The following is a 56,797-nucleotide window of genomic DNA, read 5'->3' on the forward strand; positions in this document are numbered from 1 at the left end:
GGTTGTGGACGCGAAGACCGGCTGGCTCGTCACCAACCCCTCGCAGTCCCCCGAGGTCACCCACCACCAGGACGAGGGCGAGAGCGTCAGTATCTGCGCCGGTCCCACCATGGACATGCAACTCCTGCGGGACCTGTTCGACGCCTACCGGCAGGCCGCGAAGGTACTGGACCGGGATGCCGGACTTGTCGAACGGGTCACCGAGATCCGCGAACGCCTTGCGCCCACGCAGATCGGATACCTCGGCCAGATCCAGGAGTGGCTGGAGGACTGGAAGGAGGCCGCTCTGGTACACAGCCGTCACGTCTCCCACCTGTACGGCGTCTTCCCGAGCGCGCAGATCAACCCCCGCACGACTCCGGAACTCGCCGCGGCCGCGGCGAAGAGCCTGGAACTGCGCGGAACGGCAGGTCAGGGCTGGTCCCTCGCCTGGAAGATCAACCTGTGGGCCAGGCTCCTGGAACCGGCGCGCGCCTACAAGCACCTGTCGGACCTGCTCACCCCCGCCCGCACCGCCCCCAACCTCTTCGACCTGCACCCGCCGTTCCAGATCGACGGCAACTTCGGAGGAATCTCCGGCATCACCGAGATGCTGCTGCAGAGCCACGCCGACGAGATCGACCTGTTGCCTGCGCTTCCCGAAGCATGGCCCGCCGGTTCTTTCCGCGGGCTGCTGGCCCGCGGCGGATTCGAGGTCGACCTTGCGTGGACGGTGGACGGGATCACCCACGCGGAGGTGCGCTCCCTGCTCGGCAACCCGGTGCGCATCCGGACCCCACACCCGATGGACGTCGTCGGTGCCGGTGCCGACCGCCCCGAGGAGTGCGTGGTGTCTTTCGATACTCGCCGAGGCGCCCGGTACCGTTTGACCGCGCGCACTGGTCGCTGACCCGGGAAGCGGCACACCAGCTTTGAAACGGCCCGCCGAAGAAACCGACGGGCCGCCTTCACGTACTTTCACGATTCATTACGCATCGGAGGCACGGCGCATCCACGTGGCGATTCCGTGGCCGATGAGCAAATAAATGACTGCGGGAAGGCCATAATTGAGAAGGACGCGCAAACTCTCGACGTCCATTGTGAAGATGTCCTGTGCCCACCAGCCCAGCCAGTCGGCCACGCCCTGTACGAATCCGACAAAGGGATTCGACCGGTTTGCGTCGAGCAGGTAGAGCAGAATCCACAGGCCCAGAAAAACGGCGGCGACGTCCCCGAGGGTCTGTATGAACAACGCCGTGCGACGCGTGCCTGAGCCGTCCCGGCGCCGGTCCCGGCGAGGCGCGGGCGCTGGACCGCTCGGCGGGTAGTCATAGTCGCGTATGGGGGCGGGGCGCGGCATACCGCCGCTCGGGGGATAGCCGCCGTACGGCTGGTTCATGGGCGGCGGCACGCGCTCGGGGTCGTTCACGGTGGGGGTCCAATCTGGCGCGCCTGTCACGCCTCGGCTAGGAGATAACGGAGCGCCATCGGCAGACGCCCGTGTTCCGGTCTGCGTCGGAAAGGGCGTTCCGCGTTACACATGCGGTTCCGTTCGCCCAAGAATGGGCGCCGGTGCGAATTACGCGCAGGCCGGTTTCTGGCCACGGATAGCAATTGATCAACGTCGCCAGTGTGTGAGAGTGCGGCGGGTGTTCGGATTCCGGAGTTCGCGGCGCACTGCACATCGCCGTGGTGGAAGCGCCGGTTGAGGAAGACCGGCACCGCGGTCAGCGCGATACCTTCCTGGCGCGCCATCAGGTACGAGACCGGCGCGAGTTCGCACACGTCGAACTCCAGGTCCCGGATCTTCCGGCGGTAGGCCCCGATGACCGGCTTGACCTCCACCGGCTCGACCAGGTACCCGCCGATCTCGGTGTCGCCGTCCAGCAGCGGCTGCGCGTGCGGATAGTCCCCGAGGACCACCGTGAGCTTGTCCATATCCTGTCTCTCCCTATGTCTGTATTCGGTCCGGCTGTCCGTGCCGCGGCTTCAGCCGCCGAGGCGGGCCGGCGGTACGCCGAGCGCCGCGCAGGACTGCTCGACAAGCTCGTCGTAGTCCACGGCACGCGGAATCACGTCCTGCTCCAGTGCGTAGGCGGCCGCCTTGGTGCACGCGCCGCGCAGCGCCTCGAAGCCCACCGGGTGCTGGGGCACCGCCCCGGCCTCCTCCTTGGCGGTAAGCACCGACTTCATCGCGTCGTACGCGGCGAGGACAGCGGCCGAGTGCTCCGCGGCGGCGGCCTCGGACACGCCAGATCGACGCCGTACTGCTCGGTGAGGAACCCGCGCACCCACACGCCGGTGGTCTGGCTCCAGGCGCGCACTCCGACGCTGTGCCCCGCCACGTCGGCGACCGACAGCTTGCCGAGGGTCACCAGAGTCTGGTGCTGATGGCGTCCGAGCGTGGTGACCGGCAGCAGCAGCCCCCCGCAACGCCACGCTGCGGACACCCGGCACCGTGGGCTGCGCCCGGCGGTGCCAGGGCCTGTCACCCGTTCGTCGGCACCGATGAACCGGGCCGCCCGGACTTGTCGTGCACGACGAAGTGCGGGCCCCACCCCTGTCCTACCTTGCGGAGGTCACCGGTTCGAAGCCTCGGAGGTGGGGATCCGCATGTCCGCATGGGATGAGCTCAACCGTCCGCCTGTAACGCCCGCAGGGACGCAGTTCCCCACCATGAACGGGCGGGAGTCGATATGAGAGGCGCCACGGCACACGCCGGACGTGCCCTGCCTCTGGTGGCGGCCACTGCACTGCTGGCCGGCGGCTGCGGAGGATCCGGCTCGAGCGTCGCAGGGGACGGCAAGTTGGCGGACGGCAAGACGTTCACCACGGCCTACGCCTCCGACCCGGGCCCCCTCGACCCGGCGAAGACGGTGATGTCGATCGCCGTCGGCATCAACCTCTACCTGTACGACCCGCTGATCCACCTCAGCGACAAGGGAGAGCCCGAGGCCGGGCTGGCACAGAAATGGCAGGCGACGCTCAAGACGGCGACCTTCACGCTGCGGCCCGGCCTCACCTGTTCCGACGGCTCGCCGCTGACCGCGAGCGATGTGGCCGCGAACATCGACTACATCGGTGACCCGAAGAGCAAGTCACCCCTGGCCGGTGTGCTGATCCAGCCGGGCACCACAGCCGAAGCCGACAACGGGCAGCGCACCGTCACGCTCACCAGCGGTGCCCCCGACGCGTTCCTGCTGCGCAACGTCGGTTCCGTGCCGATCGCCTGCGGCGACGGCCTCAAGGACCGCACGGTGCTGGCCAAGGGCGGCAAGGGGAGCGGCACCGGCATGTTCACCATGACCGAGGCCGTGGCCAACGACCACTACACGCTCACCCGGCGCAAGGACTACAGCTGGGGCCCCTCCGGGCGAGGGGCCCAGGGGCTGCCGGACAAGGTGACGATCCGGGTGATCCCCAACGAGACGACGGCCGCGAACCTGCTGATGTCCGGCGAGCTGAACGCCGCCGCGGTCTCCGGCCCCGAGCAGAAGCGGCTGGCCGCGCAAAAGCTGTTCCACGCCGACGTGCAGGCACCGCTGGGTGAGCTGTACTTCAACCAGAGCGGGGCCCGCCCCGGAGCGGACGAGAAGGTGCGCCGGGCGCTGGTCCAGGCACTGTACCTGTCCGATGTGGGCAAGGTGGTCACCAACGGCACCGGAAAACCCTCCCAGGGCCTGGTCACCGGAGAGCCACGAGCCTGCACCGGAGACTCGGTCACCGGCAACCTCCCCCCGTACGACCTCACGGCGGCCAAGTCCGCCCTGGACGCCGCCGGCTGGGCGCCGGGCCCCGGTGGCATCCGGACCAAGAATGGCAAGAAGCTCACGCTGAGCCTGATGTACGGCACCCAGAACGGGCCCAGCATGGCCGCGGGCGCCGAACTGATCCAGAAGGAGTGGAAGAGCCTGGGGGCCGAGGTCACACTGAAGCCGGCGGACAGCCCCGCACTGAACAGCACGCTCTTCGGCTCGGGCAACTGGGACATCTCGATGGGCCCGATCGCGCTCACCGCGCCCAACCAGCTCGTCCCGTCAGCCCCTCGGCTCCACCGGTGGCCTCTCCGGTGGATCCGACTGTCACCTGGAGCGACGGCAGGCGTCCGGAGGCAGCGGTGGCGAGACCGGAGAACAGCCTGTCGAAATCCCCATCGTGGAACAGCTCAGCCAGCAGTTGAACGACCTTGCCCGAGGGAATCGGGCAGCCGAGCAGAACGCCGTCGCCGTGCCACGCGCGCTCGTGGTCGAGGCCGAGTTCGTACGAGCGCGTCCGCGGGGCGAACGTGCCGGTGGCGACCATGAGGTACTCGGATGTACCGATGGAGTCGAATACCTCCGCGCCGCTCATGGAGTGCACCTGACGGGCGGCGACGACCTGGTCGTGGCCACCGATGACGACCCGCGCGCCGGGGGCGAGGGCCACTCCCGGCAGAGCCGTGGGCAACATTTCTCCCGCATCCGCACCGGTGGGCAGCGCGGGCGCGAAATGCCAGGGCGTGAGCCCGAGCCGCTCCATCACAGGCGCATGCGGAGCCAGCGTGGTCAGCTCGAAGCACTGGCTGTGAGTGATCTGGCTGGTCGCAGAGACCCATTCGCCCGTCATCCGATGGGTGACGAACGTGCAGAAGTCCACCCAGCGGGCCGTCGACCGCCACAGCTGCGGCTCCCGGACCCGCAGATGCGCCGTGCGCTCAGGAGTCTGGTCGAGCCGGTGACGCAGCCCGGAGACCTGGTACTGCTCGAAGGAGTCGAGCCAGCGGGCCGTTTCCGCCTCGATGGCACGCACCGGGCGCCGCTCCCACCAGGCCAGCGACGGGTAGAGCATCCGGCCGGCGTTGTCCACGGCGACGGACTCCTCCTGCCCGAAGGACGCCACGGCGGCTCCGCCGAGCGCGCCGTGCGGCGCGGCCGTCGTCCTCGCATACTCGGCGATCAGCTCCGCAGTGGCGCGCCAGATCGCCTCGGCGTCGTGGAACGCGAGCTCGTCGACATCGAGCGTCGGCGTGCGGATGCGGCCCGCAGGAAGCGGCGTGCCGTCCTCGTCGACGCCCGCCACCTTGATATGGGTGGTGCCGATGTCGATGCCGAGAAACCACATGGGTCGGGTGCCTTTCCTCGGAGCGGGGTGGAATCAGAGGCCGAGCTTGCCGGGATTGAGCACGCCATTCGGATCGAGGGCGTTTTTCAAGCGGCGCAGCAGGAGGTGCGAAGAGCCGAGGGAACGCCTGGTGTACGGCGACCTGGCCAGGCCGCCGCCGTGGTGATGGGACAGCTCGGCGCCGTGTGCAAGGGCCACTCGCATCGCGGTCGACCACACTTGCTCCAGTCGGCGTACGGCTTCCTCGTCGTTCTCGGCTTTCCCGCGCAGGATCAGATAGAGGGAGGTGCCTTGGGTGTAGACGTGTGAGAAGTGAGCGAGGACCTCGTCGGCCAACGGCGCGAGCGCCTCGGTGAGAGCGTGGTACAGAGGCAGGATGCCGGTCCAGGTGTGAGCCACCTCCACTGTTTCCGCGTATCCGCCGTCCTCGGCGAGCAGATTTTCCACCCCCGAAAAGTCGAACCGCCTGGCCATCCACTTCTCCGTGCCACCGGGCCCGGTGGCGGCGCCGCCGTGTTCGCTGACGATCGAGCTCAGGGCGTCGAGCTCCGCTCGGGCAACAGCTTCGAGCCCCTGGGTGCCCGCGAACATGACGGGGAAGTCGACCGTGTCGTCCTGGAGCGCGTGCCGGGCCTCGGCTGTGTCGTACAGCCGCAGGACGAAAGGCCGCAGCCCTGCCGCGGCCTGGGCCCGCATCACTGCTACGCCTGCTTCTACTGACGGCAGTCGATAGGTCTCCAGCAGACGGACGGGCGGCACCGGGAAGATCTTCAACGTGACGGACGTGATGACGCCGAGCGTGCCTTCGGAGCCGAGGAAGAGCTGGCGCAGGTCCGGCCCCATCGCGGCGCGGGGCGCTGCAGACAGTTTCAGCGTCTCGCCGGTCGCGAGGATCACGGTGTAGCCGACGACGAGATCCTCGATGCCTCCGTAGTACGAGGAGAACTGGCCGGTGGCGAGAGTGGCGAGCCAGCCGCCGACACTGGAACGGTGCAGCGACTGCGGTGAGTGGCCGAGCGTCCAGCCCCGCTTCTGAAGTTCGACCTCCAGCTGCCCGCCGTTGTAGCCGGCGGATGCCTCGACGGTGAGGTCCTCGGTGTTCACGGTGTACGTGGTCGGCAGGGCGGAGACGTCCAGCACGATGCCGCCGCGCACCGGAAGCGGCTGGCCGGTCACGGAGGAAGCGAGCGCACGGACGGTGACGGGGACATCGTGGTCCGCTGCCACGGCGAGCACCACGCGTATGTCGGCCTCCGAGTCGACCGAAACGACGGCGTCGGCGCGGTGGGTGTGCCGGCCGATCTTGTCGAGCTTGGCGGAGAGCGGCCAGGAGTCGTGGCTGGAGGCGGTGAGGGTCGCCTCGTCGGTACGAACCGCATCCGGCCCGAGATCGTGCGACAGGGCGGAAAGCGCGGCGGAGAGGTCTGTCATTGGTGCTCCAGATCTTGCTGGTTCCGGGGAGGCGGGACGTGCGCCGGGTGGGCGCGGCCGAAGGCGGTGCGCCGGAGCGGCTCGATTGACAGCCGCTGTGGTGAGATTCTAAGGTCACAATGCAATTCTCTGCAAGCTGCATATTGGAGCTTTTTCATGGACGCACGAACCGGTAAGAAGATCCGCCTCGGGCGGCTGGTCAGGCCTGCCAGCGGGCGGGCGGTCGTGGTCGCCGCCTCCCACGCGGTGACGAGCGGGCCGCCCGCCGGGCTGCGCAGCACGGCGGAGATCCGGTCTGTTTTCAGCAAGCTGACTACCGCCGACGGCATCATGGTGACGCCCGGGATGGTCCCTCTCCTGGAAGACACGTTCACCGGGCGCGACAAGCCGGGGCTGATCCTCCATCTGGACTGGAAGAACCACGCCCGGGGCACCTACACCCCCGGCACCGACGGCCGTGGGGAGGGTGTGCTCGCCCAGCTCGCGGACCTGGAGGCGGTCGCCGCCGCCGGTGTCGACGCCGTCATGACGTACCTCTACCTGGGGCAGCGCGACACGCGGCTCGAGCGTGCCGAGGTGGAGCGCAATGCCCGTATCGCCCGTGACTGCGAGCGCCTCGGTCTCGGCCTGATCATCGAGCCGCGCTCCGCGCTCGAGGGTGACGACCCGGACGCCCTCAGTGCCAAGGTCATGAGCATGTACTGCCGGATCTCCGCTGACATCGGCGCCGACCTGGTGAAGGCGCTGTGGCCCGGCTCGCCGGAAGCGTTCGCCGAGGTGACCGAGAGCTGCTACGCGCCAATCCTGCTGGCCGGCGGGAAGGGCGGCGACGACCCTCTTGACACGCTCGCCCTGGCACACGACGCCGTCGCCGCAGGCGGGGGCGGAGTGATGTTCGGTCGGCGGATCTTCCGGGCGGAGCAGCCCGAGCGCGTGTTGTCGGCCCTGCACGCGGTCGTCCATGATGGTGATCCGGTCGACCGTGCCAGGGCACTTCTGGCCTGAACGCGCGTCAGCCCGCCGGGCCGTTCAGCTGCAACCCAGCATGTCCGCACTTCCGCCCCACAGTCCGAAAGCACCGCGTGACCATGGCAACCTTGAGTTCCACCACCCGACTCGGCCCTGCCCCAAGGGAGATCATCGCCCGGGATGTACTCCGAGCGGGGGTCGGGGGGCGCCTGCCGACGACCGTCCACTACCAGGAGGCGCTGAGGGTCGGCTCCGGTACGGTCCAGAAGGCGCTGAAGGACCTGCGGAATGAGGGGGCGATGTCTCTGGTCGCTCGCGGACACCAGGGCACCTACATCACCGAACTCGATGCGGCCCTGCTGTGGTCGGCGGCGCGGCTCAGCCCAGTACACCTGCTGCTTCCGCCAAACGCCCCGCCGGAGTCGATGCGCGTCGCCACGGCGGTGGCGGAGCGCTTCGCCCCGGTGGGCGCGTACACGACGGCCGGTCACCTGCGCGGTGCGGAGCCCCGATTGCGGGCGATCGAGGCTCACCGGGCGGATATCGCCCTCATGTCCGCCGGAGCCGCCAGAGACTTGCTCGCCGCAGGAGCCGGTCACCGCACGCTCACCTTGGGGAGCGGCACTTACTACGCGCCGGGAAGCCTCGTCGTCGTAACCCGTACCCCCGGACCGGGGCGTGCCCCGGAGGGGACGGAACTCCGCATCGGTATCGACCTGGATTCCGACGACCACCAACGGCTCACCCATGCCGAGTTCCCCCAAGGCACAGGCCGCCATGTGCCGACCGACTTCACGTCCGTGCCGCGGGCGGTTCTCCTCGGCGAGATCGACGCGGGCATCTGGCATACCGTCGACTCGCTGATCCCCCTCGAGGCGGCCGGCTTGACCGTCACCCCCCTCACCCGCCCTGACGCGGTGGAACTCGCCCGGGCCATCTCCGCCGCCGTCCTGGTGGCAACCCAGGACAACATCCCGGGCGTCCTGCTCTCCCGCACCACGGACGAGGGCCGCGGCCTCTTCGCCGCGCCGCAGACCCCACCCCAGGCGGTCTTTCCCGGCGACGCCCCCCTGCGGCTGCGGGTGTGAGCTGGCGCAGGGCGCGACACGGCGAACAAGGCCGGCGTGTGATGTCAACGAGCTTGTGAGTACGGTCTTTTCGAGGCGGTTGCCGCTGGTCATGGAGGGCGTGGCGAATGACCCGCTGTCGGGCGGCGCGTGGTTGTCGTCGTGCGGGTCCGGCCTCTGGTCCTACCCGCGGCTGCCGCCGGACTTGAGTCCCGACAGAGTCGTTGCACCAGCCGCGCCGGACCGGGCGGTCGCTCGCCCAGCACCGGGCGATCCTGGAAGCGGTCGAGGGCGGCACACCGGGTAGTGCGCTGCGACTGTGATGCGCAGGCACATCCGCTCGGTGGCCACGGTGCGGCTCCTGGAGTGGGAACCGGATCCGTCACCCGGCGCGTGAGCTCGCGGCCCTGGCGGTGGGTGCCTGCTCCCGTCTAGGCTCGTCGTGTTCGTACTGCGTGGCCAGAGAAGGAGACGTAGACGCGGACGAGCGTCGTAGACCATCGGAAACACTCGCCCGGTGACGGAGCCGGCGTGGGACGCGCGTCCCCGCCCCACGCCAGCACTGGACGGCTTCAGGCGCAGCCACGGGTCGGCACATCCGGACGCCGACGACCCGGTGCGGCGCGTCCCGCCGGGCGGCGAAAGGGACGTGCCGTGCCCTCGGCCAACTACCGCACCCTGCTGCGGACTTCCGGAGCTTTTTCCTTCTTCCTCGCCGCCGTCATCGGACGCGTCGGGCTTGCCATGACAGCCCTCGGCATCGTGTGGCTGGTGCACGCGCGCACCGGGTCGTACGGTGCTGCGGGCCTGGTCACCGGTGGGTTCGCCGTCGCGGACGCGATCTCGGGGCCGCAACTCGGGCGGCTCATCGACCGGTTCGGGCAGACCCGCACCCTGCCCTGGATCCTTCTCGCGCATGCCGCGGCGGTGGCGCTGCTGCTGACGGGCGCGGCGCCGGACCTGGTGTCCGGCTTCCTCGTCGGCGCCACACTGCCCCAGCTCAGTGCCCTGGCCGCCGCCCGCTGGTCCGCCCTCCTGTCTGGCGAGCGGGCCGCCGCCCTGCCGAGGGCGTTCGCCCTGGAGGCCCTCGCCAACGGGCTGTCCTACCTGGCGGGGCCCGCCCTGGTGAGCGTGCTCGGAGCCGCGGGGAGGCCGGGCCTCGGCGTCCTCCTCGCCGCCGCCCTCGTGGTCGGCGGCGGCCTGGCCCTCGCCGCCCAGCGCCGCACCGCGCCCCCCGTCGCCAGCCACGCCGAACGCCGCGGCGCGGGACGGGCCCTGCGCCGCGCCGCCTTCGCCCGGCTCGTCGGTATCGGCCTCGCCCTGGGCGTATTCTTCGGCGCGATGCAGGTGTCCGTGACCGCCTACGCCGTCGGCCGTGGCACCCCGGACGCCGCACCGCTGCTGTACGCGGTGTCCAACTGCACGAATCTGGTCGGGGGTTGGGCCTACGGTGCGCGCCGGTGGCCGGGTTCGCCGATGCGGCAGCGCGCCGTCGCCGCCGTCTGTCTCGTTGTCGCCTGTCTCCCGCTGACCTTCCTGGACGCCCCGGTGCCGCTCGCAGCCGCCCTTGCCGTGACCGGCCTCGCGGTGCCGGTGCTGCTGATCCTGGCCGCCGTGCTGACACAGGCGACTGTTCCCGACGCCGTCCTCACCCAGGCCTTCACGTGGCTCAACTCGGCGACTGCCGCCGGTGCCGCCGCGGCATCCGCGCTCGCCGGGCGGGCGGTGGACACGGCGGGAGCCCATGCCGGGTTCGCGGTCGCCGCGGCGGCCACAGCCGGCATGGCACTGCTCTCCGCACCCGGCGCGCGGCGAGAAGCCGGAGCGCATGCGGATCGGGCGGGCCAGGAGGTGGCGGGCGGGCGGCCTTAAGGCGTGCTCTGATGCAGGGCCTCATCGACCATGGCCTGTCTCAGGCCGACATCGCACGAGAGCTTGGAGTGACACCTCAGGCCATCCAGAAGATGCTGGGCTGCTAAAGCATTGCGCAGTGGGTCATGTCCGGGGCCAGAGTCGGATCGAGGCGGCCGTGACGGTGCCGTGGAAGACGTAGGTGCGTTTGTCGAATCTCGTGGCCACGGCCCTGAAGTTCTTGAGGGCGTTGATCGTCCGCGCGACTTCGTTCCTGCGTTTGTAGATTGTCGTCGAAGCCGACGGGACGGCCGCCCTTGTTGCCGCGGCGTCAGCGGTTGGCCCGCTGGTACTTCGGTTCGGGGGTGGTGTGTTTGATCTGGCGTCGGCGCAGATAGCGGCGATTGCGGCGGGAGGAGTATGCCTTGTCGCCGCCGAGGTGGTCCGGGCGGGTGCGCGGATGTCCGCTGCCGATGCGGGCGACGCGGGCGCGTTTCATGACAGGGATGAGCTGCGGGGCACCGCCCACTGGCCCGGTGCGATCAGAAATACGAGCGGGCGGCGCCCGCCTTCCCGGGCGAGGTGGATCTTGCAGGTCAGGCCGCCCCGGGAGCCTCCGAGCCCCTCGTCGGACCGGTGCTGCCGGGGACTTGATCCTTTTTCGGGAGGCGTGGTGCTTTCTTCCGGGCCCGGCGGCGTGCTGGTGAGCCCGACAGAAAGTGGAATCCCCGCTCACCATGGACCAGTCGATACGGCCCTCCGCGTCGGCGTCCGGCCAGGACGGAGGATTCCGTTGATGACCCTGCGGAGGCTCGCCCAACGCCGGCCCTGTTGACCGGACTTCGGCAGATGCATCTCCAGCCGGACCCATAATCCTGACCGACGGCCGACGCCTTTGCTTCGCCGACTACGGCCTCGCCCTCTCCTCCCGATTCGATCTGTCACCGTCCGAGACCACCGCGTAGACGACGCGGCCGAGTCCGGATCGGGTGATGCCGCCTGCGCACATGCCGCAGGGCTGGCAGCTGGTGTACATGGCCTCACGGGCCTTCGCGGTTGCTCAGGCGAAAATCAGTTGGCGGGCTTGCCGAACCAGCGGGAGAGGTGGTCGTCCAGGTCCTGCTGATCGTCGCCGATCCAGGCGACGTGGCCGTCGGGGCGTAGCAGGACGCACGGAGCATCCAGTACCGCAGCGGGATCCGCGAGGTAATCGACCCGGTCCGACCAGCCGCGGACGGTCAGGCGTTCGGTACGGTCCAGCAGCAGACCGCGGCCGCGATGCAGCAGATCGTAGAGGTGGCCGTGTTTCACACCGAAGTCGGGCAGGCGGCGGCCGAGCAGGTCGGGGCCTTCGCCGAAGTCGTAGCGGATGCCGATCGCGGTGATCTTCTCGATGAGACAGCGGTTCACCTCGTCGAAGTCCATCAGTTCGGTGAGCAGCCTGCGCACGGCCTGCGGGCCCGGTTCGGTGGAGTGCAGTTCCATCTGGGCGCGGGTGTTGTCCAGCACGTCCTCGGCGACCGGATGACGTTCGGCGTGGTAGGTGTCCAGCAGCTTTTTCGGCGCCCAGCCGCGGATCTGGGCAGCCAGTTTCCATCCGAGGTTGAATGCGTCCTGAACGCCCAGGTTGAGGCCCTGTCCGCCGGTGGGCGGATGGATGTGTGCCGCATCACCGGCCAGCAGCACCCGCCCGACCCGATAGCGTTCGGCCAGCCGGGTGGCATCCCCGAAGCGGGACAACCAGCGCGGGGAATGCACGCCGAAATCGGTTCCGGCGATGATGCGCAGCTGCTGTTTGAAATCCTCGAGGGTGGGCGGTTCCGTGCGATCGCTGACTCCCGCGGCGGGGACTACGACGCTATAGGCCCCTGCGCCGAAGGGCCTGAGCCAGAATCGCTTATTTGTCTCGCCGATTTCGGTCACCTTTGCGGCGATCTCCTCCTGCGGCACACCCACCTCCATCTCGCCCATCAGCGTCTCGGTCCGCGAGGGCTCACCGGGGAAGCCGACGCCGAGCAGTTTGCGCACCGTGCTGCGCCCACCGTCACAACCGACGAGATAACGCGAACGCAGCTGTTCTCCGTCGGCCAACTCAACGGTCACACCCTCGTCGTCCTGCTCGAAATCGGCCACCGCACAACCGCGCCGGACCTGCGCACCCAATTCGATCGCATGCTCCTCGAGCAGGCGAACGATGACCGGCTGCTGGAGGCCCAGCAGATAGGCGTGCGCGGAATCCAGGCCCTGGGGCGCGGGTTTGTTGATACCGGCGAAGAAGCCGCCGGCCGGACGCTGTCTTCCGTGTTCGCGCATGCGAGCCAGCAGCCCGCGCATTGCCATCAGCTCAAGGCTGCGAATATGGAGACCCACGATGCGGACGAACGACACGGGCTCGGTTTCCTGCTCCAGAACGAGTACCCGCACATCGTGCAGCCGCAGTTCGGCGGCAAGCATCGCACCAGCCGGCCCGCACCCGGCAATGATCACGTCGAACATGGGCGCGCGATCGGCGCCGGAGGCCGGCGACCGGAGTCCGGGGACGTCGCCCCGGGTGAAGTCGCGCTCGACCGTATCGTTCGACGACGGCTCGGCGGAGAACTGCGAAGAGTCCATAGGTGTTGCCTTTCAGGAGTGCCTTGTTAGTCGAGGCGCTCCCGGCGACACCTACGTCAATCGCCGGCCGTGACGGGAAGGGGGAGCACCCACATCGATGCAGCGTTCATGGGTCTCACCTCCTGGGGCGGTGTCACGGTCCACTGCAAGCTACAAGTCCGAGCAACGCCCCGTCCAATCCTTTTCCCAGCCGGGTGATCACGTCTCCGAACGGGCCGTGCGGGGCGAATCCGGCGTGGCGGCGCGGCCGGCCGCGGTCGCGGTCGGCGATCCGGGGGGAGCCCCGGTAGCCGCCGTGCGTGCGTCATGGCAAGTCGTGCGGTGGTGCGGCGTTGACTGGGCTGCTGATGGCGTGACCAAGACCAGGCTGAAGTCGTTTGGTGTGAGTGGCGCCACATCCGGTGCCCACACGAACGAACGGAGCAACCTTGATGCGTGGGACAAGACTGGGAGCGGCCGCGTTGCTGGCCGGGGCCGCAATCCTCTGCGGTGCCACGACAGCCACAGCAGACCCAGGGCCGATCGACGTCGCCCAGGACAGCCCCCTGACCGAGATCGTGGGCACCACCGCGGGCACTCTGGCCGACGACTCCGCGCCCTGCGCTGCACCGTGGGCCGATCAAGGCTTCGACGGTGATGTCAGCTACGCATGCCAAAGGGTGCAGATCAATCAGGACAACTGACCACACGCTTCGCAGGCGTAGTGCAGAGTCTTCGCCCAGAACTCTGGGCGAAGACTCTGCACCGGGCTCACCGGTGAAAGCTGCGACCGGTGCTGAGTGCCGCCAACGATCATTGTTCCGCGCCCACCGCCGGGCGCCCGCCTCCGGCAAGCGTTCCCCAGCCCAGGCCGACATCGGCCCCTCCACTGGCCGCGCCTGCCGGGCAGATCCAGACAGTCTGCCGCCGTGTCTGTCGTCGAGTCGGGCACGGGCGGGCGCACCACAACGTCTATCACCTTACGTGGCCGCCGCCGAGGAGGAACTGTGAGCAACTCCGTGCTGTACATGTCAATGTCGGTCGACGGATTCATCGCCGGGCCCAATGACGGGCCGGGCAACGGGATCGGTGATGGCGGGGACCGCCTGCACGAGTGGTTCGGGATGGACGCCGAGGGCAGTCATCTCGACGCCGCCGCCCACCTGTCGGGCGTGAACCGCGACGTCATGGACGAAGCGTTGGCCACCGGGGCGGTGGTCACCGGCCGGCGGACGTTCGCAAACGCGGGCGGCTGGGGAGGTGACCACCACGACGGCGTACCGATCTTCGTCCTGACCCGCCGCCAGCCCGATGCCACGCTGCAATGGCCCGCGGTGACCTGCGTCAGCGACGTGAAGGACGCGGTGCGCATGGCGAAGGAAGCTGCGGGCGACAGGGACGTGCTGGTCCACGGCGCGGTCACCGCGCAGCTGGCGCTGACCGCGGGGGTGCTGGACGAGCTGCATATCCATCTGGTCCCGGTGTTGCTCGGGCAGGGCCGCCGGCTGTTCGAGGACATGCCGCCCGGGCACATCGAGCTGGAACCCACCCGTGCCTTCAGCGGACCAGGCGTGCAGCACCTGCGCTACCGGGTGCGGCAGGCGGGATGAGTCGGATGGCGCTCTAACGCGTGTGGAGCGCGGCGGCGCGTCCCATCCGGACGATCGCCTCGGTGAGGATGGACTGGGAGGTGGCGAAGTTCAGGCGGACGTGTCCGGCTCCGCCCGTTCCGAAAATGTGGCCCGAGGACAGGGCCACCCTGGCGTGCTCAAGGAACAGTTGGGCGGGGCCGGCCAGGTCGGTGACGACTGCCAGGTCCCTGGTGCCTTCCGGGTCGAGACCGAGGGACCGGCAGTCGAGCCAGGCCAGGTACGTTCCCTCGGGCCTGGTGTAGCCGATTCCCGGCAGGTGTTCGGCGATGAGCCGGCCGAGCAGGGCTCGGTTCGCGTCGAGCCCCGCCAGCAACGCATCGAGCCACCTGTCCCCGTGGCGGAAGGCCGCCGTATGAGCGATGACGCCCAGGTAGCTCGCGCCGTGGTTGACTTCCTCGGGCATCCGGCGCAGATCATCGGCCGCCGCAGACCCTGCGATGACGAGCGCCGCCTTGATCCCGGCGAGGTTCCAGCCCTTGGTCGCTGACATGAGCGAGAAGGCGTTCTCGGCCCCGGGCACACTCAGGTAGGGCGTGAACTGTGCGCCCGGCAGTACGAGCGGGGCGTGGATCTCGTCGGCCACGACCCGGATTCCGTACCGGTGAGCCAGCTCCGCCACGGCGGCGAGCTCCTCGAAGGTGTGCACCGTGCCGGTCGGGTTGTGGGGGTTGCTGAGGAGGTAGGCGATCTTGCCCTTGCCGTTCGCTGCCCGGGCGCGCCGGAACGTCTCCTCCAGCGTGTCCGGGTTGATCCGTAGATCCTGCCCGAGCGGCGCTTCGATGATCCGGCGGTCGTCATGTGTGATGAAAGCGTAGAAAGGTGCGTACACCGGAGAGTTGACGATCACCGGGTCGCCGGGATCGGTGATCAGCCGCAGTACCTGGACCGCGCCCATCATCACGTCCGGCACCAGGCCGACTCGGTCGACGTCCACCCCGTCCCAATTCCATCGCCGCGAGGCGAAGCCGGCCAGTGACTCGGCGAACTCTGTTCCGGACGGGTAACCGGTGTCACCTCTCTCGATGGCGTCGCGCAGCGCGTCGGCGACTGCCGGCGCGAGCGGTACATCCATCTCCGCCACCCACAAGGGCAGGACGTCTGCCGGGTGCGTCCGCCACTTCATGCTCCTGCGCTGACGAAGCTGCTCGAGCGTGCACTCCTCAAGAGGATTCGCACACTTCTGAGCCTCGGTCTTGTCGCCTGCTGGGTTGCTCCCGCCAACGGTGGTCATCTTCAGCATTGGACCGCCATCTCGATCGCGATGCAAGCGCCGAGAGACAGCGACGCCACGTTGAGCGCGAGGCGCGCGTGACGACCTCGGTCGGCCGAGTCCAGGCGGCAGCCGGCCGCGCGGGGCGTGGACCGCACCCTTGCTGGCACTGTAGAGGCCCCGCTCGCAGGGAAGGTCTGGTGGCCGACCAGCGACGGACAGCGTCGCTGCGTCGCGTTGCCGGATCGTGGTCGAATACCGGACCGTTCCTGTTAAGGACCTTCACCACGAACTGCGGGCGGGCTCAGGGAACCGCGGCGAGACAGATCTGGACGCACTGGCCGATGGCCGGTCCCAGACCGCCGCGGCCGACGCGGACGGAGGTTACCAGCCCGTCCCGGTCGGCGACGCGGTCGCCCACCGCAACGCCCATGCCGCGATTCTCGACGCCCAGCGGCTGTACATGGCCGTGTGACGAAGTAGCCCCCGGCCGGGCCGGCGCGCTGCCCGGGACCGTAAAGCGTGCGGCGTGACTTCCGATCACGGAAGAAATGCATCGATGAGCAGCAACAGCCGGACCGAGGCCGAGTCCGTCGAGCCGTCTGACGTGAGTCGTCAGGAGCAGTCGGCCGGTGAGGTGCCCCGGTCCGTCAGCGCCAGGCCGAGGTGGGCCCGTTCGCTGAGCCAGCGCGTCGGCCGGTGCCGCGGGTCACCGGTCGTGGCGTGCAGGGAACGCTGCAGGGCCAGCATCCGCGCGGCACCGATCCGGTCGCCCCAGGCCAGCGGCCCCACCGGGTAACCGAGGCCGGTCGTCACGGCGAGGTCGATGTCCGCCGGTGTGGCCAGCGAGCGCTCTGCGATCGATGCCGCGACCGAGACCACCGAGGCGAGCAGTCGCTGCGCCACCGAACCAGCGGTATCCCGCACCACCGACACGGCGAAGGGCTCCTCGCCCTCCGCCGCCCTGGCCAGGACAGCGCGGGCGTCTCGCGCGGCGGTCGGGTCGGCCGCGGGGGTCACCGCGAGCACCCGGCGGCGGCCGGCCGGGGGCATGGGGTCGACGCCGAAGGTGCACGTGGCGGGCAGTTCCAGCGAGGCCGCCGCCGCTGCCACCGTGGTGCCCCAGACAGGGACGAGGACGACGGCGCCTTCGGACGGTCCGGCGCCGTCCTCGACCGTGGCTCCGGCGGCGGTCAGCGCGCTCCGCAGCCCATCGGCGTCCTCGCCGCCCGCGACGAACACCGGCCGGTCCGCGTCACCCGCCACCGGCGGTTCGGGCGCCGGGGCGGGTGCCTCGGGGCCGTACGCGAACCACCCCTCTCCGGTCTTCCGGCCGTGCAGGCGTGCGGTCACCCGGTTCGGGGTGAGATAGGAGGGGCGGAGCCTGTCCTCGTAGCGGAAGCCCTGCCAGATCGAGTCGATAACGGCAGCCGTGACGTCGAGCCCGGTGAGATCCATCAGTTCGAACGGGCCCATGCGCAGCCCTAGGACGTCCCGGGCGATCCGGTCGATCCCGGCGGGGTCCGCGACGGACTCCTCCAGCAGTGCCAGGGCTTCCGTCACCAGTCCTCGGCCGGCGTGGTTGACCAGGAAACCGGGTGTGTCGGCGACAGTCACCGCGCGATGGCCGCAGCTCTCGACCAGCGTGGTGAGGACCGCCGGGATCTCCGGGCGGGTGGCGGCGCCCGGCACGATCTCGACGATCTTCATCAGCGGGACGGGATTGAAGAAGTGCAGCCCCGCGAGCCGCCCCGGATCCCGCAGTGAGGCGGCGATCCGGGTCACCGACAGGGACGAGGTGTTGGTCGCGAAGAGCGCGGAGTCCGGCAGGGCCTGCTCCAGCTTCCCGAAGACCTCGGCCTTGGTGTCCAGATCCTCCCGTACGGCCTCGATGACCAACTCGACATCCGGGCCCGGCGCCCACGGGTCATCCAGCGGAACGAGGCGTCCCAGGGTCGCCGCACAATCCCCGGCGGACATCCTGCCCTTCTGCACCGCACGTTCCAGCATGGACCGTACGAAATCCACGGCCGCTGTCACCGCCTCGCTCCGGACATCACCGAGCTCGACGATGTGTCCCGCTGCTGCAGCCCACTGGGCGATGCCACGGCCCATGGCTCCGGCGCCGACGATCCTGATACGCATGACGGTTACGTCCTCTCGGCAGGTGCGTTCGTTGTCAGCGGAGGTACACGCGGTCGGGGTCGACGTCCTCGCGCAGGAGCCGCAGCTCCGCCGCGGTCGGCGGGGGCGTCGTGTCCACGGACCCGGCGACCTCGAGGTCCCAGCCCGTCGCTGCTCGCACCTGATCCACCGTCACGCCCGGGTGAACGGCGACGAGCCGGAGCTCCTCACCGACGCCGGCGCGGGCCAGGATGCCCAGTTCGGTAATCACCCGGGTGACTCCGGCCCCCAGGGGCCGGATGCCATCGGCGAGTGCCCGGTCCGGGCCCGGAGTGGTACAGAAATCCAGGGACCCGGTGAAGGAGCGCGGGTTGTGACGGCGCATCACCACGAAGACCTCGTGGGAACTGGCCATCACCTCGATGGCGCCGCCGGAACCGGGGAGCCGCACGGAGGGGCTCTCCCACTCGCCGATGACGGAGGTGTTGAGGTTGCCCCACCGGTCGATCTGCGCGGCACCGAGGAAGCCGACGTCGATGTGGCCGCCCTGAAGTACACAGCCGAACAGCGCCGGCATCGACAACACGGCCTCCGCGCCCGAGATGAGTACGGCGTCGGCGATGGTTTCCGGCAGATGCGAGGGGTGCGCCCCGCAGACCCCGGACTCGTACACGACCTCAATATGCGGCGCGACCGTCAGACGGGCGAGCTCCGTGGCGAGCGTCGGCAACCCGATGCCGGCGAACACCGTGCGGCGAGAGGCCAGTTCGCGGGAGGCGACGACGGAGAGCAGCTCGGACGAGGTGACGGTCTCCGGTGCGGTGGTGGTCATGTCCCGTTCCTTCTCCTGCGGCGCGCTCACAGCCGCCGCCCGTAGTTCACAGGTTCGCTGAGCGCTTCGCCTACCGCGAGCCCCGCCCAGAACTCCTCGCCCAGCTTGTCGACGTACTCGGCGTGATCGGCAGTTGCGTACACCCATTCCGCCAGCCACGCCCGCAGCCGCTCCGGGTCCCTGCTGATGTGCGACCACGCCCGGTAGAAGTCGTTGTCGCGGTCGTAATAGCCCTGCGCGAAGGACGGGTGTGCGCCGCGCGGGCAGACGACGACGGCGTCTACGGCGTGCGACGGGACGAGTGTGCGGTTGGGATCCGAGCGGACCACGTTGTCCTCAACGACCTCTTCGACGACGACGATCGCCTTGGCCGCCGCGTACACCGCCTCGGCCTGAATGCCGGTCAGCCCCCAGATCTGGGTGTTGCCCCGGCGGTCGGCCCGCTGGGCGTGAATGATCGTCACGTCCGGGTTCACGGGCGGTACGACGTAGATTTGTTCCGGCTCCCCGTCGGGCCCCGGATAGGGGGACGTCACCTTGCGCAGGTCCCCGTTGACGCCCGGCAGATCACTGCCGCCGTAGCTGCGCAGAGGGTAGAACGGCAGCCGCTGGGACCCCGCGAGGTAGCGGCACACCATCCCGTAGTGGCTGTACTCCTCGAAGGCCAGCGGAGCCGGGTCGGCACGCTCGATCCTGCGCCGCAGCTCGCCGAGCGAACCGGCGGAGGAGTTACCCACGAAGGAGGAGACCAGCCGCGAGACACAGCCCGCGGCGATCATCTGATCCACCACGATGTCCGCTGTCATCCGTACGACGGTGAGGTCCTTGCGGCCCTGACGGATGATCTCGTGCCCGGCGGCGGTGGGGATGAGGTGGGTGAATCCTTCGAGGCTGACGGTGGCTCCGTCGTGCACGAACGCGGCGACGGCTTCCTTCATCGACATGAGTTTGCTGGGCCCGTCGGCCGTATCCGTCCGCTCCACGGTGCTCCTTGGCGAGTGCGTGCTGGTCGCCCTTACCGTGTCAGCGGCCATTGATTGCTGTCCAATACCAAATTATGGTCGAATCAAGACAGCTGGTTAATGAATGGAAGCACCGATGGAACTGCGTCATCTGACCGCGTTCACCGCCGTCGCCGAAGAACTGCACTTCGGCCGTGCGGCCAAGCGGCTGCAGATGGCCCAGCCCCCGCTCAGCCAGCAGATCCGGCAGCTGGAAAAGGAACTCGGCGTCCAGCTCTTCGAACGCAACACCCGCTCGGTGCGACTCACCAGCGCGGGGGAGTCCTTCCTCGAACCCGTACGGACCGTGCTCGACGACCTCGACACGGCGGTACGGGCGGCCAAGGCCGCCGGGCGGGGGGAGTACGGCCGGGTCACCATCGGCTTCGCCGGAGCTTCCAGCCACGAGACGCTGCCGCTGCTGACCCGGGCCGTGCGGGCTGCCCACCCCGGGATCGAGCTGGCTATGAAGGGCCAGACATACGCCAACGTCGCCCTGTCCCGGGTCGCCGACGGCTCCCTCGACCTGGGGTTCGTCCGCCTCCCGGTCACCCAGCCCGGGGTGGCCCACCGGGTGATCGACGAGGAGGAGCTGCTGTGCGCGCTGCCCTCCGACCACCCGCTCGCCCGCCTCGAGAGCATCCCGATCGGAATCCTGGCCGAGGAACCGTTCGTCTCCTTCCCCGCAAACGCCGGCTCCACGGTGCGCGACGCGATGGTCCAGGTCTGCGAGGACGCCGGTTTCAATCCGCGGGTAGTGCAGGAGGCGCCCGACTCGTACACGATTCTGGCCCTCGTCGCTGCGGGCGTCGGCGTCACGCTCACCGTCTCCTCCGTCCGGCACATCCAGCAGAACGGTTTGGTCTACCGGTCCCTCGCCGGGCCACCCATCCGGCGGCAGGCCGCGCTTGCCTGGCGTACGGACAACCCCTCGGCGGCACTCCGCGCGGTGCTCGCGGTCGCCGAGGAGGCGCTGCCGACCCCTTAGGGCCGCCCGTTCGGTCCATGCCGGGCCGGCGGTGTGAGCCGGCCTGACCCCCATGAAAGCGCCTGCCGTCCGATTGAGACGCGTGGCGTCTTGAAGGGGAGGAAATTCGATATTGGACCGACTCAGTGGTCCAGTGCGAAGGTCGCCCCACACACCCGAACCCGCTGAAAGGTGTTCTGCCGTGCCCGACCGGACCGATGTCGTCATCTGCGAGCCGCTGCGCACACCCATCGGGCGTTTCGGCGGAGCGTTCGCCCAGCAGACACCGGCCGCGCTCGCCGCACGCGTCATCGCCGAGGTCGTCGCCCGTACGGGGATCGACCCGGCGCGGGTGGACGAGGTGATCCTCGGACATGCCTATCCATCGGCCGAATCCCCCGCCATCGGGCGCGTCGCCGCCCTGGACGCCGGCCTCCCCGACACCGTCACCGGCGCCCAGATCGACCGGCGCTGCGGCTCCGGTCTGCAAGCCGTCCTCGACGCCGCCATGCAGATCCGGGCCGGCTTCAGCGACATCGTCATCGCGGGCGGCGTCGACGTCATGAGCGCCGCTCCCTACTACACGCACGACGGACGCTGGGGCATCAAGGGCCCCGGCCTCCAACTCCACGACTCGCTTGCCCGGGGCCGAGTCACTGCGGGGGGCGTCCACCACCCCGTACCCGGTGGCATGATCGAGACTGCGGAGAACCTGCGCCGCGCCTACTCCATCAGCCGCTCCGACCAGGACGCCCTGGCCCTGCGCTCGCAGGCCCGCGCCACCCGCGCCGCGAAGGAGGGGCGCTACGACGCGGAGACCGTGCCCGTCACGGTACGCACCCGCAAGGGCGAGACGGCCGTCACCGCCGACGAGCACCCCCGCCCGGACACCACCGCCGAGCAACTCGCGGCGCTACGCCCGATCATGGCCAAGGCCGACCCGCAGGCCACCGTCACCGCGGGCAATGCGAGCGGGCAGAACGACGCGGCCGCCGCCTGCCTGGTCACCAGCGCCGCCACCGCCGAACGGCTCGGGCTCACCCCGCTCGTCCGTCTGGTCTCGTTCGCACGCGCGGGTGTCCCCGCCGCAACGATGGGCATCGGGCCCGTCCCGGCCACCCGCGCGGCCCTCGGCCGTGCCGGACTCACCCTCGCCGACCTCGACCTGATCGAGATCAACGAGGCCTTCGCCGCCCAGGTACTGGCCTGCACCCGCGAACTCGGCCTCGGCGCGATCGACCACGAGCAGCGGATCAACGTCAATGGCTCCGGTGTCTCGCTCGGCCACCCCGTGGGTGCCACCGGCGCCCGCATCCTCGCCACGCTCAGCCGCGAGATGCACCGCAGCGAGGCGCGTTACGGGCTGGAGACCATGTGCATCGGCGGAGGCCAAGGCCTCGCCGCGGTCTTCGAACGCATCGCCGCCTGACCACCCCGTCCCCGTACCGTCCCCTCTCTTTCCGACTTTCCCCTCCACGCGGCCCAGGGCGTCTCGGGCGACGCCGGGCCGTCCGTGCCCCCATCCGCTTGATCAACCATGTTCACGGGAGCCACCATGAGTGCGACCACCGCAACCGCACGCGAGCGAAAGAAAGCCGCGAACCGTGCAGGATTCGGAGCCTTCATCGGCTCCACCATCGAGTGGTTCGACTTCTACATCTACGGAACCGCGGCAGCGCTCGTCTTCGACAAGGTGTTCTTCCCCGAACTCGAAGGCTCCATAGGTACCCTGGTCGCGTTCGCCACCTTCTGGGTCGGCTTTCTCGCCCGCCCCATCGGCGGCATCATCTTCGGTCACTACGGCGACCGGCTCGGCCGCAAGAAAACCCTCGTCATCACCCTGCTGATGATGGGTGTCTCGACCACCGCGATCGGTCTTCTTCCCAGCTACGCCTCCATCGGAGTTGCCGCCCCGATCCTGCTGATCTGCATCCGCATGATCCAGGGCATCGGCCTCGGCGGTGAGTGGGGCGGCTCCGTCCTCATCGCCTCTGAGCACGCCCCCAAGGGCAAGTCGGTGCTGTACGGGGCGTTCGCCCAGCAGGGCTCACCCGTCGGCAACACCCTCTCCACGGTGAGCTTCCTCGCCATCAGCCAACTGCCCGATGACGCCTTCGTCTCGTGGGGCTGGCGGGTGCCCTTCCTCGCCTCCGCCGCACTCGTCATGATCGGCTTGGTGGTCCGCCTGAAAGTCGCCGAATCCCCGGCCATGGCCAAGATCATCGACAAGAAGGAAGTCGTCAAACTCCCGCTGACGGAAGTCCTGCGCAGTCACCCCATGCTGATCGTCCTCGGCATCGGCGCCTGCACCATCGGCCTGTCCGCGACGTACTTCAAGTCGACGTTCGCCCTGTCATGGGCCACCACCTCCCTCGGATTCGACCGCAGCTCCTTCCTGACGATCATCCTCGTCGCCAACATCACCCAGATCATCGTGCAGCCCTTCGGCGCCCTCATCGCGACCCGGATGAAGAGCTGGTCCCGCGCGGTGATCGTGATGCTGGTCCCCGAGCTGATCCTGATGCCGGTGATGTTCGTCCTCATCAGCACCCAGAACTACGGCCTCGCGATGGTCGGGGTCGCCGTCGCCACGATCCCGCACTGCCTCTACTACGCGGCCCTCGCCGGCATGCTCGCCAGCCGCTTCCCGGCGCATCTGCGCTACACCGGCATCTCGCTCTGCTACCAGCTGTGCGGCACCCTGCTGGGCGGTACGACCCCGATCATCGGCCAGTTCCTGCTCAACCGGACCGGCTCCGTCACCGCGGTCATCGCCTACGCCGCGCTCCAGGTGGCTCTGAGCCTGGGCTGCATGCTGCTCCTGCTCAAGCGCCCCAATCACGACGAGCTGGCCACCGACGCGGTCGCTGCGCCCCGTACCGCCCCCGTCCCCGCCTGACCGCCCGTACACGCTGAACGGAGTACCGTCCATGCCCCTGTCCGTGCACGGTGTCCCGGAGATCCTCGCCCTCGCCGGACGCGACCTCGGCCGCTCCGAGTGGAAGGAGGTCACCCAGGAGCTGATCGACGCCTACGCGTACGTCTCGGGGGATCACCAGTGGATCCACACAGACGTCGAACGCGCCGCCGCCGGCCCGTACGGGCGCACGATCGCCCATGGCTACATGGTCCTGAGCTGGGGCATCCCGATGTTCGGCGAGCTGCTCCAGGTGAGCGGCGTGGGACGGGCGCTCAACTACGGGGCCAACCGGGTCCGTTATCCGGCGCCCGTCCCCGTCGGCAGCCGCGTACGGTTGCACGCCACGGTCACCGAGGTGACCGAGGTAGCGCGGGGCGGCGTACAGATGACACGCGCCTTCACCTTCGAGGTGGAAGGCTCCGAGAAGCCGGCCTGCGTCGCCGAGTCGCTGACGCACTTCTATCCGTAGGCCGGCGACATCCACGTGCAGTTGCCCGCCCGGAACCTTCCGGGCGGGCACCTGCACGTGGACGACCGCTCCCTGACGCGGACCGTCTGCTGGTTCAGCCGCAAGGGCGCGTCGACCCAGCCCGGCAGCTGGAGGCCTCAATGCCGCTTGGCAAGTACCGCTGCGCTGCGTGCCGGGTAACGGTGGACTCGGGAGCGGAGCAACGAGAACGGAAGAGCTGTGGGGTGGCGGGGAGGAAAATGGGCGAGGGCCGGAACGGGTGGGTGCACCGGTTCCGGCCCTCGTCAGAACCTGAGTCCCGCCGTTCCTGGAGGGGGCGGCCGTCCCAGGGACTCAGGTGGTTGGGGTGGTGTGTGGTCAATCCGCTGGGTCAGTAGGCGGAGTTGACGTTGTCCATCGAGCCGTATTTGTCGGCGGCGTAGTTGGCGGCGGCGACGATGTTGGCGACGGGGTCGGTGAGGCTGTTTTTGGTGCCCTTGACGTGGTAGGTGTCGAAGGTGGGCTGGATGACTTGGAGGAGGCCCTTGGAGGGGATGCCGTTGCGGGCGTTGACGTCCCAGTTGTTCTGGGCGTGGGGGTTGCCGCTGGATTCGCGCATGATGTTGCGGTAGAGGCCCTGGTAGGTGCCGGGGATGTGTTTGGCCTTCATGATGGCCAGCGATTCGCGGATCCAGCCGTCGAGGTTGTTGCCGTATTTCTTGCTCTTGACGATCTCGGAGACGGTGTCGGTGTGTTTGGCGCCGGGGGCTTTCTTTGCCGTGGTGTGGTGGGTGGTCTTCTCGGCGTGGTGGGCCTGCTGGGTGACGTGGGCGGCGGTGATGGCGGAGATCGCTGCGGGCGCGGTGTGGGTGGGCTCGGCGGCGTGGGCGGGGTGCGGGGCCAGGGACAGGGCGCAGGCGGCGGCGCCGGAGGCGGCGATGCTGGTCACGGAGGTCTTGCGGAGGTTCAGGGTGCGGCGGGTGGTGGCAGTCAAGGGGGGTACCTCTCCATGGGGGACGTCGTGGGGAGGCCGACTGGGGGGTCGGCGACACGGGTGTGGCGCTGGGGCCGTGGTGCGTGTCGTGGGGCCGGTGTCTGGAGGACGGGCGGTGTGCTGTGCCCGGTCCGGCGCTCGGCTCCCCGGTATGTCCAACACCTTGCGAGAGGGTCTGGGCTGCTGGCAATGGTGTGACCTACGACCCCAGATAGTGACAAAACGGACAGAAGGTGGGGGAGGTCGTGTGGCAGGGGGGAAAGCCCGGCTGCGGGTCTACTAGGGGTCCTCCTGTGTGACGCGGGCCCTATGCCCGAGCTCACAGGCCACCGGCCCGGCAGCCCCGATTTCCCACTCCGTGTCACACCTTGAACACAGCAACACCCGGCCCGCTCTCGATGGCGCGGCCGGCTTCGGCGATGCCCGCATCAGCACGGCGGTGACTGCGGCAGAAACCCAGCGCCGGGGATGCGATCAGACCGGGCGGAGACGTGCGCAGTATGCGAAGCGGCCAGCTGGTGGCAGGAGGCCCAGGGTGGCAGCGGCAGCGCAGGGGAGTGCCACTACTTTCGTCATGAGCGTGATGCACCGCAGAACGTGGTGCGCCGCCGTCGGTCCGCTGTCTCGCTGGCCCCACTCCTCAAGGACGTCGCCTCCCGCCCGCACCTCTCCTCTGCGCGGGTGTCGTGGGAGCCGCGGGCGTCTGCGGAGCGGAGGATGGCGGTGGAGGCCGTCCTGGCATGGAGCGCGCTGCAGGAGACGATGCCCGGCCGGTTGCGGCCGTGTGCCAACCCGGAGTGCCGGCTGTTTCTCATCGCCCGGAGCAAAACCAACAAGGCCCGCTGGTGTTCGATGGCCGTTTGCGGCAACCGAATGAAGGCGAGGCGCCGCTACCAGCGCACCCGCCACGACGCAGCGGGATAACCCCGACCGGCGATCACGTATGGTCCCCGCGGCTACGCCGACGCTTCACCTTGGCGATCTCGCCTCCGATGGGAAGCCAGTAATAGAAAATGAAGGTGGCGATCACGGCCACGCCGAGTGCCGGAAGCAGGGCACCGAGCAGGATTCCGGTGCCGAGCCAGACAAGGGCGAGCTGGAAGCGCCCCAGCCTCAGGCATCGGACGCTGCTTCGCGAGCAACCCCACCGGACTGACCGACAACGCTGACCTGACCTACGGGTGACCGCTTCTCCGGCGGCGCCATGGCCGCTCTCTGCCCGGTCCGCCGGATGGGCGAGGCCGACAACGTCGTCCCGGCGGTTGTCCACCTGGATCAGGCGCCTGTCGTCACCGGCGCGATGTCGTACGAGGACGGCGGCCAAAGCGCGGGGCACCGGCCCGGTCCGTGTGGCAAGCCGTTACTGGACCCTGCGTACACCACCTCTTCATGGCCACTGTTCTCCTGCTCTGAGGGCCGCGGTCCGCCAGACGGGCACTGGAGGGTGGCCGTCGAAGGCACGGTGCGGCGGGGTGATCGGCGCGTGCAAGTCATCAGCGGTTTGCGCGCGGCGAGTTGGCCCGTGCTGCGGATACGTCGTCGACCAGGCCCAAGGGCAGGTCCCGGGCTCCTCTCGCCTGTCGCCATGCGCCTCGTCGTACGTGTGCCTAGGCTGGCATGTGCAGCCGATCCCCTCAGAGTTGTCACATGGAGCCGGGGGAGACGATTCGTCATGGCAGAGGTACTTTTCGCGGTCACTGGCACTCCTTACCTGGCTCTGAACGTGTGCCACGTCCCGGTCGCGATGCCGGCCACGAGGATCCACGGCGAGTCGCCCTTCCCGGGTTACCGGGGCACGGGCTTCCCCAACTTCCCCAAGGAAGAGGCGGAGGCTGTCGGGCTGCCCGACTCACAGTGGCTCCTCGAGGACGAACGGGAGGAGGAGGTCGGCGTCGATTACAGCAGCGGCGAAGTCCGGAAGCCGTACATGGTGGAGGGCCGCAGCCTGATCATCGGACAGCATCTGCTCCCCGCCGAGGTCCGGGCGGAGCGGCTACTGAAGGCTTCCGTGTGAAGGAAGACATGCAAGGTTCCGGTGGTGGCACCCGCATGGGAAGGGGCGACGTGGCCATATTGAGAGCCGTCAGTGTCGGCATGCCGAAGGACGTTGCCTGGCACGGCAAGACCGTGCGCACGGGCGTTTACAAGGAGACAGTAACCGGGCCGCGGATGGCGCGGCGATTGAACATCGACGGTGACGGCCAAGGCGATCTGGGCGGCCACGGAGGCGAGCAGCGGGCAGTGCTGGTGTACCAGACCGACTCGTACCGCTTCTGGGCTCACGAACTTGGCCGTGACGATCTCGAATCGGGCCAGTTCGGGGAGAATTTCACCGTCGACGGCCTGCCGGACGACGAGGTGTGCATCGGTGACCGCTACCGCATCGGCGAAGCGCTTTTCGAGGTCACCCAGCCGCGGGTGACGTGCTACCGCGTCGGTCTGCGCATGGGCGAGCCGCAGATGGCGGCGCTACTCGTGGCACATCACCGGCCCGGCTTCTATCTGCGCGTGCTCGAGGAGGGCGAGGTCGAAGCCGGGCAGGAGATCGTCAGGGTCTCCGGCGGACCCGAGGCGATGACCGTCGAGGAGATCGACCGGGTGCTCTACCTGCCCGGGCATACCCGTCGGCAGGTCGAACGTGCCCTGCGGATCCCCGCGCTCAGCCCCGGTTGGCAGGCATCCATGCGAGGCCTGCTGGGGCAGGGCGACAACGAAGCTGCAGGAAATTCCGGCAGCGCCGGGCTGAATGCCGCGGCCACCGCCCCGCGCCCCGCCTGGTCCGGCTTTCGCCCGTTGATCGTCACCCGCATCCAGCCCGAGAGCCGCAGCGTGTTCTCTCTGTCGCTGGCCGCTGCCGACGGTTCCGATCTGCCGGCCGCTGAGCCGGGGCAGTTCCTTACGGTCAAGCTCCAGCCCGAGGGAGACGGGCCGCCGCTGATCCGCAGCTACTCGCTGTCCGGAGAGCCGGGCGCCGGAACCTACCGGGTCAGTGTCAAGGCCGGACTGCACGGCGCGGCCAGCAACCGCCTGCGCAGCCACATTCGTACCGGTGATCATCTTGACGTCGCGGCGCCCCGCGGAACCTTCTTCCTGACCGGCGGGGACAATCCGGTGGTCCTGCTGTCGGCCGGCGTCGGGGTCACCCCCGTGCTGGCAATGCTGCACGCACTCGCCCACGACCGATCCGCCCGCCAGGTGTGGTGGCTGCACGGAACCCGTGACGGCACCGAGCACCCTTTAGCCCGGGAAAGCCGGGACCTGATCGGCATGCTCCCGCAGGGCCGGTCAAGGATCTACTACAGCAAACCCGCCCCTGAAGACCGTCAGGGCATCGACTACACGGACATCGGCCACCTGTCGGCCGACCGTATCGCCGGCCTCGGACTGCCTACGGACGCCGACGCCTACGTGTGCGGCCCCGAAGCCTTCATGGACGGCGCAACCACGGCCCTCGTTGACGCGGGTCTGGAGGCGTTTCGGGTCCATACCGAGATCTTCGGCGCGGGCCCGTCCCTCACCCCCGGGATCGACGGCTCGGTGGCGGCCGCACCCCATCAGCCCGCAGGCCGGGCCGGCACCGGACCCACGGTCACCTTCGCCCGCAGCGGTCTCCACGTGCCGTGGAACACCACCCAGGAGTCCCTGCTGGAACTCGCGGAAGCCTGCGACGTCCCCGTCAGGTGGTCGTGCCGGACCGGCGTCTGTCACACCTGCGAACTCGCCCTCATGTCCGGGGCGGTGACTTACTCTCCCGAGCCGGTGGAGCCCCCCGCCGACGGCAACATCCTCATCTGCTGCTCCAAGCCCACGGAAGAGATCGTCCTGGATCTGTAGGGCGCGGGACCCTGGTGAGCACCGTGGGCTGGACGAGGGGCTGGGCGGTCGGTCTTTGCGGGGCCGTGCCCCGAACGTGTGGTGGTGGCGGTGACGCCAGTCTTCCGTTGGGTGGGCGCGCCGCGTTTGTGCCTGCCCGGTTGTGCCTGCCCGGAGAACAGCAGATTCTGAAGGGGATGAACGGGGCTGGTGTGGCGCCATGACTGCATGGAACGCGGAGCAAAGTGCCGACTTTCGTGGTCCCCTCGATGTCACCAGGGCGGCCACAGTGGTCGTCGACGCCCAGGACACGGTTATCGGATGGAGCCCCGCGGCGGAGCGGCTCCTCGGTTACCAGCCGCATGAGATCGTCGGACGGCCCCTGGCCACGTTCCTGTCACCCGACCCGACACCCTCGGTGCTCCCTCTCCCCTCCCGGTTCCGCGGACACGAGATCCGCGTCGCCCGGCACCGGGACGGACGTGAGCTGATCGTCGCCACCGCTGTCTGTCCCCTGCCCGGCTCCGGTACGGCGGAGCATCTCCTCGTCGCGACGAATCTGAAGGATCTTCGGCTGTGGGAAACCCGGCTGGCCCTGTTGCACGGACTGGCCACCCAGTCACCCGTCGGCCTGGCCATCTACGACACAGACCTGCGCCTGACCTGGTGCAACGCGGCGTACGAACGGGAGATCGGACGACCATTCACCGAGTTCCGGGGTTTTCGGGCCCATGAGCTGTACTCCGAAGGAAAATTCGTGACCAAGGGGCATCCGCCCACTCTCGACGCGGTCATGCGTCATGTACTGGATACTGGAGAACCGTTTCTGGACCTGCACTTCCAGGGCCGGCCGCCCAGCGACCCCGACACGGACCACCTCTGGTCCTGCTCCTACTACCGGCTCCAGGACACCGACGGACACATATTCGGAGTGTGCGAGGACGCATTCGACATCTCCGATCGCTACAAGGCCCAGCGGCGGCTGGCCCTGCTCGTCGAAGCGGGCCGCGGAATCGGCACCGCCCTCGATGTGATGGTCACTGCCGAGAAGATCACCGAGGTGGCGGTCCCGGAGTTCGCCGCCACGGTCACGGTCGACCTTTCGAGGGCGGTCCTCGAAGGCGAGGTGCCGGCCACCAGCGACTCAGCTGCGATGTCCCTGGTACGGGTCGCCCGCCGCTCGGCCGAGGAAGCCGAACAGGAGAAGCCGGGACAGCAGCCCCCACTCGTGAACCAATCACCCGTGGAGTACCCGTCTGATTCCCCGCAGGATCGCTGCCTCTCGTCGGGCGGGCTCGTGCTCGACGACACGGTCCTGGTCGTGCCGCTGCGGGCCGGGAACAGCACACTGGGACTCGTCACCTTCGCCCGCGACACCGGTTCGGCCACCTTCGACAGCGGTGAAGTGGCCCTGGCCGACGAGTTGGCCGCCCGTACGGCGGTCTCCATCGACAACGCCCGCCGCTTCACCCGTGAACGCACCGCCTCGCTGGCCCTCCAGCACCAGTTGCTGCCGCAACACGTGCCGGAACAGTCAGCGGTCGACCTGGCCTACCGCTACCTGCCCGCGGACGACGTGACAGGGGTCGGCGGTGACTGGTTCGACGTCATCCCGCTGTCCGGGACCAGGGTCGGACTCGTGGTCGGCGATGTGGTCGGCCACGGCCTGCAGGCGGCCGCCACCATGGGGCGGCTGCGTACGACCGTACGCGCGTTCGCCCAAATGGACATGGATCCCGTCGAGCTGCTGTCGAGGCTCGACGATCTGGTGGCACAGTCGGCGGAGGAGCAGTGGGGCGAGGCGGGCACGCCCGACGGGACCGACGCCGATGTGACCACCGGGGCGACCTGTCTCTACGCGGTCTACGACCCGATCTCGCGGCGCTGCGTCATGGCCAGGGCCGGGCATCTGCCGCCGGCGGTCGTCGACCCGGACGTCCGGCTGTCCTTCCCGGACCTGCCGGCCGGCCCGCCCCTGGGCCTCGGCGGCCTGCCGTTCGAGTCCATGGAGATCGAGCTGCCGGTGGGCAGTCTGCTGGCTCTCTTCACCGACGGCCTGGTCGAGGCCCGCTCCCGCGACATCGATCACGGACTGGACACCCTGGGACGTGTACTCAGTGACCGGCACGCGTCACTCGAAGAACTGTGCGACCGGGCGGTAGCGGAACTCCTGCCGGGCGGAACAACGGCCGACGACACCGCCCTGCTGCTCGTCCGCACCCGCGAACTCGACACTTCGCAGGTTGCCGAATGGGAACTGCCCGCAGAACCGGTCGCCGCGGGCCATGCCCGGGACCTGGCCACCGAACAACTGCACCATTGGGGCCTCGACGAGCTGTCGTTCGCAACCGAACTCGTCGTCAGCGAGCTGGTGACCAACGCGGTCAGGTACGCCGCGGGACCGCTCCACGTACGTTTCATCCGTGACCGCACCCTCCTGTGCGAGGTCACGGATACAGCCCACACATCACCGCACCTGCGCCACAGCGGAGAGGACGACGAAGGCGGGCGCGGCCTGTTCATCGTCGCGCAACTCGTCCAGAGGTGGGGAACGCGCTACAGCCACTACGGCAAAACCATTTGGACCGAGCAGGCCTTCCCTACGACGGGATGAGACCGCATGACCGCCGCTCAAGCGTTGAAGCAGCGAAACCGGACGACTGGCCTTGCTGCCGGCTCCGGGCGTCCCGGAGGAGGGGAAGGCCGGGGGAGTGGCGTTGACCGCGGTCAACGCTTTTGTTGTCGTGTGTCCGTCGATCTGACTCTGATCTCAAATGAGCCGGTGTCCCATTCGCTCGGCGTCCCAGCTGATCCGGATCGGCAGGGCATCTGCCGGTCGGTCTCCGGTGGTCTCGGCAGATTCGCGCTGAAGGAGGCATCTTTGGATGGGCGGCCTCCGTGCATGCCCGCGGATATCGCGGAGCGCGATGCAAACCGAGCTGGGAGTTGAGTCATGACCGGCGACGAAGAACAGATTCGGGCTCTCATCGAGCAGTGGGCCTCAGCTGTGCACAACGGTGACCTGACGCGGGTCTTGTCGGGCCACGCCGACGACATCGTGATGTTCGACGTTCCGCCACCTTATGACGGCGTCCATGGCATCGACGCCTATCGCGAGACGTGGCCTCCCTTCTTCGAGTGGCAGGCGCAAGGTGCCTCGTTCGAGCTCGTGTCCCTCGACGTCGTCGCCGGAGTCGACGTCGCCTATGCCTACGCCTTGCTGGATTGCGGAACGCCACGGGAGCGCGCCGAGCGGCCGGCCAACCGTCTGCGGCTCACGCTCGGGCTCCGTAAGGAGCAGGGGCAGTGGCTCGTGGCACACGAGCACCACTCCTTCCCGGACAGCAGCAACGTGGACTGAACGCCGCGAAAGGGACTCCCAGCCCTGCCTGTAACACCTCAAGCCGGCATCACTTCGAAACCCCGGAGCTCGGTCCGGATCAATTGAGACAACCAGCTGACCGAGAATCTCGGGTGACCGGCGACCGGCGGTCGCAATGCCGCCCTCGGGCAACATGGGCCCGGACGAACGTCGATGTCCGCCCGATGGCTCCCGCCGATGTCCGCATCCACATTTTGAAGGGATTGCTGGGCGCAGGACACTAGCGCGCCACGCGGTAGCGGAGGTGGACGACTCCGGAGCTGAAGGTGCGGGTCTCGACGAGTTCCACATCCACCCGGCGCTCGCGCTGGGGAAAGAACGGGATGCCACCGCCAACCAGCACCGGGTAGACCCTGGGCCGGTACTCGTCGATCAGACCCAACGCGGCCGCCTCGGCGGCGAGAGTCGCGCCGCCGATCGCGATGTCGCCCTCTTCCGGCTCGGCTCTCAACCGCTCGATCTCCTCCGTCAGGCCGCCGGAAGCCAGGCGGGCGTTGCCCTGCACCGCCGACAGCGTGGTGGAGAACACCACCTTGGGGAGCGGCTTCCAGATCGCGGCCCACTCGAGCATTGAGTCGTCGAGCGAGGGATCCTGGTCGGCGGCTTCCCAGTACAGCATCGTCTCGTACAGCCGTCGTCCCAACAGGTGGACGCCGACCTCTCGAATCTCGTCGGTGACGAAGCGGAAGACCTCGTCGTCGGGCTCCGTCCAGTTGAAGCCGCCGTCCGGCCCGACGATGTAGCCGTCAAGTGAGACGCCCATCGAATACGTCACGCTGCGCATCGCAAGTCCTCCTCGCTACCGGGTTCGACAGTACGGCCGGTTCGCCGTTTGCTTATCCGACGTCGACTTCATAGGCGCGAGCGAGGCCGTCGAGGCCGTCTGCCCAGCCCTGGCCGATGGCCCGGAGCTTCCACACGGGGAGGCCGTCGGCACTGTGCCGGTAGAGCTCGGCGATGACCATGGCCCGAAGGGAAGGATCAGCGGGAGGATTGAATGTCCAGGTGACACCGCTCGAGCAGTCCAGCATCAGGGCTGCGTGAGTGAGGGACCCACAGGTCAGGCCGGTGTCGACGTCCATGTTGATGGCGATGGCGACTCGCTGCACCCGGTCGGGCAGGGCGCACAGATGAACGGTGGCGCGTTCCACAGTGTGGGCCCCTTCCTGTTGTTTGCCGAGGAGACGCGCGCCACCGCCGGCAGCGGAGGGCTGGTTGTAGAAGACGAAGTCCTCGTCACCGCGGACCCGGCTATCGTCCCCGAGCAGGAACAGGGTGAGGTCCGCGTCGGCACCGGTGAAGCTGAAGGAGACGTGAAGCCCCTGCCAGGCTTCTTCGGGCAGCACGAGGGTCTGGCCCGGGATGAGCGCTGCAGCCGCGACCGCAGGCGCGATGGGTGCGGGTTGCGGCTGGGCGACAGTCTGGTGCTCCCACTCGGCGAACGGTCTGATCCTGTACGGGTCGCCGACCGTGGTCCGGGGGTCCGGAAGCGGATGGGCTCCGAGGGCGTTTGCCAGGCCGGCCATGGCGGGTTCGCCGGAGTCGGGGTCGTCCTGCGCGCCGTCCAGCAGGGCTTGGAGGCCGGGTACGCGGGTGGCGTCCAGCGCCTTGAGCGTGCTCGAGAGGTTACCGGCAGCGGTGGTGGTCACGGAGCAGGCGACGTCCTGCCCGATGTCCAGGAAGCGCAGGGCGTCCTCAGGCGCCCGCCAAGGTGCTGATTCGATCGCACGCCGTGTCCAGCGGCCATAGGCGACGAAGCCGAGTCGCTGAGGGTCGGGCAGGCGAGTCATGACGGCCAGGTCGATGGCTTCGATGCCGGGCGCAGTGGCGAAACCCTCTTTGAGGGTGGCGACGATGTTGGAGCCCATGGCTGTCAACCACCAGAGCAGCCGGTCGCGTTTGGTGAGGCTCTTCAGGCTTGGGCGACCGCTGGGTGTCAGGCCGGCGGTTTGGGTGGGCATCGTGTCAAGGTCCTGCTGTCGCATGACGACCGACAGGACCGTGCCATCCACGCCGACTGCGCAGCCGGCGGCCGGGTTGTCGGAGAAGGCGGTGTTCACTGCCTCGCAGACGGTGGCCTCGTCGTTGGAGAGCAGCGCATCCCACCACTGCCCGGCCTCGGTGACCATCTGTTCGCGCACTACGTGGAGACGCGCTGTCTCCGCGGCCAGGTAGGCGGGGGCGCCCCGTTGTGCGCGCCGCTTGGCGGCAGTTCGCTCGGCACGTGCCAGCCGGCCCACCCCTTGAAGGTGAAAGGCCTGGGCTTCGGCGCATGCCCATGGCAGGCCGAGTTGCGGAGTGGCTGGGATCACGGGCGGTTGCACAGCGGTGAAAGACTGCAGGTGGACGCTGGTCATCTGGCGCCTCAGCTTTTGCAACTGAGCGATGGCGGCGTCGCGCTCCGCCTCATGTTGCGCTCTTTCGGCCTGGTGGCGCGCCCGTTCCAGCTGGGCGGCCGATGGGGCGACCGATCGGGTCTGCGTGCTACGACGTGTGCTGGTCCGTCGACGACCGCCGCCGAGAGAACTCGACGCGTAGAAAGGGCCGAGCCCCGTCGACACCCTTGCGCCGCCGCTGCCCACACTGAGCCTCGCCGCACGTGGACCGACGGAGGTCCGCACACCGCGTGTGGAGACACGCACACTCAGCCCAGGCACACCGACACGGAAACCGAATCCCATGGCCCACCCCTTTCCTGGGAGGCACAGTGTGGCACTAACAGATGCTTCGGGAGTACGTGTGAGGCTTATCCGCCCCTGGGGAGTTCGTCATCCGTGCCGGGCGGTAGTGACTGCAGTCGGCTCCTGCTGCTGGTCTCGGCGGGCAGGTCCGCCGATCGGGCGGTGGTGATGCGGGGTCTGAGGCAGGGGCAGGCCGTCGCGGGTCTGGGGGCACGTCGCCCATGCAACGCACCGCGGACCCCGCCGACTACCTGAGCCTGATGCGCCGGCTCTCCGTCTTCGTCGCCGAATGCGCCGAAGCAACAGCAACCCTCGTGGCCGTCCCACGCGATGGCGGTCGAGGCGCCCACGCCCCCGGACGCGCTGACCGGCAGTGGCGCAGCCCCACCCACGCGTCAGGCAGTACGAGGCGCAGGGACCCCGTACGAGGACACGCCCCCGGCGATCGTCGCCCGGACGCAGGACAGCGTGGCGGATCGCGGCACCAACAAGCTGACGGTGCAGGACCTCAAGGCGATGCAGCGGGGCTGACCGCCCTCTCGCCACAGCCGCCCGTACGCCGACGCCCAGGACCGGAGGCCCGTGAGCGTCGGCGCATCTGCGCCCGATGCGTGACGCAGCCATGCGTCACGCCGAGGCCAGGATCCGTCCCCGCGGGCTGCGGCGGACGGTGTCAGTAGCCGAGTCGGACGGTAAGCCGCAGCGTTCGCCACGGCTGACCATGCCTTGCGAGCATTATCCGGTTTTCCGCAGCGGGCGCCGGGACGGGGGCCCCGGCCGGGCGGGTCAGAGCCCCGGATGAACGACGGCGTGGAAGCCGGCGCACGCGTCGCCGGACAAACGCGGCCGATTCGATCCACGGCATGGCTATCACCGGACGTTCACGCCACCGCACGCCACGGGGGCGTACGGTGGGTGATGGCAGGTCGGCTAGTGCTTGCGGCCGGTCAGCAGGTCGCGGGCACGATCCACCAGACCTGTCCCGGGACCGAGGATCTTGTTGCCGGGCGGGGTGTCCGGTGCGGAGGGATGCGGCCGGGTCGGCGCCGTCTTCTTCGCCTTGCGGATCTTCTCTCCGAGGTCTTCCAGCGCGTCAGGAGTGCACGCGGCGGCGAGCAGCGGGAACAGCCTGTTTTCCTCGTCGCGCACGTGCTCGGTGACCTCCAGCTTGAGCTTCGTCACCAGGTGGTCGAACTGGCTGTCGTCGGCGTTGCGGCCTTCCAGGTCCTTCAGCATCTCCTCGACGCCGGCGTGGTCCTGGAGTTCCTTGTCCGCCAGAGCGTCTCCGCCCTCAACGTGCTCCCGTACGGCCGGGTACAGGTACTGCTCTTCGGCGACCGAATGCCGCACCAGCTCCACCGTGAGCTCGTCCACCAGTTTCCGCCGCTGGGGGTCGCCTACCGGCTGCGATTCGATCTTGGCGAACAGCTCATCAACTTCACGGTGATCCGTGGTCAGCTCCGCGATGACATTCCCGCCGTGCCCCATGCCAGTTTCCTTTCCCGATTTTCAGCCGGGTGAGCAGATCTACTCACCGTCCCCAGGACGGCTACCCGCAGTTTCGGCCGACACGCAGGGATCCGCTCGCCGAGGCACACGAGCATGGGAGGGCTCCCTGACGGCCCAGCCACGCAGGGCACGTATCGGCGACCATGGTTCAGGAGAAGCAGCCGAGACCGGCAATGCCCTCACCTGTCGTGGGTCAGCCGATGACGATGGGGTCGATGAAGGTGCCGGGGCGGGTGGCGCCGGACTGGTCCAGGATGGCGCCGCTGTAGGGCCACTTGAGGGTGATGTGGGTGGTCTCGTCGGGCGGGGTGAGCAGAACCTCGCTCACCCGGAAGGGCTTGGGGCCCTTCATCGTGCTGGGGAGCGGCAGGATGTCCATGGAGACCATGGCGGTGTCATCGCCGGGGTGCAGAGTGATGGTGCTGGGCTTGACCGAGGAGCGGCGCAGGTCCCAGGCCGCGCCGGACGTGCTGATCAGGCGGACGCCGGGGAAGCCGCGCAGGGTGCAGGTGCGTCCGCCGCTGTTGGTGAGCCGGATCGAGGCGATCTGCTGGTAGTCGGCTTCCATGTCGGGGGCGCCGCCGTGCGGGCCGCCCCAGCTGTAGCGCAGTTCGCCGGTGTGACAGCGCTTGCTCTCCTGGGCGGTGGTGTCGGCGACGTTCACCGCGTCGGTGCGCGAGCCCTTCGCGGCCGTCTTCTTCACGCCGTTCCCGGGCTTATGGGCCCCTTCCCGGGAGCCGCCCTGCGTGTCCGAGGTCGAGTCCTTCGCCGTGTCCGAGGTCGAGTCCTTCGCGGCATCGGAGTGTGCGCCGGCCTTGGCAGATGAGGATGGCCCGGAGGACGAGTCGCACGCGGTGGCGCCGGCGCCGACCGCGATGACGGCCAGCACGGCGGCGGTGCAGCGAACGGCGCGGTTGAGCTTGGCGGACATGGTTCCTCTTTTCCGGCGCCGGGTTTCCGTCCGGCGCTCCCCGTATCGAGTGCGTCTTACGGAAGGTGAGATGAGTTCTCTCCGGCGAGAGTTCACAGGAAATTGTCCGGACCCGGTAACAACACCCATCCAGCCACCTGCCACAACGTCGTTGTCACACCTGGCAACCCAGTAGCGAGACTTGAGCTGGGTGACCCGATCGGACATGGGGGCGCGCGCCGGAGAGCGGCTCGGGCGGCGCTGCTGTGGGCTCCAGTCGCGCCCTTGAGCAGCCACTGGTGCTGGCTGTGAGCGTAGTCATCCAGGCGGGCAGCGTGGACAAGCAGTTCGGCGCAACGCTCGGCGAGCCGGACGTCCAGCGTCTAGGAGGCTCACTCGCCTGCCTCGGGCGATCAGTCGTCCGACGTGAACCTTCACCGCGAGAGGAAGGCGCCGTATGCCGGTCGTGGATCGCAGCATCCCTCCGCCGCGATAAGTACGCAATTCGTACGGTTAATGTACGCCGCTCGTACGGTCTCTCGGGATAGGGTGTTCGTCAGGAGGTGTTCCATGTCCGAGTTGTTTGCCGCGGTCGATGCGCTGGTCGCGTCCCGCTCTCCGCTCCCGCCGCCGGCGGAGCGCAAGCGGCTGCGCGCCGCGCACGGCCTGACGATTGACGAGGTGGCCACCGCATTGCAGGTGCGTCGGGCCACGGTCAGCGGTTGGGAGTCCGGCAAGACCGAGCCCCGCCCGCCGGAGCGGGACGCGTACGCCCGGCTGCTGGAGAAACTCGCGGAGCTCTACCCCGCGGCGGCCGGCGCGGCAGCATCCGAGGACGTTGCGGGGCCGGCCACGTTCTCCGGTACGCCCGCCCCGGCGGAAGCGCCCACTCTGTCCGCGGGCCCGGCGCCCGAGGTTGCGCCCACGACTACATCCGAGAACGCCCCGTCCCACTCTGCCCCCGTCGCTGCTCCGGCGGCCGCGCCGCGTCCGGTGCGCATCATCAGGCCGACGGCGTCGACGTCGCGGCAGCCGGCCGCGAAGAAGGCGGCCCCGGCCGCTACCCCGGCGGGGGGCACCGACCCACGGTTCGAGAACGGGCCGCTCGCGGTCATCGACGTCGAAGACGGGAAGGTGTTCGCGTACTGCGTCGGGGGCCTGGTGCTGGATGTGCCCGCCAAGTCCGTCCCGGCCCTGGTCGACTGGACTCTGTCCGAGGCCAGGCTCGGCGCGCCCAAGCTCAGCGGGCCGGGCAAGGATGCCGATCCGCTGATCGTGTTCACCGAGGCCGCGTGTGAGCGCTACGGCCTGCCGCTCCACTTCACCGAGGAGGAGCGTTTGTCCGGTCGGCTGCCGGAGGGCCACAAAGTCATCAAGCAGCTGAAGCGCGCTGAATGGCAGCTCACGAAGCGCGGGTTCGGGCCGTGGGCGCGGATCTACCGCCCGGCGCGGGACGGCAAGCGGATGTGCGTGCAACTGTGCATCCTGTCCTGGGATGCGCTCGACACTCGGCACTGGGGTGACGCCGCGACGCTTCCGCCGGCGGAACTGGCCCGGCTGCTGGGCACGTACGCGGGCCGGGTGATGACGCCGCGCGGATCCACTGCGGTGACCGGCCTGGAGCTGATGACCGCCCTGCACCCGCCGACCCGCGCGTCCGAGGCAGACGAGACGGGGAAGCGGCACAGCGAGCACAACCCCGGCAGCCTCGGGAAGGACCCGGTCGACCCCGCGCCGTGCGAGGCCCCGGACGGTCACCCGCTGCTCGCCGACCTGCCGAGGTTCCACCAGCGGGGACCGGACGAGGTGCTGGTGGAGGAGGCGTACGACTGGGCGCGTCCCATGACTGACGCGGAGTGTCTCAAACCGCACCTGGTCGGGCTGGACGTGAACATGGCCTTCGCTGCCGGAGCGAACGGCACGATCGTCGGTCTCGGGGGGCCGACGCACGTCAAGAACCCGCGGTTTGACCCGAAGCTGCCCGGCGCGTGGCTGGTCGACCTGAGTCACGTCGATCTGTCCCGCGTGCTGGCCGGCAAGGAGTGGCGGCAGCTCGAAGGAGACCTGCTGCCCAGCCCGTTCACTCCGAAGGGCGACCGCCCGAAGGGCCCGGCCTGGTACGCGACGCCCACCGTGGCGTATGCCGTGGAGCTCGGCTACGAGGTCGCCCCGACCGAGGCATACGTCCGGTATGACAACGGCCGCTACCTGGACGGGTGGTACAACCGGCTGCGCGACGCGTACGTGGCGACGATGGCCGACCTCGGCGTCACCGGCGACCTGTCTCCGCACGACTTCCTGGCGGCGATGGACGGCTACCGGCAACGGGACCCGGAGCTGGCGATCGTGGTCTCCGCGGTGAAAGCCACCGTGAAGGGCGGCATCGGCAAACTCCGCGAGCGTCCCCGCGGTGAGGGCTGGCGGCCGGGCCAGCCCTGGCGGGCCCTGTCCCGTCCCACGTGGCGCCCCGACATCCGCGCCGCCGTCATCTCCCGCACCCGGATCAACATGCACCGCAAGGTCGTCAAGCACGCCCTGGCGACGGGCCAGTACCCCATCGCGATCCTCTCGGACTGCGCCGTGTACGCGGCCGACGGGCCGAGTGCACTGGACGTCGTGCCCTACCGGGACGGCAAGGCGTTGCCGGGCGGCTGGAGGCTCGGAGTGTCACCCGGGATGGTCAAGCACGAGGGCACTCAGACCACCTTGTGGGGGGAGGGCGTGCGCGAGCAGTTCGAGGCGCCGGAACTCAACCTCGCCCGGTACATCAAGGACGGCCGGATCACCAACAAGGACGACGGGGAGTAACAGGTGAGCATGTTCGGGGACAGCCTGAACGAGGCGGTGCAGAAGACGTTCACCCGTCCGATCCCGAAGTCGGCCGGCGCCCAGATGCGGTACCTGGTCAAGCAGCTCAAGGGCACCAAGGCTGTCGCCCAGATGCTGCGGGTATCCCAGCGCACCGTCGAGCGGTACGTGAAGGACCAGATCAAGAAGCCCCGCAAGGACCTCGCCGCGCGCATGGAGCGCGAGGTGAAGGCCCGCTGGCAGCCGCAGATCAGGAACAAGGCCAAGAAGGACGCAGCCACCACCGGCGGCATCGTCATCGACACACGCGCCCGCCTCGGTTATACGGCTCCGATCGGCTCCACCGACGAGGATCGGCTGCGCCACCTCACCGTGGCACTGCCACCGCACCACGCCGCCAAGCTCTTCGACGCCCAGGAGCAGGGCGCCAGCGACGCGGACCTCCAGAAGATCGCCGCCGAAGCGCTCAAGGAGGTGTACTTCCAGGACAATGGCCGCCGTGCCGGGGACCTGGAAGAGGTTCTGCTCACCGACGTGGAGCACATCGAATTCGAACTGTAGGTCCGAACAACCGTTGTCGCCGACCACATCCTGTGGCTGGGCACGCAGTTGGCCATTGACCGGTTCAGTTGGCCACTTCTGCACTCAACTCGGGGGCACATGACCAGAAGCACTGCGCAGCGTCCGTCCCGGTCCGGGCCTCCTCAGCGGCCGTCATCCGTCGTTACATGGGAGCGGCGACAGGAGACCGGTGGGGCAGTCGAGCTGAGTTCACCCCATTTTGCGCGCGCCCGAGGCGCTCAATGGCCAGATGCCCATTGACCTGAACGCCGTGGAACACGCCGTCATTCACAGTGTCACCCCTGGTCCCGTCGGCCGCAGCACAGCGCGATTACCGGCGGATTACTTGCTTACTGGGTGGCCGAGCTAGGACTACGGGACCGACACGGGCCACTTCAACGTCCGAGGGAGGGCCGGATCGGCCCTGGGGTGGCGGCTGGTACCGGTACTCGCTCTGTGCGCACCGGGCGTTCTCGCGGGCCCCTTCGCCATACCCCAGCTTCGTGGGGGCCTCGGTTGCCATGCGCGAGCGCAGCGTCTTGTCGGGGCGTGCTGACGCAGACCCACCCATCTGACGGCCCGCCTGTTGTCGGTGGGCACTGGACGCAAACCTCGAAGCGGCCGTATTCATCGCATCGAGTGGCAGTGGGGAGTTCCGGCGCTCCGGTGACATCACCAACGATTGAATACCACGAACGCCGCCGTCAAGGAGCATCAAAAAGTCACGCCCCCTCTTTCTCAGGCTCCATTCCACTCGCCCGTTGAACCATATAGCGACGTTCCCCGGCGTCCGTCCAGATCAGCGGGACCATCGTTTGAAGGATGTCCCGAGCGAGTCTGCCGGCCTTCGGCTCTGAAGGTTCGCAAACCGATTGCGCCTCGCTCAGGGACAAGGACCTACTTGCGCATCAGTTGCGCAAGCCGAGCAAGCCCAACCGAACAGGATGATTCACCGTGGCACGCGTCCTTACACTCGATGACCTGCGCTCCCCTGCGGTCCGCGACAGCTTCCCTATCCCCACCGTACGCGGGGTTGCAGTGCCGCGTGCGAGCAGGGAGGTTCCCGAGATCGTCTGCCCGTACCCGGAAGTCGGGATTCACCCCGAGGCGCAGCGGCTCAAACGGGATAGATTTCAGTGGATTGTCGAGAAGGGGATGGCGCCTCCGTAGCCGGGCGTGACCGAGGAGGAGGTGCTGGGGGCGGCTTCAGCGGCAGTGCATGCCGGATCTTCACGCCCGCATGTGGTGCGACGCCCCGAAGTACGAGTACCTGACGCTGGCCGACAAGCTCCTGACGTTCTTCTGGATCCTCGACGACTTCATGGACGAGGCCCGGGGCGATGAATACCGTGCGCTGCAGGTCGAGTCGAGGCGTTCAGACCGATCCGGTGGGCGGGTGTCCCCGGCCCCTGCCGGGACGCGTGGGGTGCGCGCACGCTGGACACGTTCGCCGAGCTGTGGAGCCAGGTGCGTGCCATCTCACCGCTCGACCAGCTGAAGCGCCATGCGAGCGTCATCGACAACTGGCTCAATGTCTCCCTCAATGAGAGCGGAGCGGTGCGGTATCAGCGCCGAATCCCCACCACGGCGCACATCCTGGGCAAATTTATCCAGGTCCACGGGATGGACATGTTTATCCCGTGGAACCAGATCGCGCTGAACGCCTACCTGCCCGAGGATATTTACGGGCATCCGTCCGTGGCGGACACCCATGTGCGTTTCATGAACACCGTCTGTTGGTATAACGACATCTACGGTTTCAACCGCGATATGGCATCAGGTGAGGTCTACAACCTCATCGCGGCCATGATGGCCCACGAAGGAAAAAGTTCCGTCGAAGCCGTCACCTTTCTCGTGGACCGCACCAACGCTGAAATGACGGCGCTTGACTACATGGCGCAGTCGGCGGGCAAGGACGGCATCGCAGACGACAGGCTGGAAAGGTACACGGCCAGTATCAAGAAGGTAGTACGGGCCATGCTCGAATGGCACGTAACCTCAGGAAAATACGACCGGCAGGAAGTCTTCACCCCAGGCCTGCCCGCGCCGACCTCCCACTCCCGTCCCGGCCCGGACCGCGTTCCGACGGGTCCCACCGGCCTGGGTACATCCGCCACCCGCCTGGCGGCCCACCTATCCACCCGGCAACCCCAGCGTTAACCCACTCGCCCCCGGCCGGTGAAGGACGCACGTGGGCGAGCCTCATAGCATCCCGCATAGCTGGTGAGCCGTCAGCGAACGAAGACATGCCCGTCAGGGCAGCGGTGCAGGCTGTAGGCATGGATGTGATCGAGGTCCTGCCGAAACTGCGTATGCTCCGCTTCCCGGTGGGGGCGGCATATCTGTGGCAGGACGACGACGAACTGACGCTGATCGACACCGGGACGGCGGACTGCGCGGCGAAGATCGAGGAAGTACTGAACGGTGAGTTGCGGCGGATCGTGCTGACGCACTGGCACGAGGACCACACGGGCTCGGCCGCCGAACTCGCCGCCCGGCACGGCGCGGAGGTGGTGGCTCATCGGCTGGAGGCGCCGGTGATCAGGGGCGAGGCGGCCGGAACACCGCCGGCACTGGAGGCATTCGAGGTACCGATCCGGGCGGCTCTTCCGCCACTGCCGCCGGCCCCGCCGTGCCGGGTGGACCGCGAGGTGGAGGACGGTGATGTGCTGGAGTTCGGTGGCGGTGCGGTAGTGGTCGCGGTGCCCGGGCACACGACGGGTCGATCGCACTCCACCTGCCCGGGGAAAGGGTGCTGTTCACCGGGGATGCAGTTGCCAACGTCGGCCGGACCATGCTGGGTGTCTTCAACACCGACCGCGTCCGGGCCATTGAGTCGCTCCACCGGCTTGCCAAGCTGGAGGTCGACACTGCGGTCTTCGGGCACGGTGACCCAATCGCGCACGGTGCCGCGGCTGCCCTGCACGCAGCAGCCTCAGCAGTGTGACGAAGGTCAGCCGTTCCTGGGCGGTTCCATCTCAGAGGCCGAACAGCCTCGTCGTCCACACCACAGCGCCATGATGGCAGCGCAGGTGCAGGACCCCGATGGTCACTGAGGGTTCAACTCCGGGATCACGGAACCTGTGCCTGTCCCGTCTACCCACCGGCCCCCATAAGCCGCCTACCTGCGCGGTCTCTGAAACGCTCAGTCACAAGGAGGGGGGCTAGCACGCCCACGGGCATCCGGATGCAGTCGCACAACACCATCCGCCTCGCCTCTGTCGCCCTGCGCTTATCTCGCCGGAGCCGACCTGAGTGGCATCTGACCACGGGGTGGATCATCAGATCCAGGTGGGCACGTGCCCCTCGGTGTAACGGGCGCCGAAGCCGCCCTGCGGCAGGATCTCGTCGATGGCCTTGAGGTCGGCGTCGGTCAGGGTGAGGTCGGCGGCGCCGACGTTTTCCTTGATGCGCTTCGGACTGCGGGTGCCGGGGATCGGCACGATGTGCTCGCCCCGGGTCAGGAGCCAGGCCAGGGCCAGCTGGGAGACGGTGGCACCCTTGGCCGCCGCGAGCTCGGCAAGCCGGTCGACGGCTTCGACGTTCTTCTCGAAGTTGCCCGCCTGCCACCGCGGGTCGACGTTGCGCATGTCGGTGGCTTCGTACTGGCCCGCGGGCTTGGCAGTGCCTGTGATGAATCCGCGGCCGAGGGGGGAGTAGGCGACGAAGCCGATGCCGAGTTCGTCCAGGGTGGGGAAGAGCTGCTCGATGTCCCGTTCGAACAGGGAGTACTCGGTCTGCAGAACGGAGACCGGCTGCACGGCGTGCGCCTTGCGGATCGTCTCGGGTCCGGCCTCGCTGAGGCCGAAGTACTTCACCTTGCCCGCGTCGATCAGCTCCCTGACGGTGCCCGCGACCTCCTCGATGGGCACCTCGGGGTCGACGCGGTGCTGGTAGAAGACATCGATGTGATCCACGCCGAGGTAGTGCAGGCTGTTGTCGGCGACCTTGCGGATGTTGTCGGGCCGGCTGTTGAGAGCGGCTCCGATCTGCTCCGGAGGCACGGACATGTCGACACCGAACTTGGTGGCCAGGACCATGTCGTCGCGGAAGTCCCTGACCGCCTTGCCCACCAGGATCTCGTTGGACCCGGTGCCCCAGCCGTACATCTCGGCGGTGTCGAAGAAGGTGACGCCCAGGTCGTGCGCGCGGCGGAGGGCCGCGACGCCGGACTCCTCGTCGTTGGGTCCGTAGGCCATCGTCAGGCCCATCGCGCCGTAGCCGATCGCCGAGACCTCAAGGCCCTGGCTTCCCAATGTCCGGTGCTGCATGACGCTCTCCTTAGAAAGAAACTAGTGCCGCCCCCGCCAACGATTGCCCGTCAAGGAGCGGCGTCCCCTACGTACGCTCGAAGGCGGCCGATGCCCCCTTTTCGGGCGGTACTTGGCTTTCGGCCAACGTGGCATGGGGGTCCCCGTGGCCCATTAAGGCCTTGGGGGAGTGCGTGACGGGCGTCGCGACGGGGCGAACGGTGGCGGGGGTGGCGCTGCAAGGCAATGGTTGGCGGACCGTTGTGTCAGTGCGCTGCGGCGGTCAGTCCGGCGCGGTGGATGCGGGTGTGCTCGGCGACGCGCCGGCCGAGGTGGCGGGCGGTGTTCAGGTCTGCGTCGTGGACGGCAGGGCTGTCGTTGAAGCTTTGTGCGCCGGCGCCGAGGTAGAAGCCGAGGCGGTTGTCATCCTGGGGGCTGGATGTGGTGGTGTTCCAGCCCGGCAGGAGACCCAGGCTCACCCAGAGCATCCCGTGCTGGGCCGCCAGGAGCGAGAGGTACTGCAGGGTGTGCATCTTGTCGCCGCTCATCGAGCCGGAGTTGGTGAATCCCGCCGCGAGCTTGTCACTCCAGGCGCGGGTGCTCCACCGCTTGCTGGTGGCCTCGGCGAAGGCGTGGAACGCCCCGGACGCGGTGCCCATGTAGGTGGGGGTGCCGAAGATGATGGCGTCCGCGGTGTCCAGCAGTTCCCAGTCGGCGTCGCCGAGGGAGGCGACGTCCACTTGGTGGACGTGCGTCCCGGCGATGGAACGCACACCGTCCGCGACGGCCGTGGCGATCTGCGCGGTGTGGCCGTAGCCGGAATGCGACGCGATAACGATTGAGATATCGGACATGGATGTTCCTCTCCTGCCGCGATGGCGGCGTGTTCGGTGGCAGTGCCGACGGACTATGAGCTGCCCGTTGCGGCGGTCGGCCGCACTGCTCAACGGGTAGGGGGCCGGCGGCCCGGACAGGGTGTGGCGCATGCCCTTGTTGTCGCGGGCATGCGCCGGCCCCCACCAGCTTGGACCGTCGATCCGCATGTAAACGTATCACTGATATAGCGACGCTACGAAAAATGCGATATCGTTGTTCCATGAACGAGGAACGACGCAACGCGCGGCGCCGGGTGCTGCAGGTGGCCGCCAAGCTTTTGGAGGAGGGCGGCAGTGAAGCGGTCTCCACGCGCGCTGTCGCCGCAGCCGCAGGTGTCACGGCCCCCGCGCTCTACCGGATGTTCGACGACAAGGATGGACTCCTGGCCGAGCTGGCCGCTTACGGATTCGAGATGTACCTGGCCGAGAAACGGGAGGCACTGGCGCTCACACCGGACAACCCGGTGGCCGACCTCTACCGCGGCTGGGACCTGCACGTCGACTTCGGAGTCCAGCACCCCGCGTTCTACATGCTCATGTACGGCACTGTGCGGCCCGGGCGGCGGCCCCCGGCCGCGGACGAGGCGCACGCCCTGCTGGTGAGCCTGCTGGGCCGGGCGGCCGAGGCCGGGCGCCTTCGGGTTCCGGTGGAGCAGGCGACCCGCGTCATCCACGCGGCGACGACGGGTGCCACGCTGGCGCTGATCGGCGAAGAGCCCTCGGAGCGGGACCTGACTACTTCGGCGCGGCTGCGGGACACCGTCATCGCCTCGGTCACCACGGACTCGCCCGACTCATCCGGGTCGGACCTGGCCTCGCGCGCACTCGCCCTCGATGCCGCACTGGGGACCGCGCTCACTACCGGGCCCCCGGCTGCGGGTACCGGGGTTCCTCTGCGAGACACGGAGACGGCTCTGCTGCGGGAATGGCTGCATCGGCTGGCAGGCTGAATCGGCCGCCTGCTCCGCAGGCGGTGGGCGCAGTCGGTTACGTCGGCCGCCCGGAGGGGCGTTCAGTCGCAGCGGCCGGCCCCACGTACAGCGCCCTCGTCCTGGCCTGGGCAAATCCTGCACATCGCGCTCCCAGAGGGATGGAGCAACCCCTGGAACTTTCCGCCGAGGACGAGAAGCAGGCGATCAAGGTCTTGTTCAAGCTCCTCGACGAGTTCGCTGCCGAGCGCGAGGCAGAGCAACGGGAACAAGTTCAGATGGACAGAGGTCGGGTCGTGCCCTGTCACGCTCGGGATTCCCTGCTTGTCACGGCCGCGCCATGGTTCACCCTCAGTGAGACGTGACATAGCCCGTTGGCTCAACGGGACGACACTTATTACGCCGTACCACCACTGCCCTGTCCTGTGAAATGTTCCACACCCCTTTAGGGCTCGTCCGGCGGATCATGGGCCGAGCCAGGGCCGGACCGAGGCGTGGGCCGGCCAGTGCCCTAATCGTGTTGACCGCCCCCGGAAGGCAGTGCTGGAGTCGGCACGTGGACAGCATCCCCGCCAACCGGCGGCTCTGGAACCAGATCAGCAGCGCCTACCAGCACGAGCACGACCCGCAACTCGGTGCCACACCCCGGCTGTGGGGCATGTACTCCATCCCCGAAGCGCACCTTCACGCCCTGGGCGACGTCACCGGCAGGCGCATCCTCGAACTCGGCTGCGGCGCCGGCCAGTGGTCCAGGGCGCTCGCCGCCGAGGGCGCCACCGTGGTCGGGCTCGACCTGTCCGAAGCCCAACTCGCCGCAGCAGCCGACGCGATGGGAGCGGCCCGTTACCCGCTAGTGCAAGGCGCCGCCGAACAACTCCCCTTCGCCGCCAACAGCTTCGACCTGGTGTTCTGCGACTTCGGTGGGCTCAGCTGGGCGCCCCCGCACCTGGCTGTCCCGCAGGCCGCACGCGTCTTGAGCCGAGGCGGGCGCCTGGTGTTCAACGTCGCCAGCCCATGGTTCGAAGCTTGCTACGACGAAGCCGCCAGCCGCGTGACCACGACGCTGCAGCAGGACTACTTCGGGCTGAACACCATCGCCGAAAACGACGGCGCGACCAGCTATCAGCTCACCTACGGCGACTGGGTCAAGGTCCTGTGCGGCGCGGGTCTCATCATCGACGACCTCATCGAGCCGCGGCCCGAACTCGGAACACCCAACGGCTACAACGAAACCGACCCACCCGACTGGGCACACCGCTGGCCGGCGGAACTGCTCTGGGTAACCCACAAACCGTAAGTTCCGCCGCGCCGAGACGTGAAGGCATCCCCTCGCCGGACAGCCACCCATCACCCGCTAACAACCCTGCGGGACCCCGACCGCGACCCCTACGCCGACATCGCCTGGGAGGCCGTCAACTCGCCCGCCCACTACTGCTCGATGAGATCCCGCAACACCGCGGGGTGGGCCCTCAGCATGAGGAGAACTCCTTCCGTACCGTGCAACACCGGGTGAACCGTGCGCCCCAGTAGCCAGTTTTCTCGCCCCCATGTCATTGCGCCAGGCGAGCGCTCCCACCGCCGCCGCCCCGTTGACGCCCCGCCGGGCCACGGGCCAGAAGCGCCCCTGCTGACTCGCCGTCCATCGGCCCAATGCCGCTCGTATGCCGCCCGGTGGGCTACACCAGGCACTGGTGGCGTCAGTCTCCGGGCGCCGCCGCTTATACGGCAGCCGGTTGTGCGGGCATACGGCCGGCCGCCTCGGGCATCCGATAGCCCATTCGGGAGAAGGACCCCTTATCGCGAGTTCGAGCAAGGAGCTGGACGTGGGACACGGCGGAGACGTCATCCAGGAACTGACCACCGACCACCGCGAAGTCGAAGAGATCTTCGCCCGGATCGAGGCACTGCTGGCCGGGGACCCGCAGCGCAAGGAACTCGTCGATCAGGCCACCATCGAGCTGGTGCGCCACTCCGTCGCGGAGGAAATGCATCTCTATCCGGCGGTCCGCCAGTACCTGTCCGAGGGCGATGCTGTCGCGGACAAGGAAATCGAGGACCACTCGACGGCCGAACGCACCATGAAGCAGCTGGAGAGCTGCCAGGCTGACGACGCGGAGTTCGACCGCTCATCAGCGAACTGATGCGGGAGATCCGCAGCCATGTCGAGGACGAGGAGAACAACCTTTTCCCGCAATTGCGGCAGGCCGCCAGCAGCGAAGACCTCGACGAGCTGGGCGAGAAGGTCCGCAGCGCCAAGAAGACAGCGCCGAGGCCGCCCCCACCCCTCCTCACCCTCCACGCCACCTGGCAACAAGCTTCTTGCCCCGGGCGCGGGCCTGGTCGACCGGGCCCGCGACGCCCTCACCGGCCGAGGCAAGAAAGACTGAACCGAACGGACAGCGCGTTCAGTCCAGGCACGAAAGTGGGACCCCGGACGGACGGCCACCGCCGAGGCCCTGCAAGGTCCGGCCGATGTACGGACAGCGGTTGGCGTAATCGGGCCGTTGGCTCCGGTCTGGTGCGACGGCTGGGGGGAACCAGTGCCGCGTTCACCCGTCCCCGCGTAAGAACGTTGCAGCCCGGAGCAGTGAAACCCGGCGTTCACCCGACACGACACTCGGGCCCACGGCCTGCCCAACCGCCGCCATCAACAACGAAATGGGCCACCGACTCCGTCGGCGGCCCATCATGAAAGATCGAGGGTAACGCGGCGCCAACTCCGGACCCGGTTCCCGAATGACAACCACCCGATAACAGCGCGCAGGCACCTTGGTGCACCACGTCCATGGTCGGCCCCGTACCAACTGCTGCGGGAAGATCGCACGCGATTACCCGCGACCAGGTACCAGAATCGAGCACTGGCCGCCTCTACGATCCACCGGATTTCACTATTGCCCGCCTCGTAGGTAGACACAGCGCTGTTCCCGGCAACCTTGCTGCGGTTGCCGGGAACAGGGAGAGGGGGCAGTGGTTACTTGGGCTTGAAGGCGTCCTTGGCCTTTTCCTTGGCCTGGCGCAGGTCGCCCTTGGATTCTTCGGCGCGGCCCTCGGTCTCCATGGACTCGTTGCCCACGGCATCTCCGACAGTCTTTTTGATCTTGCCCTTGGCCTGCTCGCCCTTGGACTGAGCCTTCTCGTTCGCAGCCACAACCATTCACACCCTCTCGTCACGAACACGGTCATTTGCATGCCTGACCGCAAAATGAGCGCTCAAACCCGACCGGTTGACTCAAGGAAACTAGCGCGACGGGCGGTGCCGTAAAAATTGTATAAGTATACGGGAGTGATTCCGTGTCGCCGGGGCAGTCGATCGTTCGGAGGCTGATAACAATGGTTCCTATCCTTCTCGTTCTTCTGCTCGCTCTGATCCTCTTCGGCGCGGGATTCGCGGTCCAGGCCCTGTGGTGGATCGCAGTTATCGTCCTGGTGGTGTGGTTGCTCGGCTTCGTGGTGCGCCCGACAGCCAGTGGCGGCAAGCGTGGCCGCTGGTACCGCTGGTAGCGGATGCCTCCGATCAGCACTGATGCGGGTGGGCCCGGTGTGCAGACGCCGGGCCCACCCGCATTTTTTCGTTCTCAGAGACCAGGGGCAATTGCGTGAAGCGGTCATGTCCGGAAAATGGGGGTGCGAGAGAGGTGCGGCCGGGGGCTGCCGTGACGTGTTAAGAACCCCGCCTCCAACACGGCACCTCCGGCTACTTACTTTTCATGAGCCTTCCGCGACTTCTGAGGCACCTGGCTCGCCGGGCTGTGCCGACCCTGCAGTCGGCCTGAGTACCTGCGCTCATGTGCCGCGCCGTCCAAACCACGCCCGGCCTGGCCGTACAGTCACCGTTCATGATGGAGGAGCGGCCGCCGTCGCGGTAAATGCGCGGTTCACCGCGACGGCGAACCGGCCTACCGACCAAGGCGGAGACGGCCGGCTTACCTCCGGTGGACGCATGGAAGTCATTCACCGCCCGGACGGTGTCACCCTCATCAACGACGCGTTCAACGCCAGCCCGGGATCCGTCCTCGCCGCGTTTGACGCACTGGCCGACATCGCGGGTACTCGCCGCCGGGTCGCAATCCTCGGTGAGATGTCCGAACTCGGTGGCGACATGAACCGCCAACAGTGGCCGCCGCGCGCAGTCCAGGTTTGTACATCAGTTCTTCGACGGTGTTCAAGCGCGCGGAATCACCGCCACTGGGCAATGCGCGTGGTGGAGGACGGCGTGGGTGACTCTGCTGAGCGGGGCCCCGAGCCTGTGCGCCGGCCGCCGTGCGCCCATTACCACCAGGTCGGCTGTCCTTGATGCCTCGACCAGCGCCCCCGCGACCGACTTGGACCGGACGACCTCCTCAGTGATGGCGGTTTCGGGGAACTCCTCCCGTATGGGTTGGACGGTGTGTGCCGTCGCTTCGGCCTCCGACCTGCCGACGGTGCCGGCGTCGTCCACGCTGTCCGGGAACCTCCACGCGCTGACGACTCGCAATGACGCACCGTGGTGCTGAGCTGTCTGCGCGGCGAACTGGAGGGCGTCGCGGTCTCCGTCATCCCGCACCGCGGCGACGACCACGCCCCTTGAGCGTTCGGCGGTCTCCCGTACGATGACCACCGGTCCCCGTGCGTGGGACGCCACCCGAAGTCCGACCGAGCCGAGCAGCAGGGCAGTGAACCCCCCGTGCCCTCGGGAGCCGACAACTAGGGTCTCGTGTGGCCCTGCCGCGTCCAGCAGACTTTCCTCCGGGGTAGTCCGGCCCAGCACCTTCTCCACCTTCAGGTCCGGGTACAGTGCAGAGACTTTCGCTGTGGCTTCCGCCAAGAGGGCGCGTCCCTTGTCCAGCACGGTCCGGGGGCCGGCCAGTACCCAGTCCGCCATCTGCTCGATGCTCGTGCCATATACCAACGTCAGCGACTTGTCCCGAGCGGCCGCCTCTGCAGCGGCCCAGAGCACCGCCGTGGTTGCGGGATCGGATCCATCCGTGCCGACGACGACCGGACCGAGCGCGTGGTGTCGCGCAGCTGTCGTGTCCATCGCTTCTCCTCCGTGGGTGAGACAGCGAGCTGGGCGATCGGCTGGACACCACTGCGGCCCGACCACTCATGGGCTTGCGCTGGATCGGTAGCAAACCGTGTCTTCAGGATGCGACAGGGGAATCAAAGCAGCAATCCGGGATCTGATCGGGGGATGCCTGGTGTAAAGGCGCCTGTCGCGCTCGACCGGCAGAGAAGGGGGCGTTACAACGGGACCTCGGCCCGATGCCTGTGCGGCGCCGGCGTCCGGTGCCGTGAAGGGCCTGCCCGCATCCTGACGACCGGATTGAGGACCGTGACGGATTTCCATCCAGCCGCTGCGGCGCCCGCGGTACGGATCGTGTTGGTCGCCGACCCGGGAGTGGCTTCAGAGATCGCCCAGGGTCTGGCCGGCGACCTGCCGCAGCAGCTCCGGCGGCGGGTCCGCCCGGACATCGACTGGCAGGTGACGGCGCGGGCGGCTCCTCTGATCGCGGACGAGCAACTGGACGTCTCCTCCGCGGCCGGCGTCGTACGTCCCCACCTCCCGGACTGCGACTGGGACGCCGGAGTGTTCCTCACCGATCTGCCGCGACGGTCTGGTCTGCGTCCGGTGAGCGTCGAGGTGAGTCTGGAGTACCGGATTGCACTGGTGTCCCTGCCGGCGCTCGGCTCCTGGCGGATGCGCCAGCGCGCCCGGCGCGTTGTCGCGGATGTCGTGGGCCTGCTCACGGGGGAGCCTGTCGGCATCACTCCGTCCCCGGAGGAGGCGGGCCGCCGACTGGGGGGTGCCAGGGCCGACAAGGAGGGCCTCGAGCGCTTCATCGTGCCCGGATTGCGCGGTCATCTGCGCCTCGTCTTTGGGATGGTGAGGGCCAACCGGCCGTGGCGGCTCTTCGCCACGCTCTCCCGCGCGCTGGCCGGTGTCTTTGCCACCGCCGCCTTCGGCACGATCAACAGCTCGGTTTGGATCATCGCCTCGGGCACGAACGTGTGGCGCCTGCTCGGGGCCTCCGTGGTGTCTCTCCTCGCGCTCACGGCATGGATCATCGTCGATCACGAGCTCTGGGAGCGCCCGCACGATGCCCTCTCCCGCGCTTTTTCCCGCCTCTACAACACGGTCACCTGTGTGACGATCGCCTTCGGCGTGCTGTCCCTGTACGCGGTGCTCTTCCTCGCCCTCTTTGGTGTTTCGTCTCTCATCCTCGCCCCGCCGGTCCTCGGCAAGTTCATCGGTCACCGGGCCACCGTCTACGACTACGCCGTGCTGGCCTGGCTCGTCAGCTCCGTGGGCATGGTCGGTGGCGCGTTCGGCTCCGGGCTCGAGGACGGCGGCACAGTCCGCAATGCGGCGTACGGCGAGCGCCAGCGGCAGCGGTGGCAGATGCTGCGGCAGGAGAAGGAGGCGCAGGAGGGTGAGGGGCAGGGCGGCAGGGCGTGATCGTTGCGAGCGGCGAGGCGCACGAGCGACATGGATCGGGAGCTGTATCTGCCCAGTCCTGGACATCAGGCCGGGACCGCTGCCGGGCGGCGAGGAGCCCCGAAGAAGGGGGTCCGCTACCAAGGGCGATCTCGCCAAGGCCCCCGCCGGGTCGACATCGGGCAGGGTGACGACGTCTCCTGGGTGGTGCTGGCCGACCCGGAGGATAACGAGTTCTGCGTGCTGAGGTCGCCCGCCACCTGATCGGCCCCGGCCACCGGCCGGCCCGGTGGATGCCCGCGCTCAGATCAGCAGGTCGAAGAGTTCGAAGGCCTCGTCCCACTGGTCCGTGGAGGGGCGGCGAGTGTCGTGGGCGATGGTTTTGAGGGCGCGGGCGAGGGCGACGCTGAGGCCGCCGGCCAGGTCGGGCAGCCGCTGCTGGGTGTCCTCGGCGGCGTCCATGCCGAGGTTGGGGCGGGCGGCGAGCTGGTCGAGCAGCGGGCGCAGTTCGATGCCCTCCTCCAGCTTCTGGAAGGCGTGGATGCTCTCCTGCAGGCCTTTGGTGACCGGGAGGTCCTGTGGCTCGATGATGTCCCGGTCGTTGGCCTTGGCGTCGGCCGTGCCGATGAGGAAGAGGTCGTAGAGCTTGGCGTCCACGAAGTCGTTGTAGCGCTTGAGGTCGTTCTTGTTGACGTCGAGGCCGGCGGCTGCGCGGAAGAAGCGCTCGAACTTGGTAACTCCCATGACGGGCATGTCATTTCACCCCTTTTTGCGGCGGTGGATGGGCTGAGGTCAGTGGGCTGCGGTCATCGGATAGCGGGTGGTCCCACCTCCCCGAGGTGCTCGTGCGCCAGGCGGACGGCCATGGCCCCCTCGCCGACCGCGGAGGCTACCCGCTTGACCGATCCGCTGCGGACGTCGCCGACGGCGAAGACTCCCGGCAGACCGGTCTCTAGAGCGAGCGGGGCGCGGGCGAGGGGCTTCCAGAGGTCCGGTGTCACATGGACCACGTCCTGCCCGGTCGGAATGAAGCCGCGCGGGTCCAGGGTGACGGTGTCGGCGAGCCAGGACGTGCCGGGGAGCGCGCCGATAAAGACGAACAGGGCACCGGCCGCCAGCACATGCTGCTCGCGGGTGCGGTTGTCTTCGACGACGATGGATTCGACCCGGTCCTCGCCGGTGACCTCCCGGACCTCGGTATGCAGCTGGACATGGATCCGGGGGTGCCGCTCGATCTGGTCGATCAGGTAGCGGGACATGCTGTGGCCGAGGTTTCCGCCGCGGACCAGCAGATGGACGGCGGGCGACTCGCGGGCCATGTACAGGGTTGCTTGGCCAGCGGAGTTGCCGCCGCCGACGACGGCCACCGGGTCAAGACGGCATCTCCGTGCCTCCCAGAGGGTGGCGGCGTAGTGGACCCCGAGTCCCTCGAACCGCTCGACGCCGGGGGCGGTCAGCCGCCGGTAGCGGGCGCCGGTGGCCACCACCACGTTGTTGGCGGCGACCGTGCCGCCGCTGGTAAGCCGCACCACGTTGGTCCCGTCGCGCTGTTCGAGGCCGGCGGCCTCGGCGGGGACGGCGATCCGGGCGCCGAACCGGTTGGCCTGCACGACGGCGCGTTCGGCGAGTTCCATGCCGGAGATCCCGGATGGGAATCCGAGGTAGTTCTCGATCCGGGGGGACGTACCGGCCTGGCCGCCGGTCGCCACCGCGTCCAGGACGACGGTGGAGAGACCCTCGGAGGCGCCGTACACCGCGGCGGCCAGGCCCCCGGGTCCCGCGCCGACCACCATCAGGTCGCAGAGGGACCTCGCGACGGTCTCGGTCCGCAGCCCGATCACCTGGGCGAGTTCGACGTTGGAGGGATTGCGCAACACCCGGTAGTCGTGCCAGACGACGACCGGGGTCTCCTCCGGAGCGACACCAAGACGCATCAGCAGCGCCTCGGCCTCGGTGTCCTTCTCGAGATCGGCCCAGCGGTGCGGGAGGCGGTTGCGGGCGGCGAACTCCAGCAGCCGCCGGGTGTCGGGGGAGAAGGCGGAGCCGATGATACGGAAGCCCGTGCCCGAGCCGGCCAGCATGGTACGGCGCAGCAGGTAGGCCCGCAGGATCACGTCGCCGAGCGCGGGTTCGTGGCTGAGTAGGTCGCGCAGCGGGGCCGAACCCACTGCCAGCACCTCGCCGGGTGTGCTCACCACCGCGCTGAGGAAGGCGCTCTGGCCTTCCAGTAGGCCGATTTCGCCGAGGAAGCTGTGCGGACCGTGCAAATGGACGACGTGTTCCTGGTGGCCGTGGCCTTCGATCACGGCCACCGTGCCGCTGAGGACGACGAAGAACTCCTCGCTGGGTTCGCCCGCCCGGAAGAGCTGTTCGCCCTCGCGGACCGGCCGTACCTGTCCGCAAGATCTCAGAATGGCGGTCTGGTCGTCCGTTAGCCGCGGATAGGCGCCGTAGACGTCGGCGACGTGCGAGGCATTGGCGGGGGTCACGGTTCACTCCCTTCGGCAGAAACAGCGGCGGAAGCAAATGCAGAAGCAACAGCGCTGGAAGATGCGCCTGGCGAGCCCGCCGGGCTCAGACCATCGCCTCGTGCACGAAACACCACCGCCAGTCCTCGCCGGGCTCGAACGACCGCACAATCGGGTGCCCGTCGCTCGCCGCATGAGCACGGGCGTGCCGCATCGGCGAGGAGTCGCAGCAGGCGACGTGACCGCAGGTCAGGCACAGGCGCAGGTGCACCCACGGAGTCCCCTCGCGCAGGCAGTCCTCGCAGCCCTGCGGCGTCCTGGGCGTGACGGGCCGGACCTGGGACAGGTGCGGGTCGGGAAGACTGGTCATCGCGGCCTCGCGGAGGCGGGATCGGCTGGTCCGTGGGACGCCGACAGTGACTCGTCCACCCACTTGCGCAGCGCGTTCGCGGGTGCGGCGCCGGTCTGGCGGGCGACGGGCCTGCCGCGGTCGAGGATCAGCAGGGTGGGAACGGCTTGGACCTGGAACCGCCGTGCCAGGGCGGGCGACTTGTCGATGTCGACCTTCACGAGCTTGATCCGGCCAGCCAGGTCCTCGGCGACCTGTTCGAGGGCGGGGCTCACCATGCGGCAGGGTCCACACCAGGTGGCCCAGAGGTCGACGAGCACGGGCAGGTCCGCCTGCTCGGCGACCTCCCTGAAGTCGGCGTCGCCCGCTTCGGCGATCCACGGCAGCGGGCTCCGGCAGTTTCCGCAGCGCGGGCTGCCTTCCGCCGCGGCGGGTACGCGGTTGGTCCGGCCACAGTTGACGCAGGCAACCGTCCGCACCGAGGTCTCGGCGCCGTCGGTACTGCCGTCACGGCCGCCGTGGCCTTGTGGGGAAGTACTCATCACGGCTCCTGCGGCTCGTCCTGGAGGGTGACAGTCAGTTCGCCGCCTCCGGCGTCGACCAGGATGGTCACGCCTTCGCGTGCCTCACCGCTGAGCAGCGCGCGGCCGATCCTGGTCTCGACCTCGTGCGAGATGAAGCGGCGCAGCGGCCTGGCCCCGTAGACCGGG

At 68.6% G+C, this 56,797-nt stretch carries 48 protein-coding genes and 9 pseudogenes (2 of these 57 only partly in view); 31 read left to right on the top strand and 26 right to left on the bottom strand.

The window, feature by feature from the left end:
- On the top strand, positions 1-889 hold the 3' end of the coding sequence (locus tag AB0M87_RS14455) for a glycoside hydrolase family 95 protein (protein WP_365852535.1). The gene continues 1,544 nt to the left of window position 1, outside the view; the window shows 889 of its 2,433 coding nt (coding positions 1,545-2,433); the start codon falls outside the window, past its left edge; its stop codon occupies positions 887-889.
- Between the two features lie 78 nt (positions 890-967).
- Here the strand turns inward: AB0M87_RS14455 and AB0M87_RS14460 are convergent, their stop codons facing one another.
- From AB0M87_RS14460 to AB0M87_RS14470, 3 genes are read right to left on the bottom strand one after another with little or no spacing between them, the layout of a single operon-like run.
- Positions 968-1,408, bottom strand: coding sequence for a hypothetical protein (locus AB0M87_RS14460; RefSeq protein WP_365852537.1), 441 nt, complete (start codon positions 1,406-1,408; stop codon positions 968-970).
- Between the two features lie 26 nt (positions 1,409-1,434).
- Positions 1,435-1,917, bottom strand: a complete 483-nt coding sequence (locus AB0M87_RS14465) for a hypothetical protein (RefSeq protein ID WP_365852539.1) — start codon at positions 1,915-1,917, stop codon at positions 1,435-1,437.
- Between the two features lie 51 nt (positions 1,918-1,968).
- Positions 1,969-2,229: a hypothetical protein gene (locus tag AB0M87_RS14470; protein WP_365852541.1), complete on the bottom strand. Its 261-nt coding sequence runs from the start codon at positions 2,227-2,229 to the stop codon at positions 1,969-1,971.
- A gap of 488 nt (positions 2,230-2,717) precedes the next feature.
- On the opposite strand from AB0M87_RS14470, the gene AB0M87_RS14475 reads away from it, so the two are divergent.
- Positions 2,718-4,283: an ABC transporter substrate-binding protein gene (locus tag AB0M87_RS14475; RefSeq protein ID WP_365852543.1), complete on the top strand. Its 1,566-nt coding sequence runs from the start codon at positions 2,718-2,720 to the stop codon at positions 4,281-4,283.
- 73 nt (positions 4,284-4,356) lie between these two features.
- On the opposite strand, the pseudogene AB0M87_RS14480 reads toward AB0M87_RS14475, so the two are convergent.
- Both AB0M87_RS14480 and AB0M87_RS14485 read right to left on the bottom strand, forming a co-directional pair.
- Positions 4,357-5,079, bottom strand: a pseudogene (locus AB0M87_RS14480) (FGGY family carbohydrate kinase); the annotation flags it as partial.
- 33 nt (positions 5,080-5,112) lie between these two features.
- Entirely contained in the window at positions 5,113-6,510 is a 1,398-nt protein-coding gene (locus AB0M87_RS14485) for an FAD-binding oxidoreductase (RefSeq protein WP_365852545.1), read from the bottom strand.
- 156 nt (positions 6,511-6,666) lie between these two features.
- On the opposite strand from AB0M87_RS14485, the gene AB0M87_RS14490 reads away from it, so the two are divergent.
- The 4 genes and pseudogenes from AB0M87_RS14490 to AB0M87_RS14505 all read left to right on the top strand — a co-directional run bounded on the left by AB0M87_RS14490 (position 6,667) and on the right by AB0M87_RS14505 (position 10,418).
- The gene (locus AB0M87_RS14490; protein WP_365852547.1) at positions 6,667-7,515 is read left to right on the top strand and encodes a hypothetical protein; all 849 of its coding nucleotides are present in this window, start codon (positions 6,667-6,669) and stop codon (positions 7,513-7,515) included.
- A 92-nt stretch (positions 7,516-7,607) separates the two neighbouring features.
- A complete protein-coding gene (locus AB0M87_RS14495) occupies positions 7,608-8,567 on the top strand; it encodes a YhfZ family protein (RefSeq protein ID WP_365852549.1) in 960 nt (319 codons plus the stop codon).
- A gap of 194 nt (positions 8,568-8,761) precedes the next feature.
- Positions 8,762-8,943 (top strand): annotated as a pseudogene (locus AB0M87_RS14500) (FCD domain-containing protein); the annotation flags it as partial.
- Positions 8,944-9,200: 257 nt separating this feature from the next.
- Positions 9,201-10,418: an MFS transporter gene (locus AB0M87_RS14505; protein ID WP_365852551.1), complete on the top strand. Its 1,218-nt coding sequence runs from the start codon at positions 9,201-9,203 to the stop codon at positions 10,416-10,418.
- A 123-nt stretch (positions 10,419-10,541) separates the two neighbouring features.
- Here the strand turns inward: AB0M87_RS14505 and AB0M87_RS14510 are convergent.
- From AB0M87_RS14510 to rox, 3 genes and pseudogenes are all read right to left on the bottom strand, one after another.
- Positions 10,542-11,252: pseudogene (locus tag AB0M87_RS14510) on the bottom strand (IS5 family transposase).
- Positions 11,253-11,343: 91 nt separating this feature from the next.
- Positions 11,344-11,445 (bottom strand): annotated as a pseudogene (locus AB0M87_RS14515) (nucleoside deaminase); the annotation flags it as partial.
- A 23-nt stretch (positions 11,446-11,468) separates the two neighbouring features.
- Positions 11,469-13,010: a rifampin monooxygenase gene (gene rox / locus AB0M87_RS14520; RefSeq protein ID WP_365852553.1), complete on the bottom strand. Its 1,542-nt coding sequence runs from the start codon at positions 13,008-13,010 to the stop codon at positions 11,469-11,471.
- A gap of 431 nt (positions 13,011-13,441) precedes the next feature.
- On the opposite strand from rox, the gene AB0M87_RS14525 reads away from it, so the two are divergent.
- Both AB0M87_RS14525 and AB0M87_RS14530 read left to right on the top strand, forming a co-directional pair.
- The gene (locus tag AB0M87_RS14525) at positions 13,442-13,693 is read left to right on the top strand and encodes a hypothetical protein (RefSeq protein ID WP_365852555.1); all 252 of its coding nucleotides are present in this window, start codon (positions 13,442-13,444) and stop codon (positions 13,691-13,693) included.
- Between the two features lie 303 nt (positions 13,694-13,996).
- Positions 13,997-14,599, top strand: coding sequence for a dihydrofolate reductase family protein (locus AB0M87_RS14530; RefSeq protein WP_365852557.1), 603 nt, complete (start codon positions 13,997-13,999; stop codon positions 14,597-14,599).
- Between the two features lie 13 nt (positions 14,600-14,612).
- On the opposite strand, the gene AB0M87_RS14535 is transcribed toward AB0M87_RS14530, so the two are convergent.
- Positions 14,613-15,872 (bottom strand): MalY/PatB family protein, encoded by a 1,260-nt coding sequence (locus AB0M87_RS14535; protein WP_365852559.1) that lies wholly within the window; start codon positions 15,870-15,872, stop codon positions 14,613-14,615.
- A gap of 226 nt (positions 15,873-16,098) precedes the next feature.
- Here AB0M87_RS14535 and AB0M87_RS14540 point away from each other — a divergent pair, with 226 nt between their 5' ends.
- Positions 16,099-16,326, top strand: a complete 228-nt coding sequence (locus AB0M87_RS14540; protein ID WP_365852561.1) for a hypothetical protein — start codon at positions 16,099-16,101, stop codon at positions 16,324-16,326.
- A 140-nt stretch (positions 16,327-16,466) separates the two neighbouring features.
- Here AB0M87_RS14540 and AB0M87_RS14545 read toward each other — a convergent pair whose 3' ends face one another.
- The 3 genes from AB0M87_RS14545 to AB0M87_RS14555 are packed head-to-tail and all read right to left on the bottom strand — an operon-like array spanning position 16,467 to position 19,751.
- Positions 16,467-17,996 (bottom strand): 3-hydroxyacyl-CoA dehydrogenase, encoded by a 1,530-nt coding sequence (locus AB0M87_RS14545; RefSeq protein ID WP_365852563.1) that lies wholly within the window; start codon positions 17,994-17,996, stop codon positions 16,467-16,469.
- A 34-nt stretch (positions 17,997-18,030) separates the two neighbouring features.
- The gene (locus AB0M87_RS14550; protein WP_365852565.1) at positions 18,031-18,807 is read right to left on the bottom strand and encodes a CoA-transferase; all 777 of its coding nucleotides are present in this window, start codon (positions 18,805-18,807) and stop codon (positions 18,031-18,033) included.
- 26 nt (positions 18,808-18,833) lie between these two features.
- Positions 18,834-19,751, bottom strand: a complete 918-nt coding sequence (locus AB0M87_RS14555; protein WP_365852692.1) for a CoA-transferase — start codon at positions 19,749-19,751, stop codon at positions 18,834-18,836.
- A gap of 154 nt (positions 19,752-19,905) precedes the next feature.
- Between AB0M87_RS14555 and AB0M87_RS14560 the strand changes: the two genes are divergently transcribed.
- The 4 genes from AB0M87_RS14560 (at position 19,906) to AB0M87_RS14575 (ending at position 24,164) form a co-directional block, all read left to right on the top strand.
- Positions 19,906-20,796: a LysR family transcriptional regulator gene (locus AB0M87_RS14560; RefSeq protein ID WP_365852567.1), complete on the top strand. Its 891-nt coding sequence runs from the start codon at positions 19,906-19,908 to the stop codon at positions 20,794-20,796.
- Between the two features lie 181 nt (positions 20,797-20,977).
- Positions 20,978-22,204 (top strand): acetyl-CoA C-acetyltransferase, encoded by a 1,227-nt coding sequence (locus AB0M87_RS14565; RefSeq protein ID WP_365852569.1) that lies wholly within the window; start codon positions 20,978-20,980, stop codon positions 22,202-22,204.
- Between the two features lie 126 nt (positions 22,205-22,330).
- Positions 22,331-23,674, top strand: a complete 1,344-nt coding sequence (locus tag AB0M87_RS14570) for an MFS transporter (RefSeq protein WP_365852571.1) — start codon at positions 22,331-22,333, stop codon at positions 23,672-23,674.
- Positions 23,675-23,705: 31 nt separating this feature from the next.
- A complete protein-coding gene (locus AB0M87_RS14575) occupies positions 23,706-24,164 on the top strand; it encodes a MaoC family dehydratase (RefSeq protein WP_365852573.1) in 459 nt (152 codons plus the stop codon).
- A gap of 370 nt (positions 24,165-24,534) precedes the next feature.
- Here AB0M87_RS14575 and AB0M87_RS14580 read toward each other — a convergent pair whose 3' ends face one another.
- The gene (locus tag AB0M87_RS14580; protein WP_365852575.1) at positions 24,535-25,137 is read right to left on the bottom strand and encodes a transglycosylase SLT domain-containing protein; all 603 of its coding nucleotides are present in this window, start codon (positions 25,135-25,137) and stop codon (positions 24,535-24,537) included.
- A gap of 504 nt (positions 25,138-25,641) precedes the next feature.
- On the opposite strand from AB0M87_RS14580, the pseudogene AB0M87_RS14585 reads away from it, so the two are divergent.
- The 5 genes and pseudogenes from AB0M87_RS14585 to AB0M87_RS14605 all read left to right on the top strand — a co-directional run.
- A pseudogene (locus tag AB0M87_RS14585) lies at positions 25,642-26,061 on the top strand (CGNR zinc finger domain-containing protein); the annotation flags it as partial.
- Between the two features lie 748 nt (positions 26,062-26,809).
- The gene (locus AB0M87_RS14590; protein ID WP_365852577.1) at positions 26,810-27,151 is read left to right on the top strand and encodes a hypothetical protein; all 342 of its coding nucleotides are present in this window, start codon (positions 26,810-26,812) and stop codon (positions 27,149-27,151) included.
- Between the two features lie 80 nt (positions 27,152-27,231).
- On the top strand, positions 27,232-28,971 hold the full coding sequence (locus tag AB0M87_RS14595) for an MOSC and FAD-binding oxidoreductase domain-containing protein (protein WP_365852579.1): 1,740 nt from the start codon (positions 27,232-27,234) through the stop codon (positions 28,969-28,971).
- Between the two features lie 199 nt (positions 28,972-29,170).
- On the top strand, positions 29,171-31,564 hold the full coding sequence (locus AB0M87_RS14600; protein ID WP_365852581.1) for a SpoIIE family protein phosphatase: 2,394 nt from the start codon (positions 29,171-29,173) through the stop codon (positions 31,562-31,564).
- Between the two features lie 339 nt (positions 31,565-31,903).
- Entirely contained in the window at positions 31,904-32,311 is a 408-nt protein-coding gene (locus tag AB0M87_RS14605) for an SgcJ/EcaC family oxidoreductase (protein ID WP_365852583.1), read from the top strand.
- Between the two features lie 241 nt (positions 32,312-32,552).
- Here the strand turns inward: AB0M87_RS14605 and AB0M87_RS14610 are convergent, their stop codons facing one another.
- Both AB0M87_RS14610 and AB0M87_RS14615 read right to left on the bottom strand, forming a co-directional pair.
- Positions 32,553-33,116: a dihydrofolate reductase family protein gene (locus AB0M87_RS14610; protein ID WP_365852585.1), complete on the bottom strand. Its 564-nt coding sequence runs from the start codon at positions 33,114-33,116 to the stop codon at positions 32,553-32,555.
- 52 nt (positions 33,117-33,168) lie between these two features.
- Positions 33,169-34,572, bottom strand: coding sequence for a TerD family protein (locus AB0M87_RS14615; RefSeq protein ID WP_365852587.1), 1,404 nt, complete (start codon positions 34,570-34,572; stop codon positions 33,169-33,171).
- 771 nt (positions 34,573-35,343) lie between these two features.
- Here AB0M87_RS14615 and AB0M87_RS14620 point away from each other — a divergent pair.
- Complete coding sequence (locus AB0M87_RS14620) at positions 35,344-35,544, top strand: hypothetical protein (protein ID WP_365852589.1); 201 nt, start codon at positions 35,344-35,346, stop codon at positions 35,542-35,544.
- Between the two features lie 399 nt (positions 35,545-35,943).
- Here AB0M87_RS14620 and AB0M87_RS14625 read toward each other — a convergent pair whose 3' ends face one another.
- Both AB0M87_RS14625 and AB0M87_RS14630 read right to left on the bottom strand, forming a co-directional pair.
- Positions 35,944-36,501, bottom strand: a complete 558-nt coding sequence (locus AB0M87_RS14625; protein WP_365852591.1) for a hemerythrin domain-containing protein — start codon at positions 36,499-36,501, stop codon at positions 35,944-35,946.
- Between the two features lie 214 nt (positions 36,502-36,715).
- The gene (locus tag AB0M87_RS14630; protein ID WP_365852593.1) at positions 36,716-37,453 is read right to left on the bottom strand and encodes a DUF4232 domain-containing protein; all 738 of its coding nucleotides are present in this window, start codon (positions 37,451-37,453) and stop codon (positions 36,716-36,718) included.
- Between the two features lie 549 nt (positions 37,454-38,002).
- Between AB0M87_RS14630 and AB0M87_RS14635 the strand changes: the two genes are divergently transcribed.
- The 4 genes and pseudogenes from AB0M87_RS14635 (at position 38,003) to AB0M87_RS14650 (ending at position 43,748) form a co-directional block, all read left to right on the top strand.
- Positions 38,003-40,240 carry a helix-turn-helix transcriptional regulator gene (locus AB0M87_RS14635; protein WP_365852595.1) on the top strand — a complete coding sequence of 746 codons (2,238 nt, stop codon included), beginning with the start codon at positions 38,003-38,005 and terminating at the stop codon, positions 40,238-40,240.
- A 3-nt stretch (positions 40,241-40,243) separates the two neighbouring features.
- On the top strand, positions 40,244-40,801 hold the full coding sequence (locus AB0M87_RS14640; protein ID WP_365852597.1) for an XRE family transcriptional regulator: 558 nt from the start codon (positions 40,244-40,246) through the stop codon (positions 40,799-40,801).
- Between the two features lie 1,437 nt (positions 40,802-42,238).
- A complete protein-coding gene (locus AB0M87_RS14645; RefSeq protein WP_365852694.1) occupies positions 42,239-42,961 on the top strand; it encodes a terpene synthase family protein in 723 nt (240 codons plus the stop codon).
- 119 nt (positions 42,962-43,080) lie between these two features.
- Positions 43,081-43,748 (top strand): annotated as a pseudogene (locus AB0M87_RS14650) (MBL fold metallo-hydrolase).
- Between the two features lie 334 nt (positions 43,749-44,082).
- Here the strand turns inward: AB0M87_RS14650 and AB0M87_RS14655 are convergent.
- Together AB0M87_RS14655 and AB0M87_RS14660 are read right to left on the bottom strand one after the other, a co-directional pair.
- The gene (locus tag AB0M87_RS14655; protein WP_365852599.1) at positions 44,083-45,072 is read right to left on the bottom strand and encodes an aldo/keto reductase; all 990 of its coding nucleotides are present in this window, start codon (positions 45,070-45,072) and stop codon (positions 44,083-44,085) included.
- A gap of 245 nt (positions 45,073-45,317) precedes the next feature.
- The gene (locus tag AB0M87_RS14660) at positions 45,318-45,905 is read right to left on the bottom strand and encodes a flavodoxin family protein (protein WP_365852601.1); all 588 of its coding nucleotides are present in this window, start codon (positions 45,903-45,905) and stop codon (positions 45,318-45,320) included.
- Positions 45,906-46,147: 242 nt separating this feature from the next.
- Between AB0M87_RS14660 and AB0M87_RS14665 the strand changes: the two genes are divergently transcribed.
- From AB0M87_RS14665 to AB0M87_RS14680, 4 genes and pseudogenes are all read left to right on the top strand, one after another.
- The gene (locus AB0M87_RS14665) at positions 46,148-46,876 is read left to right on the top strand and encodes a TetR/AcrR family transcriptional regulator (RefSeq protein WP_365852603.1); all 729 of its coding nucleotides are present in this window, start codon (positions 46,148-46,150) and stop codon (positions 46,874-46,876) included.
- A 140-nt stretch (positions 46,877-47,016) separates the two neighbouring features.
- Complete coding sequence (locus AB0M87_RS14670; protein WP_365852605.1) at positions 47,017-47,220, top strand: hypothetical protein; 204 nt, start codon at positions 47,017-47,019, stop codon at positions 47,218-47,220.
- A 191-nt stretch (positions 47,221-47,411) separates the two neighbouring features.
- A complete protein-coding gene (locus tag AB0M87_RS14675) occupies positions 47,412-48,152 on the top strand; it encodes a class I SAM-dependent methyltransferase (protein ID WP_365852607.1) in 741 nt (246 codons plus the stop codon).
- Positions 48,153-48,678: 526 nt separating this feature from the next.
- A pseudogene (locus AB0M87_RS14680) lies at positions 48,679-49,242 on the top strand (hemerythrin domain-containing protein).
- Between the two features lie 584 nt (positions 49,243-49,826).
- On the opposite strand, the gene AB0M87_RS14685 reads toward AB0M87_RS14680, so the two are convergent.
- On the bottom strand, positions 49,827-50,003 hold the full coding sequence (locus tag AB0M87_RS14685) for a CsbD family protein (RefSeq protein ID WP_365852609.1): 177 nt from the start codon (positions 50,001-50,003) through the stop codon (positions 49,827-49,829).
- A gap of 182 nt (positions 50,004-50,185) precedes the next feature.
- On the opposite strand from AB0M87_RS14685, the gene AB0M87_RS14690 reads away from it, so the two are divergent.
- Together AB0M87_RS14690 and AB0M87_RS14695 are read left to right on the top strand one after the other, a co-directional pair.
- Positions 50,186-50,356, top strand: coding sequence for a hydrophobic protein (locus AB0M87_RS14690; protein WP_365852611.1), 171 nt, complete (start codon positions 50,186-50,188; stop codon positions 50,354-50,356).
- 439 nt (positions 50,357-50,795) lie between these two features.
- Positions 50,796-50,936, top strand: a pseudogene (locus AB0M87_RS14695) (cyanophycin synthetase); the annotation flags it as partial.
- Positions 50,937-51,017: 81 nt separating this feature from the next.
- Here the strand turns inward: AB0M87_RS14695 and AB0M87_RS14700 are convergent.
- Positions 51,018-51,872 carry a universal stress protein gene (locus tag AB0M87_RS14700; RefSeq protein ID WP_365852613.1) on the bottom strand — a complete coding sequence of 285 codons (855 nt, stop codon included), beginning with the start codon at positions 51,870-51,872 and terminating at the stop codon, positions 51,018-51,020.
- A 294-nt stretch (positions 51,873-52,166) separates the two neighbouring features.
- Here AB0M87_RS14700 and AB0M87_RS14705 point away from each other — a divergent pair, with 294 nt between their 5' ends.
- Together AB0M87_RS14705 and AB0M87_RS14710 are read left to right on the top strand one after the other, a co-directional pair.
- Positions 52,167-53,291 carry a hypothetical protein gene (locus tag AB0M87_RS14705; protein WP_365852615.1) on the top strand — a complete coding sequence of 375 codons (1,125 nt, stop codon included), beginning with the start codon at positions 52,167-52,169 and terminating at the stop codon, positions 53,289-53,291.
- Positions 53,292-53,429: 138 nt separating this feature from the next.
- Positions 53,430-53,534 (top strand): annotated as a pseudogene (locus AB0M87_RS14710) (VOC family protein); the annotation flags it as partial.
- A 39-nt stretch (positions 53,535-53,573) separates the two neighbouring features.
- On the opposite strand, the gene AB0M87_RS14715 reads toward AB0M87_RS14710, so the two are convergent.
- From AB0M87_RS14715 to clpB, 5 genes are all read right to left on the bottom strand, one after another.
- Positions 53,574-54,023 (bottom strand): DUF1931 family protein, encoded by a 450-nt coding sequence (locus AB0M87_RS14715; protein ID WP_365852617.1) that lies wholly within the window; start codon positions 54,021-54,023, stop codon positions 53,574-53,576.
- 53 nt (positions 54,024-54,076) lie between these two features.
- A complete protein-coding gene (locus AB0M87_RS14720; RefSeq protein WP_365852619.1) occupies positions 54,077-55,759 on the bottom strand; it encodes an FAD-dependent oxidoreductase in 1,683 nt (560 codons plus the stop codon).
- Positions 55,760-55,844: 85 nt separating this feature from the next.
- Positions 55,845-56,108: a UBP-type zinc finger domain-containing protein gene (locus AB0M87_RS14725; protein WP_365852621.1), complete on the bottom strand. Its 264-nt coding sequence runs from the start codon at positions 56,106-56,108 to the stop codon at positions 55,845-55,847.
- Positions 56,105-56,629 (bottom strand): thioredoxin, encoded by a 525-nt coding sequence (trxA, locus tag AB0M87_RS14730; protein ID WP_365852623.1) that lies wholly within the window; start codon positions 56,627-56,629, stop codon positions 56,105-56,107. The genes AB0M87_RS14725 and trxA overlap by 4 nt, the downstream gene beginning before the upstream one ends.
- A protein-coding gene (gene clpB / locus AB0M87_RS14735) for an ATP-dependent chaperone ClpB (RefSeq protein ID WP_365852625.1) crosses the window boundary here: on the bottom strand, positions 56,629-56,797 show its end. 2,456 nt of this gene lie beyond the right edge of the window; 169 of the gene's 2,625 nt are visible here — the last part of the coding sequence; the start codon falls outside the window, past its right edge — the gene reads right to left on this strand; the stop codon is at positions 56,629-56,631. The genes trxA and clpB overlap by 1 nt, the downstream gene beginning before the upstream one ends.

Source organism: Streptomyces sp. NPDC051320 (genome assembly GCF_040682175.1).
Lineage (GTDB): Bacteria > Actinomycetota > Actinomycetes > Streptomycetales > Streptomycetaceae > Streptomyces.

Bases quoted from the DNA above. Each gene is read 5' to 3' on its own strand.
- AB0M87_RS14465 (WP_365852539.1), bottom strand. From the start codon at position 1,917: ATGGACAAGCTCACGGTGGTCCTCGGGGACTATCCGCACGCGCAGCCG.
- AB0M87_RS14485 (WP_365852545.1), bottom strand. From the start codon at position 6,510: ATGACAGACCTCTCCGCCGCGCTTTCCGCCCTGTCGCACGATCTCGGG.
- AB0M87_RS14490 (WP_365852547.1), top strand. From the start codon at position 6,667: ATGGACGCACGAACCGGTAAGAAGATCCGCCTCGGGCGGCTGGTCAGG.
- rox (WP_365852553.1), bottom strand. From the start codon at position 13,010: ATGGACTCTTCGCAGTTCTCCGCCGAGCCGTCGTCGAACGATACGGTC.
- AB0M87_RS14525 (WP_365852555.1), top strand. From the start codon at position 13,442: ATGCGTGGGACAAGACTGGGAGCGGCCGCGTTGCTGGCCGGGGCCGCA.
- AB0M87_RS14535 (WP_365852559.1), bottom strand. From the start codon at position 15,872: ATGACCACCGTTGGCGGGAGCAACCCAGCAGGCGACAAGACCGAGGCT.
- AB0M87_RS14545 (WP_365852563.1), bottom strand. From the start codon at position 17,996: ATGCGTATCAGGATCGTCGGCGCCGGAGCCATGGGCCGTGGCATCGCC.
- AB0M87_RS14550 (WP_365852565.1), bottom strand. From the start codon at position 18,807: ATGACCACCACCGCACCGGAGACCGTCACCTCGTCCGAGCTGCTCTCC.
- AB0M87_RS14555 (WP_365852692.1), bottom strand. From the start codon at position 19,751: ATGTCGATGAAGGAAGCCGTCGCCGCGTTCGTGCACGACGGAGCCACC.
- AB0M87_RS14560 (WP_365852567.1), top strand. From the start codon at position 19,906: ATGGAACTGCGTCATCTGACCGCGTTCACCGCCGTCGCCGAAGAACTG.
- AB0M87_RS14570 (WP_365852571.1), top strand. From the start codon at position 22,331: ATGAGTGCGACCACCGCAACCGCACGCGAGCGAAAGAAAGCCGCGAAC.
- AB0M87_RS14575 (WP_365852573.1), top strand. From the start codon at position 23,706: ATGCCCCTGTCCGTGCACGGTGTCCCGGAGATCCTCGCCCTCGCCGGA.
- AB0M87_RS14590 (WP_365852577.1), top strand. From the start codon at position 26,810: ATGGCAGAGGTACTTTTCGCGGTCACTGGCACTCCTTACCTGGCTCTG.
- AB0M87_RS14595 (WP_365852579.1), top strand. From the start codon at position 27,232: ATGCCGAAGGACGTTGCCTGGCACGGCAAGACCGTGCGCACGGGCGTT.
- AB0M87_RS14600 (WP_365852581.1), top strand. From the start codon at position 29,171: ATGACTGCATGGAACGCGGAGCAAAGTGCCGACTTTCGTGGTCCCCTC.
- AB0M87_RS14605 (WP_365852583.1), top strand. From the start codon at position 31,904: ATGACCGGCGACGAAGAACAGATTCGGGCTCTCATCGAGCAGTGGGCC.
- AB0M87_RS14610 (WP_365852585.1), bottom strand. From the start codon at position 33,116: ATGCGCAGCGTGACGTATTCGATGGGCGTCTCACTTGACGGCTACATC.
- AB0M87_RS14620 (WP_365852589.1), top strand. From the start codon at position 35,344: ATGGCGGTCGAGGCGCCCACGCCCCCGGACGCGCTGACCGGCAGTGGC.
- AB0M87_RS14625 (WP_365852591.1), bottom strand. From the start codon at position 36,501: ATGGGGCACGGCGGGAATGTCATCGCGGAGCTGACCACGGATCACCGT.
- AB0M87_RS14630 (WP_365852593.1), bottom strand. From the start codon at position 37,453: ATGTCCGCCAAGCTCAACCGCGCCGTTCGCTGCACCGCCGCCGTGCTG.
- AB0M87_RS14635 (WP_365852595.1), top strand. From the start codon at position 38,003: ATGTCCGAGTTGTTTGCCGCGGTCGATGCGCTGGTCGCGTCCCGCTCT.
- AB0M87_RS14655 (WP_365852599.1), bottom strand. From the start codon at position 45,072: ATGCAGCACCGGACATTGGGAAGCCAGGGCCTTGAGGTCTCGGCGATC.
- AB0M87_RS14660 (WP_365852601.1), bottom strand. From the start codon at position 45,905: ATGTCCGATATCTCAATCGTTATCGCGTCGCATTCCGGCTACGGCCAC.
- AB0M87_RS14665 (WP_365852603.1), top strand. From the start codon at position 46,148: ATGAACGAGGAACGACGCAACGCGCGGCGCCGGGTGCTGCAGGTGGCC.
- AB0M87_RS14670 (WP_365852605.1), top strand. From the start codon at position 47,017: ATGGAGCAACCCCTGGAACTTTCCGCCGAGGACGAGAAGCAGGCGATC.
- AB0M87_RS14690 (WP_365852611.1), top strand. From the start codon at position 50,186: ATGGTTCCTATCCTTCTCGTTCTTCTGCTCGCTCTGATCCTCTTCGGC.
- AB0M87_RS14700 (WP_365852613.1), bottom strand. From the start codon at position 51,872: ATGGACACGACAGCTGCGCGACACCACGCGCTCGGTCCGGTCGTCGTC.
- AB0M87_RS14715 (WP_365852617.1), bottom strand. From the start codon at position 54,023: ATGCCCGTCATGGGAGTTACCAAGTTCGAGCGCTTCTTCCGCGCAGCC.
- AB0M87_RS14725 (WP_365852621.1), bottom strand. From the start codon at position 56,108: ATGACCAGTCTTCCCGACCCGCACCTGTCCCAGGTCCGGCCCGTCACG.
- trxA (WP_365852623.1), bottom strand. From the start codon at position 56,629: ATGAGTACTTCCCCACAAGGCCACGGCGGCCGTGACGGCAGTACCGAC.